Annotated in this window: 44 protein-coding genes (1 of these 44 running past the window's edge); 25 read left to right on the forward strand and 19 right to left on the reverse strand. The window is 56.2% G+C overall.

The features are described 5' to 3' along the window. Positions 1 to 177: 177 nt before the first annotated feature. Positions 178 to 774 (forward strand): beta-barrel domain-containing protein, encoded by a 597-nt coding sequence (locus RID11_RS13825; RefSeq protein WP_350140161.1) that lies wholly within the window; start codon positions 178 to 180, stop codon positions 772 to 774. A gap of 480 nt (positions 775 to 1,254) precedes the next feature. Here the strand turns inward: RID11_RS13825 and RID11_RS13830 are convergent, their stop codons facing one another. Next, positions 1,255 to 1,440, reverse strand: a complete 186-nt coding sequence (locus RID11_RS13830) for a hypothetical protein (protein WP_350140163.1) — start codon at positions 1,438 to 1,440, stop codon at positions 1,255 to 1,257. Positions 1,441 to 1,590: 150 nt separating this feature from the next. Here RID11_RS13830 and RID11_RS13835 point away from each other — a divergent pair, with 150 nt between their 5' ends. The 8 genes from RID11_RS13835 to RID11_RS13870 all read left to right on the forward strand — a co-directional run bounded on the left by RID11_RS13835 (position 1,591) and on the right by RID11_RS13870 (position 13,434). Then, positions 1,591 to 2,385 carry a VPLPA-CTERM sorting domain-containing protein gene (locus RID11_RS13835; RefSeq protein ID WP_350140164.1) on the forward strand — a complete coding sequence of 265 codons (795 nt, stop codon included), beginning with the start codon at positions 1,591 to 1,593 and terminating at the stop codon, positions 2,383 to 2,385. Positions 2,386 to 2,655: 270 nt separating this feature from the next. Beyond that, a complete protein-coding gene (locus RID11_RS13840) occupies positions 2,656 to 2,877 on the forward strand; it encodes a hypothetical protein (RefSeq protein ID WP_350140166.1) in 222 nt (73 codons plus the stop codon). A 324-nt stretch (positions 2,878 to 3,201) separates the two neighbouring features. After that, positions 3,202 to 3,840, forward strand: a complete 639-nt coding sequence (locus RID11_RS13845; RefSeq protein WP_350140168.1) for a VPLPA-CTERM sorting domain-containing protein — start codon at positions 3,202 to 3,204, stop codon at positions 3,838 to 3,840. A gap of 229 nt (positions 3,841 to 4,069) precedes the next feature. Then, entirely contained in the window at positions 4,070 to 5,800 is a 1,731-nt protein-coding gene (locus RID11_RS13850; RefSeq protein ID WP_350140170.1) for a type I secretion system permease/ATPase, read from the forward strand. Positions 5,801 to 5,810: 10 nt separating this feature from the next. Continuing rightward, complete coding sequence (locus RID11_RS13855; RefSeq protein ID WP_350140172.1) at positions 5,811 to 7,124, forward strand: HlyD family type I secretion periplasmic adaptor subunit; 1,314 nt, start codon at positions 5,811 to 5,813, stop codon at positions 7,122 to 7,124. A gap of 158 nt (positions 7,125 to 7,282) precedes the next feature. After that, positions 7,283 to 8,674 carry an efflux transporter outer membrane subunit gene (locus tag RID11_RS13860; RefSeq protein WP_350140174.1) on the forward strand — a complete coding sequence of 464 codons (1,392 nt, stop codon included), beginning with the start codon at positions 7,283 to 7,285 and terminating at the stop codon, positions 8,672 to 8,674. A 113-nt stretch (positions 8,675 to 8,787) separates the two neighbouring features. Next, positions 8,788 to 11,640 carry a right-handed parallel beta-helix repeat-containing protein gene (locus tag RID11_RS13865; protein ID WP_350140176.1) on the forward strand — a complete coding sequence of 951 codons (2,853 nt, stop codon included), beginning with the start codon at positions 8,788 to 8,790 and terminating at the stop codon, positions 11,638 to 11,640. Positions 11,641 to 11,904: 264 nt separating this feature from the next. Continuing rightward, positions 11,905 to 13,434, forward strand: a complete 1,530-nt coding sequence (locus RID11_RS13870) for an oligosaccharide flippase family protein (protein WP_350140178.1) — start codon at positions 11,905 to 11,907, stop codon at positions 13,432 to 13,434. Positions 13,435 to 13,455: 21 nt separating this feature from the next. Here the strand turns inward: RID11_RS13870 and RID11_RS13875 are convergent, their stop codons facing one another. Together RID11_RS13875 and RID11_RS13880 are read right to left on the reverse strand one after the other, a co-directional pair. Then, positions 13,456 to 14,406, reverse strand: coding sequence for a sulfotransferase (locus RID11_RS13875; RefSeq protein ID WP_350140180.1), 951 nt, complete (start codon positions 14,404 to 14,406; stop codon positions 13,456 to 13,458). A gap of 186 nt (positions 14,407 to 14,592) precedes the next feature. Further along, positions 14,593 to 15,702: a lipid II:glycine glycyltransferase FemX gene (locus RID11_RS13880; RefSeq protein ID WP_350140182.1), complete on the reverse strand. Its 1,110-nt coding sequence runs from the start codon at positions 15,700 to 15,702 to the stop codon at positions 14,593 to 14,595. Positions 15,703 to 15,851: 149 nt separating this feature from the next. On the opposite strand from RID11_RS13880, the gene RID11_RS13885 reads away from it, so the two are divergent. After that, positions 15,852 to 16,745, forward strand: a complete 894-nt coding sequence (locus RID11_RS13885; RefSeq protein WP_350140184.1) for a glycosyltransferase family 2 protein — start codon at positions 15,852 to 15,854, stop codon at positions 16,743 to 16,745. A gap of 108 nt (positions 16,746 to 16,853) precedes the next feature. On the opposite strand, the gene RID11_RS13890 is transcribed toward RID11_RS13885, so the two are convergent. After that, positions 16,854 to 17,561 carry an FkbM family methyltransferase gene (locus tag RID11_RS13890; RefSeq protein ID WP_350140186.1) on the reverse strand — a complete coding sequence of 236 codons (708 nt, stop codon included), beginning with the start codon at positions 17,559 to 17,561 and terminating at the stop codon, positions 16,854 to 16,856. A gap of 262 nt (positions 17,562 to 17,823) precedes the next feature. Here RID11_RS13890 and RID11_RS13895 point away from each other — a divergent pair, with 262 nt between their 5' ends. Together RID11_RS13895 and RID11_RS13900 are read left to right on the forward strand one after the other, a co-directional pair. Beyond that, on the forward strand, positions 17,824 to 18,624 hold the full coding sequence (locus tag RID11_RS13895; protein WP_350140282.1) for a sulfotransferase family 2 domain-containing protein: 801 nt from the start codon (positions 17,824 to 17,826) through the stop codon (positions 18,622 to 18,624). A gap of 2 nt (positions 18,625 to 18,626) precedes the next feature. After that, on the forward strand, positions 18,627 to 19,997 hold the full coding sequence (locus RID11_RS13900) for an O-antigen ligase family protein (protein ID WP_350140188.1): 1,371 nt from the start codon (positions 18,627 to 18,629) through the stop codon (positions 19,995 to 19,997). Here the strand turns inward: RID11_RS13900 and RID11_RS13905 are convergent. Continuing rightward, positions 19,957 to 21,123 (reverse strand): DegT/DnrJ/EryC1/StrS family aminotransferase, encoded by a 1,167-nt coding sequence (locus RID11_RS13905; RefSeq protein WP_350140190.1) that lies wholly within the window; start codon positions 21,121 to 21,123, stop codon positions 19,957 to 19,959. The genes RID11_RS13900 and RID11_RS13905 overlap by 41 nt on opposite strands. A 125-nt stretch (positions 21,124 to 21,248) precedes the next feature. Between RID11_RS13905 and RID11_RS13910 the strand changes: the two genes are divergently transcribed. The 3 genes from RID11_RS13910 to RID11_RS13920 are packed head-to-tail and all read left to right on the forward strand — an operon-like array spanning position 21,249 to position 24,475. Next, positions 21,249 to 22,265: a glycosyltransferase family 2 protein gene (locus RID11_RS13910; protein WP_350140192.1), complete on the forward strand. Its 1,017-nt coding sequence runs from the start codon at positions 21,249 to 21,251 to the stop codon at positions 22,263 to 22,265. Then, positions 22,262 to 23,452: a GNAT family N-acetyltransferase gene (locus RID11_RS13915; RefSeq protein WP_350140195.1), complete on the forward strand. Its 1,191-nt coding sequence runs from the start codon at positions 22,262 to 22,264 to the stop codon at positions 23,450 to 23,452. Before RID11_RS13910 ends, RID11_RS13915 begins: the two co-directional genes overlap by 4 nt. Before the next feature lie 9 nt (positions 23,453 to 23,461). Next, complete coding sequence (locus RID11_RS13920; protein WP_350140197.1) at positions 23,462 to 24,475, forward strand: lipid II:glycine glycyltransferase FemX; 1,014 nt, start codon at positions 23,462 to 23,464, stop codon at positions 24,473 to 24,475. 17 nt (positions 24,476 to 24,492) lie between these two features. Here RID11_RS13920 and RID11_RS13925 read toward each other — a convergent pair whose 3' ends face one another. Further along, positions 24,493 to 26,514, reverse strand: a complete 2,022-nt coding sequence (locus RID11_RS13925) for an acyltransferase family protein (protein ID WP_350140199.1) — start codon at positions 26,512 to 26,514, stop codon at positions 24,493 to 24,495. Positions 26,515 to 26,608: 94 nt separating this feature from the next. Here RID11_RS13925 and RID11_RS13930 point away from each other — a divergent pair, with 94 nt between their 5' ends. Together RID11_RS13930 and RID11_RS13935 are read left to right on the forward strand one after the other, a co-directional pair. After that, entirely contained in the window at positions 26,609 to 27,295 is a 687-nt protein-coding gene (locus RID11_RS13930; RefSeq protein WP_350140201.1) for a polysaccharide deacetylase family protein, read from the forward strand. 336 nt (positions 27,296 to 27,631) lie between these two features. Continuing rightward, positions 27,632 to 28,690 carry a glycosyltransferase family 4 protein gene (locus RID11_RS13935; RefSeq protein WP_350140203.1) on the forward strand — a complete coding sequence of 353 codons (1,059 nt, stop codon included), beginning with the start codon at positions 27,632 to 27,634 and terminating at the stop codon, positions 28,688 to 28,690. On the opposite strand, the gene RID11_RS13940 is transcribed toward RID11_RS13935, so the two are convergent. The 3 genes from RID11_RS13940 to RID11_RS13950 are packed head-to-tail and all read right to left on the reverse strand — an operon-like array spanning position 28,687 to position 31,234. After that, positions 28,687 to 29,265: an acyltransferase gene (locus RID11_RS13940; RefSeq protein ID WP_350140205.1), complete on the reverse strand. Its 579-nt coding sequence runs from the start codon at positions 29,263 to 29,265 to the stop codon at positions 28,687 to 28,689. The genes RID11_RS13935 and RID11_RS13940 overlap by 4 nt on opposite strands. 6 nt (positions 29,266 to 29,271) lie before the next feature. Then, positions 29,272 to 30,096 carry a glycosyltransferase gene (locus RID11_RS13945; protein ID WP_350140207.1) on the reverse strand — a complete coding sequence of 275 codons (825 nt, stop codon included), beginning with the start codon at positions 30,094 to 30,096 and terminating at the stop codon, positions 29,272 to 29,274. Further along, positions 30,089 to 31,234 carry a DegT/DnrJ/EryC1/StrS family aminotransferase gene (locus tag RID11_RS13950; protein WP_350140209.1) on the reverse strand — a complete coding sequence of 382 codons (1,146 nt, stop codon included), beginning with the start codon at positions 31,232 to 31,234 and terminating at the stop codon, positions 30,089 to 30,091. The genes RID11_RS13945 and RID11_RS13950 overlap by 8 nt, the downstream gene beginning before the upstream one ends. Positions 31,235 to 31,467: 233 nt before the next feature. Between RID11_RS13950 and RID11_RS13955 the strand changes: the two genes are divergently transcribed. The 3 genes from RID11_RS13955 to RID11_RS13965 all read left to right on the forward strand — a co-directional run bounded on the left by RID11_RS13955 (position 31,468) and on the right by RID11_RS13965 (position 33,416). Further along, positions 31,468 to 32,175 carry a sulfotransferase family 2 domain-containing protein gene (locus RID11_RS13955; protein WP_350140211.1) on the forward strand — a complete coding sequence of 236 codons (708 nt, stop codon included), beginning with the start codon at positions 31,468 to 31,470 and terminating at the stop codon, positions 32,173 to 32,175. Positions 32,176 to 32,430: 255 nt separating this feature from the next. After that, positions 32,431 to 32,913, forward strand: a complete 483-nt coding sequence (locus RID11_RS13960) for a UDP-N-acetylglucosamine--LPS N-acetylglucosamine transferase (protein WP_350140214.1) — start codon at positions 32,431 to 32,433, stop codon at positions 32,911 to 32,913. Beyond that, positions 32,910 to 33,416, forward strand: a complete 507-nt coding sequence (locus RID11_RS13965; RefSeq protein ID WP_350140216.1) for a glycosyltransferase — start codon at positions 32,910 to 32,912, stop codon at positions 33,414 to 33,416. Before RID11_RS13960 ends, RID11_RS13965 begins: the two co-directional genes overlap by 4 nt. A gap of 8 nt (positions 33,417 to 33,424) precedes the next feature. On the opposite strand, the gene RID11_RS13970 is transcribed toward RID11_RS13965, so the two are convergent. From RID11_RS13970 to RID11_RS14000, 7 genes are all read right to left on the reverse strand, one after another. Further along, a complete protein-coding gene (locus tag RID11_RS13970) occupies positions 33,425 to 34,075 on the reverse strand; it encodes a rhomboid family intramembrane serine protease (RefSeq protein WP_350140218.1) in 651 nt (216 codons plus the stop codon). A gap of 110 nt (positions 34,076 to 34,185) precedes the next feature. Continuing rightward, positions 34,186 to 35,154, reverse strand: a complete 969-nt coding sequence (locus tag RID11_RS13975) for a PEP-CTERM sorting domain-containing protein (RefSeq protein ID WP_350140220.1) — start codon at positions 35,152 to 35,154, stop codon at positions 34,186 to 34,188. 216 nt (positions 35,155 to 35,370) lie between these two features. Next, positions 35,371 to 36,966 (reverse strand): VPLPA-CTERM-specific exosortase XrtD, encoded by a 1,596-nt coding sequence (gene xrtD, locus RID11_RS13980; RefSeq protein WP_350140222.1) that lies wholly within the window; start codon positions 36,964 to 36,966, stop codon positions 35,371 to 35,373. A gap of 163 nt (positions 36,967 to 37,129) precedes the next feature. After that, positions 37,130 to 38,500, reverse strand: a complete 1,371-nt coding sequence (locus RID11_RS13985; RefSeq protein WP_350140224.1) for a hypothetical protein — start codon at positions 38,498 to 38,500, stop codon at positions 37,130 to 37,132. Positions 38,501 to 38,551: 51 nt separating this feature from the next. Continuing rightward, the gene (locus RID11_RS13990; protein WP_350140226.1) at positions 38,552 to 39,157 is read right to left on the reverse strand and encodes a polysaccharide biosynthesis/export family protein; all 606 of its coding nucleotides are present in this window, start codon (positions 39,155 to 39,157) and stop codon (positions 38,552 to 38,554) included. 122 nt (positions 39,158 to 39,279) lie between these two features. Further along, on the reverse strand, positions 39,280 to 41,727 hold the full coding sequence (locus tag RID11_RS13995) for a tetratricopeptide repeat protein (protein WP_350140228.1): 2,448 nt from the start codon (positions 41,725 to 41,727) through the stop codon (positions 39,280 to 39,282). 132 nt (positions 41,728 to 41,859) lie between these two features. Beyond that, positions 41,860 to 42,537: a sugar transferase gene (locus RID11_RS14000; protein WP_350140230.1), complete on the reverse strand. Its 678-nt coding sequence runs from the start codon at positions 42,535 to 42,537 to the stop codon at positions 41,860 to 41,862. A gap of 551 nt (positions 42,538 to 43,088) precedes the next feature. Between RID11_RS14000 and RID11_RS14005 the strand changes: the two genes are divergently transcribed. Genes RID11_RS14005 through RID11_RS14020 form a run of 4 tightly spaced genes read left to right on the forward strand, consistent with a single transcriptional unit; the run spans position 43,089 to position 47,223 of the window. Beyond that, complete coding sequence (locus RID11_RS14005) at positions 43,089 to 43,946, forward strand: ExeA family protein (protein WP_350140231.1); 858 nt, start codon at positions 43,089 to 43,091, stop codon at positions 43,944 to 43,946. Further along, entirely contained in the window at positions 43,943 to 45,499 is a 1,557-nt protein-coding gene (locus RID11_RS14010) for a GumC family protein (RefSeq protein WP_350140233.1), read from the forward strand. Before RID11_RS14005 ends, RID11_RS14010 begins: the two co-directional genes overlap by 4 nt. Positions 45,500 to 45,529: 30 nt before the next feature. Then, on the forward strand, positions 45,530 to 46,342 hold the full coding sequence (locus RID11_RS14015; RefSeq protein WP_350140235.1) for a tyrosine-protein kinase family protein: 813 nt from the start codon (positions 45,530 to 45,532) through the stop codon (positions 46,340 to 46,342). Between the two features lie 20 nt (positions 46,343 to 46,362). Next, positions 46,363 to 47,223: a glycosyltransferase family 2 protein gene (locus RID11_RS14020; RefSeq protein WP_350140237.1), complete on the forward strand. Its 861-nt coding sequence runs from the start codon at positions 46,363 to 46,365 to the stop codon at positions 47,221 to 47,223. A 63-nt stretch (positions 47,224 to 47,286) separates the two neighbouring features. Here the strand turns inward: RID11_RS14020 and RID11_RS14025 are convergent, their stop codons facing one another. From RID11_RS14025 to RID11_RS14035, 3 genes are all read right to left on the reverse strand, one after another. Further along, positions 47,287 to 47,820 carry a VPLPA-CTERM sorting domain-containing protein gene (locus RID11_RS14025; protein ID WP_350140239.1) on the reverse strand — a complete coding sequence of 178 codons (534 nt, stop codon included), beginning with the start codon at positions 47,818 to 47,820 and terminating at the stop codon, positions 47,287 to 47,289. Positions 47,821 to 48,158: 338 nt separating this feature from the next. Then, positions 48,159 to 48,884: a VPLPA-CTERM sorting domain-containing protein gene (locus RID11_RS14030; RefSeq protein WP_350140240.1), complete on the reverse strand. Its 726-nt coding sequence runs from the start codon at positions 48,882 to 48,884 to the stop codon at positions 48,159 to 48,161. A 279-nt stretch (positions 48,885 to 49,163) separates the two neighbouring features. Then, on the reverse strand, positions 49,164 to 50,672 hold the full coding sequence (locus RID11_RS14035; RefSeq protein WP_350140242.1) for a hypothetical protein: 1,509 nt from the start codon (positions 50,670 to 50,672) through the stop codon (positions 49,164 to 49,166). Positions 50,673 to 51,671: 999 nt separating this feature from the next. Here RID11_RS14035 and RID11_RS14040 point away from each other — a divergent pair. Continuing rightward, positions 51,672 to 57,671: the 5' end (the start) of a cadherin-like domain-containing protein gene (locus RID11_RS14040; RefSeq protein WP_350140244.1), read on the forward strand. 13,203 nt of this gene lie beyond the right edge of the window; 6,000 of the gene's 19,203 nt are visible here — the first part of the coding sequence; the start codon lies at positions 51,672 to 51,674; its stop codon lies beyond the right edge, outside the window.

Below are 57,671 nucleotides of genomic sequence, written 5' to 3' on the forward strand. Positions count from 1 at the left end.
CAAAAGCGTCGCCGCTCCGCCCCAAGAATTTCGCCACGCATTCCAGACCCCGCATAAGAGACGTCGCTAATGACGTCTTTAGCGACGTCTCTTAGATCATCGCCCCAGCCTCAGGCAGGCGGTGCCAATGGCGCGGTTACGGTCGAAGCTGAGGTTTACGAAACGCAAGAGCTCAAGATGAAGCATCTCAAACAGAAAGATAAAGCACTCGGTCTGTACCGGGAAACGGCACTCGATGAATTGCAAATTATCCAGTCGGAACTGGAGAGCGTTCGCGAGAAATTCCGAAAAGCCGAGAATATTATGACCCGATCAGAGGTACTGGCGCCTGTATCCGGAACTGTAGTCCGCCTGCACTATGTCACTGCTGGTGGTGTGATCGAGCCGGGTAAACCAATTGCCGAGATTATACCGACAGATGCTCCCTTGATCATCGAAACCCTGATTCCCCGGACGGATATCGATAGCGTCCGACTCGGGCAAAAAGCCATAGTGCGATTGACGGCACTCAATATCCGTACGACACCTGTCCTTAACGGAACGGTCGACTATATCTCAGCTGACGCGGTGACAGAAGCTACCGATGGCATCCCGCAAGAGGTCTATGTCGCGCGGATAACGCTATCAGCAGAAGAGTTGAGCCGGGTTGGCGACTTTGTACCCACGCCTGGTATGCCTACAGAGGTCATGATCCAAACTGCAACGCGGACTTTCGCGCAGTATATTGCCAAACCAGTCGCAGACAGCATGACACGAGCGTTCCGCGAACAGTAGAGAGGCCAAACCCCACACACACCTATTGAATAGTGGTCACGAAGACCGGAACTGGGATGAGAAAACCAGATAGGGCCTACGAGCTCAAAGCTCGCTCTACAGATTTGGGCCCGTCCCGCGGATCACGATATCGGCCAGCGGCTTCTGATAGCGCCGCGTTGAAAGGCCTTACAAAAGACTTCATTCGATCACGCGCCAATAGGGTCAAAAGCGACTTGCACTACCGGCGGCAACCATAAAAGGCCCTAGTCACCGCAGGAAATGGCAAAATTCTTGAGTTGCATAACGATTTTGTTGAGAAAAATATACGACATGTTGAACGCAACTCGTTCAACATATTCGTTATGAAATGAAAGAGTAATGGGGAGAGGAAGGCTAACTTTGCGGCAGTGGCTGCGCCCGTGCGGCGCTCCAGTTCTGTGGCTTCAGCTAATTTCCTTTACGCTTCATCAACACGCGGCGGTGATATTGTGCGGCGTGCTACATGCCATTCTCCGGACACAGGCTGTTATTGGTCACGGGCGGTCGGCCGTATTGAGTGCTGAAAAGACTCATCGCCGCTTTCTGGTCAGACGCACGACCTTTACGACCAACGATCAATGCGAAGGTGATTTCCGCGATGGATTCGTGGCCGATCCGGGCTTCTTCAGCAGGATTGTTCAGCATTCGTCTACAATATGATTAATTTTCTGACCTCGATCTGTGATTTTTCGGGGCGCAAGGGTTGCGGTGAATCACATGGTCGGGCAGCCTCGCCGTGTTTTCGCCATAATCTGCCGTGCGATGCGGGGGCGTCTTTTAGTAAAGGAGTGAAAGATGAAGATATTCAAACTCGCCGGAACAATCCCGGCACTCGCCTTTGTGGTATTGCTGGCGTCCGGGGTCTCCTCGGCTCAGGCAACCACACTTTATGAGGCACCCGCAGATCGGCTTGGCGGCTTGTGTCCAACATGTGCGGGGACCGCGACCAAGATGGGAGATGATATCAGCCTTGCCGGTGGCCCTGCAACGCTCAACAAGCTCATCTGGGACACCTCGAATTTCGGCGCCGACTATACTGCCGAGATCAAAGTCGATTTTTTTAATGTAGATCTTTCGGGAACAACTCCGGGAGTAGGCAGCCTGATTCACACTCAAACCAGTGACCATTTTCTGGCAGGTGGCAACGGAGGTCCTGAGACAACATTCGTTGATATAGCTATCGCCGACGTGCTGGTTCCGGAACGCTTCATCTACTCGATCGAAGTCGTGAACAACAACGGATCCACGAACTGGAATGTCGCAGGTCAGTTTGCGACCAATTCGACGGATGAAGATGAGACATTGGCTCAGGCGCAAGTCGGTGCCAACAACGAGTTCGATTTCATCTTCGGTGACTGGGTCCCCGAGTCTGGGACCGACACCTCCGGGCTGACGTTCCAGCGTCTCAGCATGGCCTCTTACCAGATTGGTCTGCCGCAATTTTCCGATTTCGCTGAGTATTCCAATTTCACACCCAACGTGACGTTTGAGGGTCAAGTCGCCCCCATCCCGCTTCCCGCCGCCGGCTGGCTGCTGCTGACCGCCTTCGGTGGTCTGGGCATCGCCGCGCGTCGTCGCAAGGCGGCCTGATCAAGGCTTTCGACGGGGCAGTGGCCCCGATCTCATGAGAAGGGCCGTGGCTGCGATGCCACGGCCCTTTTGCTGTGTGCGGGCCTTGGGCTGTTGCACACGAGACTCACACGCGCGGAAAATGTCGCGCTCGCAGGGTCTGGTAACGGTTTCATGACAATATTTTGCCTTAATCGTGCTTAGCTTTGGTCTCAAAGTAGGATTATCTTTACATGGGCGAGTTAAGTGCATATCTTCAATCACAGGTTGTGAGCATAAGAGGGGCATTACATGATCGTTGGGCTGATTCTGGTCGGAACAATGCTTGGGGGCACCGTAGGTGCCGGCGCTCTGCTGCTTGGCTATTCGATCTGGATTGCACTTCTGATCTATGCCGCGATAGGCGCAGTCAGTGTTCTGGGTTTGGCCGTATGTATCGCCCTGCGTCCTGATCCTCGGGAAAATGCCGAGCAGGGCGAACCCTATGCGCTGGCTGGTCCGCAAGGCAGCTGATCCGGGCCTTGGGCAGCGACAAAAGCCGAATCACTTCCGCAAGCATATTTCTGCGACAGCAAACAAAACCGCTGCTTTTGTTTCCATATCTCAAGAAGATTCAGCGCCAGCGTGTGCGCGTTCCCCTGAGCGGCTTCATAATTCCCCCAAGGGTTGCGCGCCAGCTGATTTCTTTGACTCGATACCAAAATAAGGCGAAAATCAGTTCTTCAGGTGGCTTCTGTGGTTGTGCGTGAAGGTCGCTGGTATCTGAGTATCCTTCAGAAGTGATTTCACCGTTCGCATATTAGCGAGGTAAGGAAGATGTTTGGACTGAGGAAAAAAATGGCGATCAGTGGTGTTACGGCTTTGATCGCCGCAGCTTTCATTGTGTCTTCGAACGAAGCTTCAGCAGCGACGCTGAAGTTCACGAGCGACGGTCCCACGCCACCAGGAGTCAATGACTGTAGTGGAGATTTTGGGTCCCCTCCAAATTGTGTCTATGAAAGCCAAGATGATTATTATTTCAGTGGCCCAGGCGCTGGTGCAGCAGCAGCATATACAACCAATAACTATGGTACGTTGAATCAGATAGCGAAGATAGATGATCCTTTTGACGCCACCCCCGTCGTATCCGCAGGCTCTATTTTAGGCGCTGGCACCTTCGCTTTTGAGGTTATCGGTAGTGATTTGAAGTGGACATATAACCCGAATGGGTCGCTCGCAGCGGTGTTTGCTTTCTCGATCAAGGGTGGCAACAAGTATAATGTCTGGGAGTTTGATACGGCACCTACTGCAAGTGGTGGATCGCAGATGTTTACTGGCTGGTTCTCTCCGCAGGGCAACAGCACGAGTGATATCTCTCACATCACATTCTTTGGTAAAGAGATCGCCGCCATCCCACTCCCCGCTGGTGGCCTTCTGCTGATTACCGCGCTCGGTGGTCTTGGCATGGCCTCCCGACGTCTGCGCAAGGCTAGCTGACAAAAGCTCACACTCACAAGCATGGCAACAACCCCCGTTTCGGGGGATGTTTTCGTTAATGCGCCGCGTTTGGGTAAATCTCTGCGCGAAAACCAGCCGAAGATCGGGATTCTGCCATAAATTCGCCATTCCGCTGTGGAAAGTTTGTAGACAATTGCGCGATAGGGGCAGGATTGTCGCTTAAAGAGAGCGCGAAACTGGTAGGCAGGACAGGCATTGGCGGAGCGGCATGCGGCATAAAAAAACGGCGAGTAATGCTTATCTCGGAGCGTTGAGGGGGCTGCGCGGGACATTCCTGCTGGTGGGGCTGTTCAGTGCTGCCATCAACCTGCTGATGCTGACCGGGCCGATCTACATGCTGCAGGTCTACGACCGTGTGCTCTCGTCCGGATCGGTGGCAACGCTTCTGGGGCTCTTCGGTATCGTCATCCTGCTCTACAGCTTTCTGGGGCTCTATGATTTCCTACGGGCGCGTCTCTTGTCCCGTGCTGCATTGCGTCTCGATTCCAGAGTGGGGGACGAGGCGTTTCGGTTTGCCCTGCGTGCAGGGTCTATCGGGGGCCGCTCACGGGTTGACCCGCGTGCGCAGCCGGTGCGCGACCTGGAACTGGTGCGCGGCTTCATGAGCAGCCCGGCCGCTACCGGGCTCTTTGATCTGCCCTGGATGCCGCTCTTTCTGGGTCTGGTGTTTCTCATTCATCCCTGGCTGGGCTGGCTGACGCTGGCCGGGGCCGGGATCGTGGCAGCGGCAGCGCTGCTCAATCAGCTCATGGCCCAGAAATCAATCCACCAGGCGATGTCGATGGAAGGATCAGAGCGCAACCTTGTCGATCAGGCCCGCAATGATGCGGAAACCTTGCACGCGCTCGGCATGCGCGAACGTCTGGTCGCACGCTGGCGACAGATGCATGATGCGAGCCTGGCGACAGGCCAGGTGGGCAGCGATCGCTCCGAAGGTTTCACCTCCTTCTCGAAATCCTTTCGGCTGCTTCTGCAATCTGCGCTTTTGACCCTCGGGGCGTTTCTGGCCCTTCGGCAGGAGATTACCCCGGGCATGATCATCGCCACTTCGATCATAGCCGGCCGGGCACTGGCACCGGTCGATCAGGTGATCGGTCAGTGGCGGGCCATCGGGCGGGCGCGTGAGGCACATCGCCGTCTGCGCGATATCTTTGGCCAATTGCCCGCCGAGAAGCCCCGCGTTGATCTGCCCGCCCCTGCGGGTGACCTGCGGGTGACCGCCCTGACCAAGCTGGCCCCGGCCGGACCGGAAGCACAGGCGGATCGGGCGCGTATTCTCGACCGGGTTAGTTTTGCCTTGTCGGCTGGCGACGGTCTTGGTGTCGTCGGCAACAGTGCAGCAGGAAAATCCACGCTCGCCCGGCTTCTGGTCGGGGCCTGGATGGCGGATGCGGGCGAGGTGCGGCTCGACGGGGCCACGCTCGATCAATGGACCCCAGAGGCTCTTGGGCGACATATCGGGTATTTGCCGCAATCTCTGCACATGCTGTCTGGCAGCGTCGGCGAGAATATCGCGCGATTCGATCCCGAGGCGAAAGACCCCGATATCATCGAGGCCGCGCGCATCGCCGGGGTGCATGAGATGATCCTCGGCCTGCCCGACGGCTATGCCACGCATATGGACCGAATGACCCACCCCCTCTCGGGCGGTCAACTTCAGCGTCTGGGTTTGGCGCGGGCCGTCTTTGGCGCACCCCGCCTCATCGTTCTGGACGAGCCCAATTCCAATCTCGACGCCAATGGCGACGATGCTCTGGCGGAGGCGATCCGCACAATGCGCGCCAAGGGCTGTGTGGTGGTCGTGATGGCGCACCGGCCAAGTGCTCTTGCTTCGGTCAACAAGATCCTGCTGCTGCATCAGGGGCGGATGGCGAAGTTCGGCGACAAGGATGAGGTGCTGCATGGCACCCCCCGTCCGGTCTCCGTCGTGGCGCAGTGAGGGCATAGAAATGACCGCAGACGCATTTTCGGCCCCGCCCCTCAAGACAGACCTGACGCGTGCAGGCCGTCTTGGCATCCTTGCCGGTCTGGCATTGCTGACCATGCTCTTCGGCTGGGCCTATATGACGCCGATCAGCGGCGCGGTCATTGCCTCCGGCTCGGCCGTCGTGCGCGGCAAGCCCAAGATGGTCCAGAACCTCGATGGCGGGATCGTCGAAGAGATCCGCGTCAACGATGGTGATCTCGTGCGCGCGGGCGATGTACTATTGCGGCTCGACCCGACACTGCTGCGCATCAATCTCGAAATGTATCGCAATCGCCTCGCCGAAACCCACGCCGAGATCAGCCGTTTGCAGGCTGAACAGATAAATGCCGGGGATGTGGTCTTCGATTACGACACCACATATCTCGATGGGCTGCCGCTGGCGCAGATCAATGCAGGGCAAGCGGAGATTTTCGACGCCCGGCGCGAGGTGATGAAGGGCCGCAAGGATCAGCTCCGCGAGAAAGTCGCGCAGTTCTACAACCAGATTTCCGGTGTCGACGGGGTGATCAAGGCCAAGCGCGATCAGCTGACCTTTATCGAGCAGGAGCTTGGGGATGTCAGCGCGCTGCATGCGGAAGGGCTGGCGCGCGAGGGACAGGTGCTCGAATTGCAGCGCTCACGGGCGCGGCTTCTCGGCGAGATTTCCGAGCATCAATCGGAACTGGCCCGGATCCGCAATTCCATTCGCGACACCGAGCTTGAGATCCTGCAATCGGAACGGCAGTTCAAGGAACAGGTGGTCACCGACCTGCGAGAGGCGGTGATGGAGGGCGAAGAGCTGCATTTGCAGATTGTAACCGCCCGCAAACAGCTTGATCGGATAGAGGTGGTCGCACCGGTAGATGGCATCGTGCATGAAATGCAGGTCTTCAACTCCGGCGGTGTCGTGCCGCCAGGCGAGACGATCCTGCAGATCATTCCGATTTCGGACGGGGTGGATTTCGAGGTGCGCGTCGATCCAAACGCGATTGACCAGGTCATACAGGGGCAAAAGGCCAAGGTCGTCTTTACCACCTTCAACGCCCGCACCGCCCCCGAAATATTCGGCGCAGTCTCAAGTATCTCGCCTGACAGCATTACCGATCCGGCGACGCAGCAGAGCTATTACCGTGTGACCCTGGCCATTCCACCCACGGAGCTGCAAAAGCTGGGATCTCATGACATCCTGCCCGGCATGCCGATCGAAGCCTATCTCCAAACCGGCGAGCGTACGGTATTGAGCTATCTCACCCGACCGCTGAGCGACCAGCTGCGTCGCGCCTTCCGGGACGATTGAGGCCTCCTGAAGTGATGCGCCAATGGCACAATCTGTAATCATCAAGCCGTGAATCTTGTTTTCAAAGGCATTTCAGGGCATGCTGATGCTGAGTGGTCGTGTGTAATCAACCGGAGCCAAAATCCGGAACGCATGCGCAATGAGGCAGGATATAGCTTATGGTGGGCCGGATCGGGCGCAGGGCGTCACCCATATTCATTGCTCTGACAGGGCTGTCATTCGTGGCAGGCTGCTCGAGTGAGCCTTACAAGGCGCCCCTGTTTTCTTTCTTGTCCTCCTACAAGTCCGCGAAGAGCGGGGCCCCGGTTCTACTCAGCAATACTGACTGGTGGACAAGGTTCGAGGATCCCACTCTGAACTCCCTTGTCGAGACCGGGTTGGAGGGAAATCTCAATCTCGACATCGCCAAGGAACGGGTGAACGAGGCGAAAGCGATCCAGCGCAGCGTGCCGACGTCGGCGTTTCTTTCGCCGCGGGCCGGGGCCCGTCGCGAACGCGACGAGTTCGGGCGCACCGATACTGTCAGCGAAGCCTCATTGGGCTTTGAATGGATCCTCGATATCTATGGCGGACGCCGGGCCCAGATCGATGCAGCCGGTGCCCGGATCGAGGTCGCCGATGCCGAAGTAGACGCAGCCCGCCTCCTGCTGCTGCTCAACATTTCCAACACCTATGTGGACTTGCGCTTTCAACAGGCGAGCCTGCGCCTGCGTCGCTCGGAACTGGCCTCGCGACAACAGACGCTGGAGCTGATCGAGCGCCTGCAGGAGGGCAATGCCGCCACCCGGGTCGATGTGGTCAAGGCACGCGCACTCGTCTCCGAAACCCGGTCCGAAATTCCCGCAATCAAGGCCGCGATCGACGCCGCCAAGAACGAGATCGCGGTGCTCACGGGCAAGGTGCCCGGAACCCTCGAGCTTGACCTCGATCAGGCCGCGCGCCAGCCGCGCGTCTCGCTCTCTCCCCAAGTGGGCATACCGGCGGATCTCCTGCGCAATCGCCCGGATATCCGCGTGGCCGAGCGCAGCTACTATGCGGCCTTCCGCGATGTGGCGGGCGCGCGGGCCGACCTTTATCCTCAACTGTCGCTCAGCGGCACGATCACACAGACCTCGCTGTCAGGATCTCGGGGAACCGAGTATTTCTTTGGCCCCGCGCTTACCTTCCCGATCCTGCCGAACAGCGCCCGGCGTGCCACGGTCGATCAGCGTGAATCGCGGGTCCGGCAATCCCATACACAATGGCAACTGACCGTGCTTGAGGCCATTCGAGATGTTGAAAGCTCATTGGCCAATTATTCTGCAGCCCTCTCGGCACGGCGCGCATCGGAAGAAACCGTGCGGCTCTACAAGGAAGTGGTCACGCTGACCCGCCAGATCGTCACCGGAGACGGCGCCACCATCCGCGACCTGATCGACGCAGAACAAAGCGTCGCCACCGCCAACACCGCCCTCGCCGAAACCCTCCGCCAGGTGGGACGCAGCTTCGTGGAACTCAATGTGAATCTTGGGTCGGGGCATGCAGTGGGGGAGGAGGTCGCTGCGAAGTAGGCAGCTTACTGCTCAAAACGACACGGAAACAAAACATCCTTCCGCCATAGTGCTGTCTCAGATAGGCCATCCTCGCTTGTTCTATTCTGCGCGAGAGAGACAAGTCTCATCCCATGACACAGGCGGAGTCCAAAATGTCCAAAATCTTTTCGGTTTCAAACTCGGAAGACCTCATGAGTGCCCTGGCTTCGGCCACGGGTGGCGATACAATCGAGCTCGCGGGGGGGGATTATGGGAAGCTGAATTTGAACCACAAAACCAGTTTTGATTTCACCTATGACAGTCCAGTTACGATTGTTTCCGCTGACGCAGATAACCCGGCGGCGGTCGCGTCGATGAATATCATCGGCGCGTCCAATATCACTTTTGACAATATCCATTTTGATTACCAGTACCAAGAAGGTGACCCACTCTGGGCAAAACCCTTTCTAATTTCTGAAAGCAACAATATCACCATTAGGAATTCAGTATTCGATGGGGATGTCGCCTCTGGAACCGGGACATCGGCTGATGGCTATGGTACCGGTTTTGGTCTGGGGGTCAGGGCGTCGTCAGACGTGACGATCGACAACACCGAGTTCAAATCCTGGTGGAAAGGCATGTCCTTGGGCCTCTCTGAAAATCTCACGATAACTAACAATGACATTCACGATATTCGGTCAGACGGCGTGAACTTTGCTCAAAACAAATCGGTGCTCTTTGAAGGCAATCATATTCATGATTTTCGCGTTAACCGCGAAAGTGGAGACCATGCCGACATGATTCAGGTTATGGCAGGTGGGAATGTAGAAACGATAACGGCAGGCCTTACAATCCGCGGGAACATTCTGGATATCGGCGACGGCGACGTCACCCAAATGATTTTCATCGGCAATAACAAATATGGTTGGACCAAAGATGATGCATGGCTTTTTCAAGACATCACCGTTGAAGACAATCTGATCCACGGCTCCCACCAACACGGTATTGCGGTTGGACAAACGGATGGCGTAATAATCCGCAACAACACGTTGCTTGATGCGGAACACCCGGATGCAAGATTTGCACCAATAATCACTAGCAACGAATCGCGTAATGTTTTGGTCGAAGAAAATGTCCAAGTAGGTTCATTTTCCGACAATCCGGACCCAACATGGACGATCCGGAACAATCTGAGCCTTCAGAACGATGCGCCAGAACTTGCAGGCTACTACAAAGATCAGTTCATTGCGTCTTCCACGAATGGTCAGGCTGGCGCATTCGTCCTGGACCCCGATGGGGAACTTGCAAAATCAGGCGCGGGCGTAACCTGGATGGGTCTAGAGACGTCGCCTGACACACTTACAACCCAGTTCGATATCCACTCCAAAGGCAGCGACAGCCTAACATTGGTCTTTGATGCGAGCCATACCTATGGTCCGACCGGAGCAATCACAGTTGATGATGCAGAATTCCACTGGACCTTTGGAGACGGAACGACGGCAACGGGTCAGGTCATTGAACACAGGTTTGGAGCGGCAGGCATTTATGATGTGGCGCTGGATGTGGTTTTGGCGGATGGAACGACGGTCACGGCTGAAAGCGATGCGCGCGTTATAGGAAGCGATGCCCTTCGGTTCAATTCTGACGATGGCACGTTCTACCTGCAGTCCTATGGTACGGAGACTGCGCTTGCAGGAACTGACATAGCCTCGTTTGATGGAGGCAGCGGTGGAATGACGGTAGACTTGAGCGCGTCAGAGACTTTCACGCAAATTCAGCCTGAGCATTTCAGTAATTTTCTTGGAAGCAAGAGCTTTGAACTCTCAATGGCGTTCGAGGCTGATCAGCCCGGTGTCAGTCAAGGCTGGATTCTTCGTCTCCATGGCGTCCTTGGAGTACAAGCCGACCAGTCCGGGGATATTAAAGTCTCTCTTTGGGATGATGACGCGGCTGAATTCTCCTTGGCGAGCGATGGCTTGAATCTCAATGACGGCGGCATCCATACCTTTGAGCTTCAACTGGACGATGCGAGTGAGACTCTTCGTCTTGTTGTGGATGGCACGGTCGTAGACATGACAGAATTCACCGGCAACGTAACGCAAGGCATAAATCACGGTCTCAAGTTCGGAGATGCACGGAGGGAATCTTTCGATGGACAAATGCATTCCTTTGATCTGGACGTGGCCGCATCAGACTATTCCATCTACGAGGGGACCACTCCTTTGGCTTCTACACCGGGGCAACCTGATTCGGATGTAGTCGTGGAAGGATACGTGAGCGAGGACCCCGTCAATGCGGTTCCCGATCTTTCAGAGCCCCCCACAGAGCCACCTGAGTCCGACGTCACCCCCAATGAAGAAACGGATGAGACCGCACCCGAAAGTCCATCTGATGAGGAAGCCACCGCACCGCGGTGGGAACTTGACGGTTTCGAGATCTTTGAAACCCTTGCAACGCCGGACCACGATGTGAAATTTGCTGACGATGCGCATGTGGCTGATCGTCTCGGCCAAAGTGCCCTGATCCTTGATGGTGAACGCGATTTCATCAATTTGGGTCGGTTTGATGAATACCACGCCTCCGACCAGATCACTGTCGATTTGGAGTTCCAGCGTGACGATCCTGACGGCTTCGACATTCTGTTGTGGAACCATGGTCGACTTGGGATCACTATGAACGGCGATATGCTCGGGGTTCGGGTAGGACAGGCGGATAATCCTTTCAAAGACGGGTTCAGGATCATGGAGTCCGGGTTGAATGATGGTGAAGCGCACAGTCTCCGTATCATCGCCGATGGCGAGCTTGACCGTCTACAGATCATTATTGACGATGAAGTGGTGCTGGATGACACCAGCCGTGACCTTGACATTGTTCAACATGGCACAGGCGACTGGGGTTACATGATCGGCAGGGCTTGGGGCCCAACCTTTGACGGCACGGTCACCGGTATCGAGATTGACGACAGTGCCCAGTTCATCCCTGAAGACCCGATGTTGAGTGTCTGACAGAGTCGACCTGGGTTTGCCATTGGCAGAGTGGCCTGCCATGGGGCCTCGCCCTCCATACTTCCTAATGGAGAAGAATCCCCATGGCAGGTCACAGGCGCGACGTGCCACGCCAAGGTCTAAGATCCGAAAGAATAGACGTTAATTGTAGAGGCACAGCTTGATCTGATGTGAGATACTCTTTTGGTACGCCAGCGCGGCGTGCCGCCCAATGGTAGCGAAAGAGAGTGACGTGCTTTCCAGTTCAAACACAATCTTTGCGAGATGAATACCAAGCCTCAAAGCTCACCAGACGCTGGAATTCGGGCAAAAATCAGCAATGGCGCGATTCTGCATTTCGGTACCAGTATCGGAGTGCGAATACTGGGCATCGTCACTGTCGCCGTTCTGGGCCGACTTCTGACACCGGCGGATTTCGGCATCTTCGCTTATGCGGTTTTTGTCAGCACGCTCACCGACAATTGCTTTTATCGTCATTTCCACTTTTCCCTGGTTCGGTTGCCGGAGGTAACAAACGAACACCTCGATACTCTATTTACATTACGGTTCCTGACCGGCCTGATCGTTGCAGGGGGGATTGCCCTGTCTGCAGGCCCGGTGGCCATGTGGGTCGATGCACCCGAGCTTTATGCTGTTCTGAGCTGGATCGCGATCGTCCCGATTATCGGAACGCTGCCGAGCCCACGCTTCATGCTCTTGGAGAAAGATCTGAAGTTCGCCCCGGCCGCGTTTCAGGTTTTGCTGGCACGGACCCTGACGACCTGTTCTGTTATTGCGCTTGGTTTTATCTGGGGCAATTACTGGGCACCGGTGACCGGTCTCATCGTGATGTCCAGCATCGTCGCTCTTCATTCCCATTGGGTTGCTCCATATCGTCCGAGGCTTTGCCTGACAAAATGGCGCAATTTCTTCCGGTTCGGACTCTGGGTGATGTTCGGAAATCTGTTCAACTTTCTCTCAGGACGCGTAGACCGGTTGATCCTCGGGCCATACTTGGGCGTTTCTGCAGTAGGTATCTACCGGATGGGCGTGGATATTGCAGAGCTTGGGTCACGACAATTTGCGCAACCAATGGGGCGGGTGATCTACGCCGGTTTGGCGACCAAGGGTCAGGACAAGGCCGCATTGAAAAGCGCCTATCTCGAGACGCAGTCTGTTTTCATAGGCGTGGTGCTTCCAATGGGTCTGTTGACGGCATTATGCGCCACGGAGATTCTTCGAATCTTGGCCGGCCCTAACTGGCTGGCGGCGGCCCCTGTGATGTGGGTGCTGGCCCCGCTTATTGCGCTAAATACGCTCGAGAGCGGTGTCAGGGCTCTGATCTATATTAACGATGCGCCCGAGAAGATGTTCTTTCGGAATCTGCTCATTTTCTGTGTTGCCATGCCGATCATTACGGCCGGGGTAGCCTGGGGCGGTTTCGAGGGGGTCATCCTGGCGAGCGCGGTCGTCAAGGTCTTCGCCTTAGTATTAACCCTTATGCTTGCGGGCAAAGAAACCAACGCGAGTTTTCGTGCACCTTTCCTGAAGGCATGGAGAAGCCTTCTCGCAGGCGTCTGCATGGTCCTGACCATTACTGTCGTGGTGATGTGGGGGCCGTCGACCACTGCTAACACGACCGTTCCGGCTGCCGTGATGCTTTTGGTGGTCAAATGTGGTCTCGGTCTTGCTGCCTATCTTGGCATGCACTTCACCCTATGGGCACTCAGCGGCAGACCAAACGGCATCGAGACTTTTGGTATTGCGCAGGTTCAGAAGGCCAAAGCACGGCTTCTGCGATTGGTGGCGTTATAGCCCATATCAAGAGGCGGCAGGTCAAGGCTGAAATCGCATCAGGGCGTTCTGTATCTGTGCCTCAATCTCTGGTTCCAGCTCTTTCTGTCCATGAACCTGAAAAGACTTTGAGATCTGGAATTTACGATTGCAGCGAAGCCCGCCTTTATTGAACAGTTCCTCGACTTGCTCCATGGCTCTCATTGGGTTTCTGCAAACCGCGTCATAAGAGAGAGACAGAAGTCGATCAGAGTCACCCAAGTATTTCAAAATCGCCTTATGACTTAAAGCCACTTGAGCACAGGCTTGGGTTACAGGATCACAATCCATGTATTTCTCCCACCCTTCCGGTTGAGCCGAAAACCATTCTTTGGAATCCGGCCCTTTCCTTATCTTCCTCCATTTCAGGATGGATCTGACATTATCCTTCCAGTTCCTTTCGATATTTATGAAGACCGCGTTGGGGAAAAACTCGATCAATCTGGGCAGTTCACTGTGAAAGTGAAGATACTTGATAACCATCGGTCGCCCGAGAATATTGCACATCGCAGACAGTTTCGTCTGTATTTCCGGTCTGGAGATTCCCTTTCCCGCATGCGTGTGCGGTGCAAAATAAGGCATCCAATAACGCCATATACGCCCATCTTCACTGGGCGCAGCATTCCCAGGCAATTCTCCAAAGGTGCTGTCAAAGGACCCTTTCCTGCGCTTAATGGCATTCCTGTATATCCAAGTCGCGGCAACGGGGGCACGATAAAGCCGTTGGGCTATGTTCGGAAAATAAGCACATTCAAATTCTGCCGTAATCATCTCATACAACAGAGTTGTTCCGGAGCGTGGAGGACCAAATACAAAACAGATATCGCAGTCAGTTTCGTTGGCCCGGTAGGTCAACATTTTTTCCAGCGGCCAAAAAGAGAGTACCGCAACCGTATTGAGATGCTTTGTGAGATAATTCCTGTGCCCAAAGGACGTGGTGGATTTCTGTTCCATTAATTTACTCTCGTATTAGCTCATGAAGGCCACTCTGCAACGCCTTCAAACGACAGGATGGTCGATTCGATCAGGTAGCGACTTAATGGTAAGCCGCTCAGATTTCGAAGGATACCCAGCACGGAGCACCGGTCGGATCAAGCCTCTCAGCGTCCTGGAAAAATACATTTCATACTTCTTCGACGATCATCTGGGATCCTTGTGATGCCATTTTGAATCGAAATACTTCTGCCTTTTCAAAATTTTAGCTTTTATCCAGTTCTTGAGGATATCTTTGAAATTCCCGGACAGATAGATCATTCTGTTGGAAATCTTGTGATGCTGCGGTACCCTTAGGGTGGGCGTCGGCTTAAACTCCGATTTGTATTTGTGGATATGTTTTAGTGGGTTGTCGGGATCATCAGGATTTCCGTAACCCTCGAGGTCAAAATAGCGACACCCCTTCTCACTGGCCCATTTCATGGCATCCAGCATGAGAAACGGCGAAATTCGAAGATTGTTGAGCTCCGCCAAGACCTCATCATCATGAACAGAATAGATGAAATGTGTGGTGTCCCGACTGCGGTGAAGCACGATTCCGGCCACAAACCGGCCACGGTGATAAATGACCCGTATGACCCCGAGATCACCGCCGCGATACACATGTTCAAAGGTCGTCATGAAGGCGTCTTGTCTTAGGGCACCTAATCCACGCTCTGTGCGATGGCAGTTCAATCTTGCAAGAAAATCTGCAGCATCGGCATCCTCCTGCAGCGCCACAACCTCCAAGTCCTCCTTTTCAGCCTTGCGAAGTTTGCGGCGGCATGTCTGAGAAAACTGGCTGGCAATATCCGAAGCCGTTCCGGTTATATCGACAATGCCCGTCAAACGCAGGTACCGAGGTTCCGACATGATCCAGCCGCGTCCCGCCAAGTGAGCGCCAAGCTCTTCGGCCTGCTCGTCCAGCCAGTAAGGCGTAACAGAGATACGCCCGACTTTCGCGAAAGCCTTGTGCCTTCGCACGCCTTCCATGAAGCTGACGAACACTGCCGGATCATCCGATACCGGGCCACTGAGGCTAATCGCATTCGTAAAAGCCCCGGGCAGAAATGGATGAGGCCGCAAGGTGAACAGACCAACGGCTTTGACCCCGCCATTTTCCCGGCCCAGAGCATATCGGACTTCGTTTCCTTCGGCCAGATCCACAGGACCGAATCGAGGATCTTGCCGGACATGCTGATGTACGGCATTTGATAAGAACCCATCCCACTCAGCCGTCAAGCGATCTGAAAGTGCGTCTTGGACTTCAATTTCCATTCGGACTATCTCTGTATTCAAGATTTTTCAGGAAGGGTTTGATGATTTTGTGCGGTGCGCCGTCAGTTTAGGATGAACTCGGACTTTAACTCAAACGGATATCTGGCAATACTGAAATCGATCAGTAAATTTTTGATGCAAAGAGTCAAATGCCCAAATATTCTATCGTCATCCCGGCATATAACTCAGGGGCGTTTCTGGCAGCCACCATTCAAAGCGCGTTGGCCCAGGATGTGGCGGATTGCGAGGTCATAGTTGTCGACGATGGCTCGACGGATAATAGCTTCAATGTAGCAAGCTCGTTCGCTGATGTTCTGACCATCCGTCAAGACAATGCCGGAGATTCAGCGGCTCGAAACACTGGTCTTTCCCGGGCCACCGGTGACTTTGTTCTTTTCCTTGATCACGACGACGTGTTGCACGGCAACGCAATTGCCCTGCATGCCGCCGCTTTCGAAGGCAGGCCCGAAATTGACATGGTGTTCGGCTCCAATCTGCAGATATCAGAGACGGATGAGATACTGAGGGAGAACCGACAGGCCGTTCGTCAGTTTTCCGGTCGGGATGTCGCGATGAACACGACACCGTCCTTTTCCCAATGCATGTACCGAAAATCGGCGCTGGACCGGATTGGCGGGTTCCGCCCCGAAGCGTTGAACTGCGCCGATCATGACCTGAACATCCGCCTGCTGGGCGATCGCATGGCAGGATTCTGTCATGGCGAACTGGTCATGTCCTATCGCAAACATCAGGGCCAGCAGACCCGATCCCCATCAAAACTCTATACCAATCATGCGCGGGTTCTGAGACGTCATTTCGGCCCCGGCGGGTTTCTGGAAGATCCGAATTACCTCGCGCGGACACTCAAACGCTGGAAAACCTATTACGGTCAGGCCATGCCGGGTGAAGTGGTGCGGTTGCTGCAACAAGCCCGGCTCGGCGATGCCCTGCGCTGCTTCGGTGTGTTTCTTGGGGCGCAGCCCTATTCCGGTTTGGGTGCGCTGCGATACCTGCCCAGACGGCTGGTGAAACGTTGGACGTGATTTATCTTTTGAAAAGGACCCTAAGAGCATGGCCGGAATGAATTTGTTTTCGGAGGAACTCTCCCTCCTGAGACCTTTTTAAGAGAAAGACGTCTTATGGTGAGGTTGCTATTGCCAATTCATGAAGATGCGAGGCTGTTTCAAATTACGAATCCTGTTTCGTAGAGCCTTGGTACGAACCCTGAGTTGTGGCATCTGTGCCTCGTGGGTCTCCACGAATATCGTTTTGACCATGTCCTTTTCTGGTGCGTCAAGGAGCCGTTCAAGTACATCAAGCTCTGCACCCTCGATATCCATCTTCAGAATCTCAATTGGGCCACTGACCTCACGCAAAAAACGGCAGATATCAATCATTTCGACCTGGAAAGCTTCCGGTTCTCCTAATCCCCAGCTTTCCGAGTAATAGGCTGATGTGCCTTGGGACCGGATTTCCCGGTTAGCTTCGAATGTTGGATCGCGATAAAGTTTAAGTACACCATCTTTTGAGCCAATGGCCTTGTTCAAAAGTATGGCCCGTTCATTCTGCCCTAAGTGCTCTTCAAGTTGGGAAAACGACCAAGGATCTGGTTCAAAAGCATAGACGCGCCCAACCTTGGTAAGCAGCACCTCGGTGATCTTACCGACATTCGCACCAAGATCGATGCAGGTTGCGTCCCGATCAAGCTTGGCCAACTCCTCGTCAAATATACGCCGCGTTTTTTTCAGTCGCACTTTGCGCAGCGCCCAATAAAACCGCGAGTCGCTCTTGGCACCAAGACTGCCGGGGGTCAAACGCAGTATGCTAAAGACACCAATTTTCAGATAGTTTTCAATCATATATAAAGATTCGCTTTCTCGTCATCCTTGAAACTGAGCGCTAAAATCACGCACAAACCTTCGATGATGATTTTATCATGAATAATACAGAGTAGAGAAAGAGTTTTTAGCACTCACCCTAGATGGCGTACAAACCATTAAGTACCTGATTTTTTTTTACCCGCTAAGGTCGCATTTTCTTTCCCGTTGACAGGAGTTTCAATAGATACTGTAAGGACGTGGAAATCCGATTGTAAATGGAAGTGAGGAACGTCACATCATTATCTCTGATCGGTATAAATTCGTCTTCATTCATATCCCGAAATGCGCCGGAACGACGGTACGCAACCTCCTTGGGCAGTTCGATGATACAGAAGGCAAGTACAAGTCCAGAGTGCATCATCATCCTGAACTTGGCCGCCTCGACTACACGCATTTACCGTTGGAGGTGATGCGCCGTGTTTGTCCGGAAGACTTGGAAAAAGTCAGAAACTACCACTCATTTACCCTGATCCGAGATCCCAAGACCCGCTTCATGTCTGCCCTGTCGCAACGGCTCAAGATGTACAGCACGCGCGAATTGGCGCAGCGCGACAGAGATGATGTGAACCGTCTGGCGCGTCAGGTCGTCGAAACCCTTCAGGAACCGGGTGCAACACATCGTCCGGAGTTCATCCATTTTGCCCGGCAATCGGAATTCATCTTTTGTGACGGCGAACAGCTGGTGAAGGCGATTTACCCAACATCCCGGGTGGGTGATGTGATTCAGGAGGTCAGTCACCTGACCGGTGAAGATCTGGGGCCGGTTGGCAACGATAATACGACAATGGTTTTCAGGCGTGACGCTTTCCGGGTTCTGGCTGTTGCAGGCAAGTGGGTTGGCGAACGGACCCTAGGGCCGGAAAGAACGCGCTCAGCACGAAAAGCCTTGCGACAGATCTTGATGAAACCACTCCATAGCAGTCCTGAAATCTACATGCTCAGCGATGATGTCGTAGATTTTGTACAGGACTTCTACGCGCAGGATTTTGAACTTTATGCGAAGGTGACGGGAACCTTCGAACCACCCTCCGCGAGACCTTAGCCATGTCAGAAGCCTCGATAACGGACAGGCCCTCCCAAGTCCACGCGGCGGCCAGTTTCAAACTGCCCTTGCCGGCGGTTCTGTTTGTCGTGGGGCTAGTTATTCCTCTTTTCATATATATCGGGCCGATGCGGCTGTCGGTCTATCGGATAGTTCTGCTGATCTTCCTGTTTCCGGCGATCATCACTTTGTTCAGTGGTAAAGTCGGCAAAATTCGAACGCCCGACATTGCTATCATTCTGATCTGCATCTGGTCTTCGCTCGCGTACTTCGTCGTGCATGGAATTGCGCCCATGATCGAGCGGGTTGGTATTTTGTGGGTGGAGACCTGGGGCGCGTATCTGATCGCTCGGGTGTATATTAGGACACCCGAGGCGTTTCTGAAGATGTCGAGGCTCTTCTTCCTGATTGCGCTTGTACTTCTCCCTACAACATTGATTGAGCTGCAAACGGGCCAGAATATCGTGCTCGAGTTCTTTGATAAATTCGGGGATAGCTATACGGACAAACCCAAGGAACGGCGCCTGGGGTTTGATCGTGTCCAGGGGCCGTTTAGCCATCCGATCCATTTTGGAGTATTCTTCGGTGCTTTGATCGGATTGGTTTTCTACGTGATCGGCTATCGTGCCTCGTGGATCGGACGAGGGATACGAACAATCTTGATTACGTTCATCGGGTCCGCCACCCTGTCTTCCGGTCCCCTCGCAGCGATCACCGCCCAAGTCTTTTTCATCTCTTGGGACAGGATACTTTATGCGCTCAGATCCCGATGGAAACTGCTCATCTTTCTAACGGTCATCGCCTACATAGCGATTGATCTTTACTCGAACCGCTCGCCCTTCGAGGTCTTCATTTCATATTTCGCCATGAATGGCGGCACGGCCTACAACCGTATCATTATCTGGGTCTGGGGGACAAAGAGTATTTGGGAGAACCCGATCTTCGGGATCGGGACAAGCGGTGATTGGGAGAGACCGTTTTTCGTGAACTCGTCCAGCGTCGACATGTTCTGGATCGTGCCCGGGATGGCCAATGGGATTCCAGCCTGGGCCCTTTGGTTCATTCTGTTCTTCAGTATATTCGTTCCCGTCGCCCGTCGTAAGATCCAGAGTGACCGGGTGCACAATTATCGGATGGGGTACCTTTGTTCGATGATGGGTCTCTTTGCTGTCGGATGGACAGTGCACTTTTGGGACTCGATTTATGTGTTGCTCGTGTTTCTAATCGCGAGCGGGGTCTGGATATTAGATTGGAGGGATGATCAGGATCAATCTGATCCGGATCATACAGACCACAAGGAAAACAGGCAAAGCGAGCTCCCCTATTCGAGGTTCACACGGCGAGGCGTGCAGCCAACAAAGCCACAATCTTAGAAAGGTCCGATCGTGTCAGACCGGGGGACAAGGGCAGAGACAGGGCGCTATTCTTGAGAACTATGGCGTCTTCCGCCATAGACCAATCGAGCCCTTGGTGAAATCCTGCCCACCAAGCTGTGACGTCCACACCAACGGCTTGCAACTCAGATACAATACGATCGCGGTCGGGTATCAGAACTGGCATTGAATGCGGACATATATCGTGTGGCAACTCTTGGATAAGCGGCTCGGCTTCGGGAACCCGGACGAGCAGCTCCTGGTATATCTGCCAGTTTCGGCGCCGCTGCTGGATAGCTGCATCCAGATCGGTACGTTGAATGGTCTTGGCGACAAGACGGCTCATGCGTCTGCCTCTCAGATCCGGATCGAAATAATAATGGCCGGGGATATCCTGCTTTTTACCTGACAATTGGATGATCTGATCGGTTGATGTTTTGATGAGAGCACGTTTCGCCTGTCTCAAGCGGTCGATCCCAATGAGAGCGCCAAGAATTCGCCGCGCCATGAATTTGAATTCTGTGCGACGAAGAGGGGGTCGGTCGAACGTTGGGGCTGAGGGCAGATCGCCTGCATTGATCACCAACGCACTGCCGCCTGGAGTAGAAAAAAACTTGTGAAAGCAAAAGAATGAGACATCTCCGATCCGACCCGCAGCGGGGCGCGATCCACTCAACAGGCTAAGGGCACAATCTTCCATCAGGCGCAAACCGTTAATATCGCAGAGTGCCCTGATCTCAGCCAATTTTGGCTGTAGAAAACCAAAGTAATGGGTGACATAGACGGCCCGCGTCCGTGGCGAAATACGCCTGGCTATCGCATCTGGATCTGCAACGAGATCTCGCCCCACCGGATAGATGGTTACACTCAGTCCTGCATGCAGAAGGGGGTCAATTTCTGATCCGCAATTGTAAGCTGGCACAAGAACCTCGTCCCCCGGGGTGAGTCCCAAAGCATCACAGGCAACGCGGATGGCTGTCCGAGTGTTGAAGGAAAAATGCACATGACGACCTATGAACAGATCCTGAACCCGGCTAGGGGCTGCAGCATCCACAGAGGTCTCATCACGGGGATCCTTGCCCGAAGCACAAGATGGGATGGGTGGACATAGATCAGGTTCAGTCATCGAAAGCCCCTAGAAAGTGTGAAATAAGAACTCAGTACACACGTTATTTCATTGCTGGAAGGCGCGCGATCGCCGTGGCTATTGCGACACCCTTGTAGGTGAAGAAGAATTGAACCAAACTTGAAATGAGCATATTCAAAAAACAACCATACGGTCGCACGGGAGAATTTATGCATCGGTCGCTCGAAATGGGGGACACGCGCTGTGATGTATCAATCATTATAGTCAGTTGGAACACGCGGGACATTTTGCGGGACTGCTTGATGTCCATAGCCCGTGAGACACAATCTTCCCATGAAGTCATCGTGGTCGATAACGCATCGACCGACGGCACCCAAGACATGCTCGGGGAAGGTTTCCCTGATATCACGCTCATCGCCAATGCTGAAAATGTTGGCTTTGCCGCTGCCAATAATCAGGGTCTCAAGATCGCCAAGGGTGCAAAACTCCTGCTTTTGAACCCGGATACAATTATTCTGGACCAAGCGATCGACCGAATGGTCAAATGGCTTGATATGTATCCCGATGTTGGCTGTGTCGGCTGTCAGGTCTGGGAGGACGAAGAGACAATCCAGCACACCTGTTTTGCGGAACCCCATCCTTTCAACTTGGCAATCGGAGAATTCAACCTGTATCGGCTTGCCCGCTGGCTCCCGATTTTCGGACGGCCAGAGTATACCGGCTGGGACAGAAAGGAAGCCCGGCAGGTTGATGTGGTCTCGGGCATGTTCATGCTTGTACCGCGAACGGTCTTCGAATCCGTCGGTCTTATGGATGAGGCCTTTTTTGTTTATTCAGAAGAGGCTGACTGGTGCCGCCGCATACGCGATGCTGGCTGGCTTTGTGTCTTTGCACCGGTGGCACGAATTTTACACCTGGATGGTGGTTCGAAGAGCACCGTACAAATCCGGTCTCGGATGTATGTCCAGATGCAAAAGAGCAAGATGATATATATCCGAAAACACTACGGACGCATTGGAGAATGGAGCGTGCGCACGGTTTTTGTAACGGGGGCGCTGATGCGCGGGAGTGTTTTTGGGGGGTTGAGTTTGGTGCGACCTAGCGCGGAAGCCAAAGCAAAGATCAGGTTGGCGAAGGCGGCTTTGCTTTACCATTTGGTCGGTCGCGAACCTGTATCATGAATTATACCGTGACCTCATTGACAGAAGACGTCAAATCAGAGCTGGAAAGCGCGGCTCTGATTGATCAGACGGGTGCCGAAATCTACTTCACCGACGCTTGGCTTGCCGCTTGGTGGAAACATTACGGAAAGTCTTTCGCGCCTAGCCGCCAGTCTGCAACTTTGGTCGTGCGTAATAGTGGGAAAATTATAGCGGTTCTTCCGTTTTACACCGAGCGTTTCTGGTTGGGGCCTATCCCGGTGCGATTGGCACGGCTTGCCGGAGTGGATCCGAATTTTGCCATTTTGAACTTGCCTGTGGCTGAGGGGAATGCGGCTACCGTTTTCGAGGCTGTCTTACCTCACCTGACCACCACTTTGAAATGTGACGCGATAAGCTTTTCGCCTATCTCGGAGCGGTCGGCACAATTGACGGCATTGCGATCCGCCGTCGCCGCAAGCACTGAAGTCGTGCTTTGTCGCGATCGTAGTCAGAGACATCATACGTTGATGGATTTGCCCGAAACTTTTGAAAAGTTTTTTGCAAGTCTTTCGAAAAGTCGCCGCCGTGAACACAATCGGGATGTCAAGAGATTGACCGAAATGGATTCTCTTGAGACACGCGAGTCAACATCGGAAACCGTACAAGCCGCGATGTGCCGGTTTGTTGCTCAACACACGACACAGTGGGAAACGAAGGGCAAAGGCGGACATTTTGCAGACTGGCCTCAGGCGGAGGCTTTTTACCGGGACCTCCTGGAACATCTGTCGCCAACGGGTCAGGCTGGCCTTGACGAACTGTGGTTAGGCAAGACACTCCTCTCCAGCCAACTCCGGTATTCTCAGGGCACAAAAGCCTATTGGTGGCTGAACGCCCGATCGACGGCGCCTGAATTCGCCAAGATCGGGCTTGGGCGGGTTGGCCTGGTTGAACGGATCGGCGATTTGCTGCGGGCCGGGATCCGAACCATCGACGCGGGGGCGGGTGACTATGAATACAAGCTCGCCTATGGTGGTGAACTGGTCCCAATCCACGATCTTCTCATCAGCAGGAGAAGTCCTCTTGCACGTGGCCGGGTAAAGATGCTCATGATTTGGGCAGATGTTCTACATCTGCTTTATTATCGACTTTGGTTTCTGAAAATCGCCCCAAAGTTTGGATTTGGCTCTCGGCCCCTATGGCGCGCTTGGATTCGCAGCCGGTTCTAGGAAAACAGGATGCTCACCGTGCGCAACATACCTGCCGAAGCCTGGCCCCAAGTGACGGCGGGCTTCAAAGATCTGACATACGAACAGACACTCACATATGGCGTGGCAGCGGCGCACAGGATTGGCGCCAAGGCTGAGTTCGTGATTTTAGAGAGAGATGATCGGCCCGTGGCAGCTGCTTGCATTCGGATCAAGACGCTGCCTGGACTGGGGCGCGGCATTGCCTGGATTGCTTCGGGGCCTCTCACGCAGCCTGGCACAGGTCCAAATCATGACTTTGGTTCGATACTCACAACACTTCGGGATCACGTCTGCGAAAAGAACAGCCATATTCTCAGGTTTCGTCCACCCGCTTCTGCAGGACGTGATACTGCAGCGTTGAGCGAACAAGCTCTGAATTCCGGCTTTGTTGTAACGGATCGCGCGGCGGCCTATCGCACAGTCGTGATAGACCTCAAACCGGGCGAAGAGGCGCTCATGCGGGGTTTGAACGGCAAATGGCGCAACGCTCTTCGGAACGCCTTGAAGAACGGGATCAAACTGGACCGAGGTCCGATGTCAGAGCTCTCGGGGCGCTTCGCGGCGCTCTATGATGCCGTGCAGTCGGCCAAGGGATTTCAGCCCGATATCCCCCCCGATTTCTACTACACTCTGCATGGGCCGGATTTCGACCATGACATTCTGATCGCACATCAAGACGGCAAGGATCTGGCCACGATCACGGTTGGTCGGGCAGGGCGGAGAATGGTCTATCTTTTCGGTGCGACCCCGGCGGCCGGACGACGGTTGAACGCCGGTTATTTCGTCATGTGGAATGCGATTCTGATGGGCCTTGCCGAGGGCATGGAGACGTTCGATTTGGGCGGAATAGACGAAGACAGCAACCCGGATGTTGCCAGATTCAAGCGCAGGACGGGGGGGGCAGAGATAGTGGCTCCGGGACCGTTCCAGACACAACCCGCCGGTCCGGTGCCGCATCTGATCCTGATGGCCGAAGCATTGCGAAAGCGGGTGAAGAGGTAGACGTCCTGACCGGGCCCTCAACGCGGGGCCGCCCAAAGGCGAAGTTTTGCAGCTTCGCCCGGCGATGCCGGGCTTTGCACGTCTTTCACCAGCAGATCACGTGCAGCATCGACCAGTTTCAGCGCCCCTTTCCAGCTCAGGTGATCACCGTCTCGAAAAAGCAATGTCTTTCCGTCAAACAGGGGGCAGAGGCGCTCGTTACAGATATTCTGGAATAGTGGCCGATATTGAACATTCGGAAATTTATCTGCAATATCAAGGAGAACACGTTCATAGCCACTGCGTTGCTCGGCGTAATCCGTTAGCGGAAGGCCAAGTTTCGAAAAATCGTCAAAACGCAGCCGTCGAAGGTTATCACGCATGTAAAGAGCAGACCCTGACGGCACATCATCGAGTAGTATGATGCGTAGCTTGGAAAAGCGCATGGCAAAGCGTGCAAGAGCATTGCGAGTCGCTGTCGCGTTGTAAGCCGTGCCGGAGCCTTCATACTCGTCATCAACCCACACGTCTCCCTTATGTCGATACGTGTAGCCGGTCATCTGGTGCAGCCAGTAGCGAGTGACAATCAGCGTCTCAATCGAAGGCCGAGCGTCGATAAATGCGATAAGCGCCTCGATCGCATCCGACTCGAGCTGCCCCAGTAGCCGTATGCCAGGCAATGGTAGTGGCACAAACCCGGAATCGGTGAACTGATAGCCTGAAAGCCCCAAATCAGCAGACGCTGTGAAAATTGCCGGGCTGAATGCGTCAGCATGACTGTCACCGGTCAGAATAAAGCTTGGGGTAGAGTCCTTTGCTCCGCGAACACAAACGTCATTTGCACTGGCGCGTGCTGCTGTGACGAAATGGCAGTCTCTACGATCATGCAAGAAATTTAAAGGGTTTGCCAAAGCGAGAAGTTCAGGGCTTGTCCGGTTTGGAAAACCTTCGAGCTTCCACATTGTCAAACCGATGCCGATCGACGCGGCAAACACACCAGCCGATGCCGCCACGATCATCCGGCTTCCGACACGCTTGCGGTTTCGCATCGGTTTTTCGACGTAACGCCATGACACGTAGGATAGCGCGAACGACAACAGAACGCAGATGATCCCCATCTGTGGGGTCAGTTCTCCAAACTGGTAATATGCCATGGAAATCAACGGCCAATGCCAGAGATAAAGCGAATAGGACAGCTTGCCCACGAAAACCATCGGGGCAAGAGAAAGAAACCTGGTGCTCAGACTGCGGCTATTGTCTCCGATCGCGATCAACGTGGCCGCCCCCAAACAGGGAGGCAGGGCAGCAAGACCCGGAAAGGGGGTTTCGGCACTGTAGCGGATTGCCGGCCAGAAGATTGCTGCGAGGCCAAGGATTGCGAGCAACTGCGTGATCCAGAGCGGAAGTCGTGATGACTTCCACCACCCCTGCCAGATTGCCATCGCCAAAAGGGACCCGATCAGCAATTCCCAAGCGCGGAGGTGAGGCAGGTAAAAGGCGGCTTCCGACGCAACCCCTACGGTGACGGCAGCCGCCAGAAACGATCCAAGCGCTAGCATAAATACAGCCGCAACCACCCGCCGAGCGCATGTGAGGCGAAAAAGTGCCAAGAGAAGTACCGGAAAGAAGATATAATACTGCTCTTCGACGCCCAATGACCATGTGTGCAGCAGGGGCTCGAGTTCTGCTGCTTCCGTGAAATATCCTTCTTGCCTGTAGAACCAGAGATTGCCTGCAAATACAGTTGTGGAGACAAGCGACTTTGCATAATTTTCAAGATCGAATGAAACCATGATGAAAGTTGCGGTAACCGTTGTGGCGGCAAGCACTACGAAAAGCGCAGGAAACAGGCGCCGCATACGTCGTTCATAAAAGCGCCAGATTGAAAATTGCTGATCGTTGATTTCAACAATGAGCAAATGGGTGATCAGAAAGCCTGAAATCACAAAGAATACGTCAACGCCCACGAACCCACCCGGCAGTCCCAAGCCAGCATGGGACACAATAACCGGCATGACGGCGATGGTTCTTAGCCCGTCAATATCTCGTCTATAAATCACTGCGCTCTGTCTCCTGATAGAATATACAAAAAATAGTCCTGCAATCTGGCCGAGTCTGTAGTTTTATTGAGGAGGGCTAGAGATTGGCCAAGCCATGACGTATGGAAACACGATGACAGCCAGAGCATTCAACTTTCATGGTATCGGTCAGCCCGGGCCGGGCATTCCGGAAGATGAGCGCCCGTATTGGATCAGCACAACCGCATTCGAAACGTTTCTGGATATATTCACCTCATATCGAGACCGTCGGCCGATTGTGATTACCTTTGACGACGGCAACCTCTCGGATATCGAAATTGCGGCGCCGCTCTTGGCAAAATACAGGCTCGACGCTCGTTTCTTCGTGCTGACCGGTCGGCTGGAACAGCCCGGGTATCTCAGCAGGGGGAATGTCCGCGACTTGCGGGACATGGGATTCAAAATTGGATCACACGGAATTGATCATGTCGACTGGGCCCAGCAGGATACTCTCGGGTTGCACTATGAATTGCTCCGGTCGCGTATGGTTCTCGAAGAGCTTCTCGGTCAGCCTGTCACTGAAGCGGCTATCCCCTTTGGGCGCTATCGGCGCCGCGTATTGAAGGGCCTGCATACCTACGGGTATCGAGCGGCATGGTGCAGTGATGGCAGTGCAACCGCTCTTGAGGGCTTCTTACGGCCACGTTTGTCGATCCGAGATGACACCCTGCCTGAGATGATCATGCGCGAGCTTGATTCAGGTGACAGGGCCTGGCGCAGGTGGAAACAAAAGCTCTCGATGACCCGCAAAAGCCTGTTGTGAGACTTGTCCAGACGATTAAACATATCATGTCGCCCAAAGTACCGCCGGTAACTTCAATCGCCACGGCTTTGGCGTTTTTGTCATGATGCACGCGAAATTCTCAGCTTGATTGTCGAACTGCTTACTTGTGTCATGATCGGCTAGGTCATAGTCTTTTGATATCTGCACTTTAGCTAAGCGCCCTAACCGACCCATATGCCACACTGCCTTCCGTCCAAGTATTTGTGAGATACCAAACCGATGGTTCACCCCCTCGAATACAAAAGACGAGACATTCGAACTCTTCTGTCTATGGCTTGTGATGGTGCGGCGCCGAGCCAGACATGTATCAATATCATGAACGGAGCCCATCGGGCCGGATACGTGGTTGACATTTTTGCCAACCGCCGCCGTGTCAAGAAACCGGACGTTCCGATGGTATTAGCTCTACCAGGTCCGGTCTTGGCACAATTGCCATATCCTAAAGTCGTCACCCAAGCGTCCCGCATTCTGGAAAATCACTTTCTCCGATCGGTTCAGCCTGGCGAGATTGCCTATCTCTGGCCAGCGGCCTCCCTGAGGGCACATCGGCTTTTACATGAACGGGGAATTCCGATCGTTCTGGAAGGCATCAATACGCGAATGGCCTCGGCGCGAAAGATCCTCGATGCTGCGTATGAGGATTTTGGCATTGAGCCGAGTCATGGCATCACAGATGAGCGGATTGCTGAGGAAGAAGAAAAATATCATTATGCCCAAGCCATATTTTCACCAAACCGGCACGTCGAAAGCGCCTTGGCCGGGTCTCCGCTGGAAGATCGCATCTTGCCGTCGAGTTATGGCGTGGACATAAAGAAAGCCTCTCCTCCTCGGGATTACCCTGACAAGAAATCGCTGACTTTCATGTTTTGCGGCTATGCGTGTGTGCGCAAGGGCATGCATTTTCTGCTCGACGCATGGCAAAACATATCAGGCCCTCATCGGTTGCAGATTGTCGGCAAGGTCGAGCCCATCATCGCAGAGCGCTACGCGACACTGTTGAACAGCGACCGGGTCGAACTGGTGGGGTTTGTCGATGATGTGCATCGCTATTTTGCGCAGGCGGACGCCTTCGTGATGCCGTCACTGGAAGAGGGCGGGCCCCAGGTGACATATGAGGCGGCTGTTCACGGTCTGCCGATCATCGCCTCGCCAATGGGGGCCAGTCGTCTGGGGGATGAGGCTGGCACGATGCTGATTGTCGAGCCATCAGACCGAAATGCGTTTGTGGATGCATTGGAGCAGGTGATCCGCTCGGCCGAACTGCGCTATGCGATCGGGTCGCGCGCCCGTGAATGCGTTCCTTATTTCGACTGGGACGCCGTCGGGGCGCGGCGTGCCGAACAATTGCAGACCACGGAGCTCTTGGCGCTTTAAAGCCCGTTATAGGCTTTTGATTCATAATCACGGCAATCTGTACTACGTTCACCAATGTACTGGATTGGGTTGCCTGCGTGGATTGTCCAGGCGGACAAACTCTTGCGCACCAGTGACAGTGCACCAACAGCGACACCTTCCTCTAGTCTAACACCGGGAAGAATGACGCTGCCGGCACCGATGATGACATGTTTTTCCAGAGAAACGTCGGCCGACGTCACATTCTTCAGCTGGGATGGCACTGTCGGATTTGTCAGGCTTGCGCCAGAATAGTCATCGCTTGACGTAAAGACTTTGCATCCCTGGGAGAGCCCTGAAAAATCAGAAAAGAAACAAGCGGCACCACCCATTATTGTGCAATTTGCTGCAATATGGACAAACCGTCCAAAGGAGATGCGTCGGCAACTCAGGACACAATAAGGATCTATTCTCACATCGCTGTCAACTTCAATGCTTTCAAAATTTGGTATGACAGCTGTTTTATGTATGTATATTCGGCGTTCGGATGCATCCTGAATGCCAAAACCTTCTAGTTCTCGATCCGAAAGAAAATCCGCATTTAAGCTTTTTCTCATAATGTCTCACCGGGTTTTCCAAAGTCGATGTTTCAAACGATCAAGCTTGTGGTCAAGGTATCGCAGCAGCCGGTTCCGCCCGGGAGCACTGTTCATGGCGCGAAAATATTCTGTACGCTGCTCCCTGTATTTTTCATCCGGTGTGTCATACCAGTTCAACAATGACAGATGCCGATGCTGAAATGTAGTGCAAACGCGCCAGTGGAACCCGTTCTTGCCGATTTCTCGTGCCAGCTTGGCATCCGGATGGAACCCTGTTTTGAGAATTGCTTCTTTCGATAGAAGAATCAAACGGCCGGGGGGGGTGGGGCTGTCGTGCGGCCAGATATCAGTCGCCGGATCCGGCGTGACATTGCGTTCCGGGCTGTTCTTCTTACTGTAAAAAACAACATCCTTGTCATCAAGAGAGGGGTCTTTGTCGCGAATAATCTCGGGCGGAATGAAATCGCTCTTTTCGCAGAATGAACCCACCATCGCTATGTCTGGATAGGTTCGGTAGATACGTTCGTATTCCGCTGCCCAGCAAACATGGTCCGGAACAGTAACGTCGTTTTCGATGAAATAGAAATATGAGCCGATCTTCTCGGCATAAACGTCCATCACCTTGTTCATGCGATGAGGATCGTTTTCCTCGAACATCAGGATTTCTTCGAACATATCACGCTTGTCAAAGCCCTGGATGACTTGACGCACCAGTGGGTCCTGAGAATTGTTGTCGATCAAGATAAAACGTAAATCTTTACGCGTGTTGCGATAGAGTGAATCAAGACAGGCCCAAAGGAATACAGGGCGCTCCCAGCTCAAGATGAAAGCATAGGGGGCATCAGACATGGCACTGTGGTTCCTGATTGAACGCAGTGTGAAACGCGTCGAGACAGCGGTTGATCAAGTCGGACTGCTCGGTCGCAGAGAGATATGAACGCACCGGCAGTGTAACGGCCCTACTGGCAAGATCGGCGGCCACAGGGCAACCGTTTACGCGGCGCATGCCTGTGCAATTGCCAAGACTAGGCGCATAATATCGACGTAACTCTACGCCGTTATTCTCGGCAGCTTTGACTAGAGCAGTCGCGGTCGCCTCGTCAGGAGCAAGAACCGGATAAAGCTGCCACACTCCTGCAGTGGGTTCCAAAAACCGGATCACCTCCTTGTAAAAAGGGTTCAGAGCTTCGATCCACCGCGCGACCATCTGTTGCCGCGCCGCCACCCGGGTATCAATTTCGTCCAGAACGGCCAGACCGATCGCTGCATGTACTTCGGTGAGTTTGCCATTAATTCCCCAATATGGAGGACGATCTGCCCCCGTACCTGTATGACTTTGCAAACCGAAATTCATGGCCGCCCGCAAGAGAGATTCGTTGCTGGCATGAGTGAATATCATGCCGCCTTCACCAATATTGAAAGGTTTTGTTGCGTGAAGAGAGTAGACCTCATCGACATGGGGAGCAGTTTCAGGAAGATTGCGTTCTATTCCAAGGCCTGACGCGTTATCTATCACAAGCCGCGCACCTCGTCGGGCACATACTGCAATATGTGCGCTGAAATCTTGTTTGATGCCATAAGGGGCCAGAATGATAGCCGCTTTGGCCCCTGAATCTGCCAGTGACTTATCAAGCGCATCAGGCTCGATAATCATGCTGGAGGGATTCACATCCACAATAACCGGTTGAGCTCGGGCCATAAGGATAGCCGATGCAGTGGCCTGAAAAGTGAAGGCCGGACAAATTACCGGCCCCTCTATACGATGTGCGATCAGACAGGCAGCCAGCCCCGCCGTCGCGCTGGACGCGCTTACGCACTGGGTTTCCGTTCCCCCGTAACGATGGGCAATGGCCGCTTCAAACTTTCGACACACCGGACCAAAATTCGTATGCCAATTCGCATCCAATGAGGGCTGCAAATAGGAAAGCCATGCCGACTGATCTGGTAATTCCGGGTGAACCGCGCGGTGAATCACTTCGGCACTCATCCTGTTTGCTCGCCTCTGCCTAGCTTGAAAGCCATATACTCATTTCCAAAATCCAATGTTTTTCGCCCTCATTGACCCAAAATACAAACTTATTCTCGAGCCACGTCTTTTCCTCTGCAGATTTACCAGATTCGCAGTTTATGAAGTGAGTACCAAAAAAACAAACTTCTCAATAGATTTTAACAACTTAAGGTGATAAAAATCGTATGCTGTGAAATGCTTGAGGTTTCAAAATGATTTGTTCGTTCTCCTACAATTTTCTTTTCATCAAGACAACCAAGACGGCAAGTTCCTCAATTGAGATAGGTTTGAGCAAATTCTGCAAGGGACCGGACATTTTTACGCCGATCTGGAGTGATGGATCAGACAAACCTGAGGGCGAAGTGGAAAGAGCCGCACGAAATAATGCTCTACAATGGCAGGATATGGGACTGCGTGACTTTGTATCGACGCTCTATAATCTACGACGCCCATCGCGCTTTGGAAATCATGAGGGCGCGGCATCCGTTCGGAAAAAGCTGAACCCGAAAACCTGGGAGGACCTGTATAAGTTCACGGTTGTGCGCAATCCATATGATCGCATCGTCAGTATGTATTTCTGGCAGATGAGAAACAAAAGAAATACCAAGCTGCCTACGGTTTTCCAGTGGCTCTGCGAAAACCCTCTTGTTCCTAACGAGACGTGGCGTTTGTGTGCAGAAGATGGCAGTTTCATACTTGATGATTTCATACGTTACGAGAATCTGGAGGACGATCTTAGACGTGTAGGCAAACATCTTGGGTTGCCATCAGATCTAAGAGATGCAGTCTTTGAGAAGCGTCTCAAAACAAGTCAGCGTCCCCCAAATGCTTCAGTTGATACTGTCCTCGACCCTTCCTCTCGAGAGCTGATCCAGCTTATGTGCAGACGCGAGTTCGAGGTTTTTGGTTATGATCCGTGAGTGTCGGCTACAACACCGTCAGACCACCCAGCGCGCTCGGGAGTCGTCCATCCGCGCCGCAGTGCATCGTCGCGATGGACCAGCCCTTGATGCACTAAAAATTTAACGCTACCACTCATTTGGGGTATCACCATTATAAATGTCTCTATTGTATCGCTTGTTTTAGTGGGATTACTTTGAACTTGAGCTTAGGGAAAGCAGTGCCGCCCTAAGTCAGATTTGTACCCTGGGCTGGGACGTCTCCACGGATAAGATATGAAAAAAAGAACTCATGTTATGGTCGTTGCATCCGCTGGCGGGCATTGGGTCCAGTTGATGAGGTTGCGCAAGGCTTGGGATGGGCTGGACGTCGTCTACATGACCACGGAGCGAGATCTTTCAGACATCGTGAAAACCATGGCGGCGGAAGAAGGTAACCCGGTGCCGAAGTTCATATCGGTCACGGATGCCAATCTCTCCGAGAAACTGCACCTTCTTCGCCAGCTTTTCGAGGTTCTTGCTGCGGTGCTGCGCCACCGCCCCGATGTCATCATCACGACGGGGGCGGCACCTGGCTATTTCGCCCTGCGCTTCGGCAAGCTCATCGGAGCGCGAACCATCTGGATCGACAGCATGGCAAATGCCCAGAAACTTTCTAAATCCGGTCAGGAAGTGGGCAAATACGCAGATCTTTGGCTCACCCAATGGGAACATTTAGCCCAATCCGGCGGGCCGCACTTCATGGGGAGAGTTCTTTGATATTCCTGACGACCGGCACACAGCTACCCTTCGACCGGCTGGTCAAGGCAGTGGATGAATGGGCAGAGTCCGCACAGCCGGATTGCGAGATTTTCGGACAGGTTCTGTCCCCGCCTTATGACCCTTATCGGCCGCAAAACTTTGAAACCAGGACACGCCTTTCGCCTACCGAATACGCCGACATTTTCGAAAGAACTCAGCTGATCATTTCGCATGCCGGAATGGGAACGATCCTGACCGCCCTCACCCAAGGCAAGCAGATCTGCATCATGCCGCGGCAATTCAAATATGGTGAGCACAGAAACGACCACCAACTTGCGACCGTAGAGAGGTTGGGAGACTATGCCGGGCTCCACAAAGCCCGCGACGAAGATGACCTGCCCAAGCGTCTGGATGACGCCCTAAAGGCGCGCAGCGTCTCTGGCTCCACCATGCTCAATCCCTTTGCCGCGACTGATTTTACCGACACCTTGCGGACGTTCATCCTTTCTTCTGAAAAATAACTGAGCGCCTATGTGTCGCGCTCGCGCACCCACCATCCTGCGGCCCAACCCGCCAGAAATCCGCCCAGATGGGTCTCCCAGGCGAGGTTGCCCCCCATCGCCAAATACATGACGACATTGAGCCCGACGAGCAGGCCGATCACCCGCAGCACCGGTCCCACCCCCTCACGCGCCAGACGCCGTGCCGTGTATTCCCAGCCCGTGAGCACCCCAGCAAGGCCAAAGAGCGCCCCAGACGCCCCCACCATCGGCTGCACCGCCGTGGACAGGAGTGCGAAGCCCATGGCCCCGCCCAGAAGCGAAAGCGCATAAATCAATGCAAACCGCCATTGCCCCACCCGCTCGATCACCAGCCGCCCGAGCGAGACGAGCGTGATCATGTTGACCAGCAGATGAATGAAGCCACCATGCAAAAAACCGTAGCTGGCGAACATCACTGCGGGCTGCGCCGCGTAGTTGGGCTGCCAGTTGTCCAGAAGCCCCCGCCAGAATCCGCCATTCTGATAAACCAGCCCGCGCCAACGCGGCGACCCCCAAAGGCCAAAGTCGGCTCCCTGCAATATCATCTCAATGATAACGCAGACCAGCACGAGAACGATCAGCACCCAATGGCGGGCAATGAAGACTCGACGCGCAGGCAAGGGTGGGCGGATTTCCATCTTCACTGGATGCGCGAGCAACGCGGGAAACTCAAGCTAAACCAGTGTCAGAATATGAGAAGGCGGCCCCTAATAGGCCGCCTCGTCAGGATCACTGCACTGTCTCGTGATCAGGCTGCGATGTCACGACGACGGCGCCAGCCCATCAGACCCAGAAGCCCGATACCCCCGGCCATCAGCGGCAGGGCTGCGGGCAGCGGGACCGGTACGATCGACTTGGCCAGCGAATAGTCGGCGCTGAGCGTCCCGATGCTGTTGACGGTCAGGTCGAACGCATCGGGGTCAAGCCCAGCCAGCAGGGCATTACAGGTTCCCGCTAACGGGCCGAAGCCACTACAAGGGTCGGTCCCGAGGAACAGATCGAAGGCAAGCCCGGTCAGTTGATCGGTGTTGTCGTTGATCAGGTCGAGCGCAAAGGCTTCGATATCCCCCAGAATGCCGGGCCCGGTGATGCCCAGGGCATACTCGGCCAGGATCACCTCGCCTCCCGGCTGCAACTCACCGTCATAATCGAACACGGAATTGAACGGCCCGACCCCGCCCGTCACGCTGACCATTGCATCGCCGGTCTCGAACTGGTCCTGCACCAGATCGCCAAAGCTGAGCGGCGTGCCCAGAAGCGGTGTGCCGTAATCGAACGCGAAGACGTTGCCCAACGGCAGATCGGGGCTACGAACCGAACCTTCGAACACCGTGCCAATCCCGGTCAGCGGCACAGTGGGGCTGACATTGATGGTTTGGGAGTCCAGAACGACGGCCGGGGTGGTAAAGCAGCCGACAAAGGGGAAGCAACGTTCCTTCTCTTCCGAGATCACGATCTCAGGCGTCGTGATCGTGACATCCGGTGTCACGTTGAGCGTGCCGAAGCTGAGGCTGGTGCTGAAGATATAGGGCCGGGATCCCGGTGACGGCGCGCGATATTCGGCGCGCAGATCGCCTTCGGCCTGAAAGCCGCCTCCGCCACTGAGCGATAGAACGCCACTGGATTCCAGGAGCGCCGTAGGCGGCACCGTACTGGCAACCGCAGGGCTGGCTGCCAATGCCACGGTGGCAATGGCAGCATTGCGCATGATCTTCATGGTACTATATCTCCGTCGGTTTATTCAAAATGACTGCTCGTTTAGAACGTTGCATCGAGACTTGAAATCTCACGAAGAGTTTACCGACAAAAGCCGCAATTGCACCATCTTTTCGCCACGTTTTCACTTTTGACGGACGCAAGACCTACGGCCCGACTCCATGCCGAAACAATATGCCTTTCCGACGCAGCATTGTTTCTCAGAAAGGACTCTCGCTCACCCCGGCACGAACCGTGGCAACTTTGGCAGGCTCTCGCGCATCAATTTCTGCAACCGAGCGTCGGCGGCACCCTCGGGCTCGTCCTTGAGGATCGGGGTGATGTAGCGTACAATGGCACCGTCTGTACGATCAATTATCAGTCCGTCATAGACCACGCTCATCTTGGCCTTGAAATCATTGGTCATCCGCTTGCCGCGCTGTTCGAACCAGTAATAAACAAGCTGTTCCGACAGCCCCTGTTGGATCACCGCGCGGTTGACCTCAAACGTGCCGTAGCCTGTGCCCTCCATATCCAACGGTACGGTCTCGAAGCTGTAGATTTCCCAGCCACCCGAAGGCAGGCAGACCTCCGGCGAGTGGATGCCATCGCCCTCGGTCTGTTTTTCATAGAAGGCCATGAAGAGTTCCACCGGGGCAGACTCTGCCGGGTTGCGATAGGACGCGGCAAGGTAATCGGTCGCCCCCAGAACCTGCTCGATATTCGGCTCCAGCATTGAGAACGTGCCCGACCATTCGCCAAGCTGGCGCGGGTAGAGCGTGAAGGGATCGCGGTCCAGCGGCGCGGGCTCATTGCTCTGCTGCAGCGCCCAGCCTGCCGAGACCCCGATCGTCAGGAGTGCAGCCACAGCCAGTCCGCGCGAGGCCCGGATGCCGGTGATGCGGGCGGCAATAGCACCGAAGCCGGTGGTGTCGAGATCAATCGCCTCCGAGAGCGGCTTGGGATCCGGGGTCAGCCGTTGCAGCGCCACGGCCATCAGAAAGAGGATCGCAATACAGGCACCGAAAATCACCCAGCCTTCGAAATAATGCAGGAAGCCTTCGGCATGCTCGATGCCGTAGCTGTTGACCAGCACGCCGATCACCCCGATGCGGAAAGAGTTCATCAGCACAGTGAGCGGGGCTGCCGCGAGCAACAGCACCGCCTTGTGCCACATCGGCCCACGATAGAGGATCGCGAAGAGATAGGAAAAGCTGAGAATCGGGAAGAGATAGCGCAGGCCCGAACAGGCCTCGGCGACCTGCAGCTTGTAGACGCCGAGATCAATCACATTGCCTTCGAGATAGACCGGCACCCCCATCAGCGCCACGAACCAGACGCCGATCTCCGAGGAAATGGTCTGCAGCACGATGGTCATCTTGAGATAGATGAACTGCGGCAGGGGTAGCATGAAGATCAGATGCACCACGCCAAGCTGATGCAGCTTGCCCCGCTCCCAGCCGAAGATCGTCAGCACCACACCGCCGACCCAGATGATGAAGCCATAGGTGACGATATCGGGAATGCGCGTCAGGTTCCCGGCAATCGCCAGCAGGAGCCCGAGGGTCAGGATGAAAAGGCCCGGGCCGCGATCCCGAACCACCGGTTTTGGTGGCGGCAGGCGGCGCAGTTCCCGCAGGAAAAGATAAAGGGAGATCAGCGGGATCAGAGGGCCGTGGCTGTATTCGGCCGTGGACCAGGCCTGCGCCAGAGACACGAATCCGATCCAGAAGATCGGGATCGACCCAGCCAAGAGCAGCGTGAACCACATAATGCCCGCCGGGTTAAGCGGGCGGGCAAGGACCCCAGAACCAGCCTGATCCGTCACCGACATGGTGTCACACTCCACTTGTCTATTTCACCGTACCCCAAAGAAGGGCCTGCCTTCCCGGAATTTCTATCGGAAAACCCGAAGCAAGGCGATTCAAAACAGGCCCCATGGCCCAAGAATGAGCGGCCTGAACAGACTGTTTTTCAATCGCATACAGTGCCCCGGATCACGGGCGCAGTACGAAATTCCGCTCAAGCGTCAGAAAGATGCGGTTCGACGTGGCAGAGCCAACACTGTCCTCGTCGCGCATGCGATACTCATAACCCGAAGAAAGCCGCCAATCCTCGGTGATCTCGCGGGAATAGGCCGCGCGAAGGTCGGCACGGACGGTATCGTTGACCACCGGTCCGCCCGACTGGGCAAGCTCCGCGACATTTGCCGAAAACTCCAGGGCCGACAGCGAGTTGATCTCGTAATTGTAACCCAGCGAGGCGCGTGTGGTCCGCAACTCGTTTGAACGTGAGCTGGTCGTGACCTGTCGTTCCAGCGACGCCGTCAGAGTACTGCGCTTCATCTGATGGGTGAAATCCACGCTGCCCACGGGAATAATCGAATCTTCGACATCGCTGGTCACCCCGACGCTGACCCCGATCGCGCCACGCGGCAAGGGCATGTCACGGCTGACAAGCCAGGTCGCAGTCCGGCCGTTTTCGCTCTCGCTCACATCAAATGTCGTGCCGATCGTGCCCCTATTCAGATCACGGGAGAGGCCAATGTTGCCAATCAAACCGCTCTCCCGGTCTGCGCCCCGCACACCGCCGAGGGTTTCCTCGGTCTCGATATCCTGAAGCCCAAGCGACACATCAAGCGTATCGACCTTCGACAGCGCCTGCGTCAGCCCCAGATTGACGCTGCTGGTCTGGCGGTCGGTTTGCGGCACATCATCGGCGCTGTAGTCCTCATAGCGCAGAACCACCCGCGTTTCGGTGATCGGGCTCAGCGTGAAACGGGTCGTGGCGGAGAGGTTGAATGTCTCGGTGTCGAACAGATCCGGGTCGGTTGTGTCCGTAAACGTCTGCTCTCGGTAGCGCCCATCAAGGATGAAGCCCACCGGATCATTCAACCCGCTCTCAAAGCTGAACCGGGCTCCGATCTGTTCACGGTCGCCACGGTCTTGCGTAAGATCGCCCTCTTCCAACGGGTCATCTTCGAAGAAAGGATCTTCGTCGAACGGATCAAGCGCATCCACCGAGGACAGTGAGTAATCTGCACCAAAACTCAGCGTGCTGTTCACTCCCTGCCGGTCATAGCCGATCCGCGCCCGCTGATCATCGAATGTTTTGCTGCCCCCCGGTGGCTCGCTCGCGCGCAACACCCCGCTCAGATCGAAACTGAGCACATCATTGGCACGCCGGTTTTCATAGCCGAAGGACAGCCTGTTGTCGAAAAGCTCAGCGTTTTCGCTATTATTGGGGTCGAGGTTGTAATTGTCCGTCGCACTGAGCGTCGAACTTATCCCGAATGTCAGAACCGGGCCGCCAGCCTCGGGGCTGCTGCCCTGCTGTGCCACCATCGGGCCCGCGCCCAGAAAGAGCACGGACAGGCAACCAGTACGGATCAGACCTTGCGCGCGTCTCACAACCCGCCCTTATTCGAAAAGGCGCCGCTCCGGAACAACGATCACGTCGCCCGGGGCCAACACCGTCGTACCGCTGATGCTGTCGCTGCCGCCCATGCTGCGGTAGTTGAAACGATAAACCGTCTCCTGCCCACTCTGGGGATCGACGCGCCGCAGTTGGATGCGCTTCTCAGCCGCAAAGCGCGAAAGCCCGCCCGCTTCGGCCAGAAACTGCAAGAGCGTGGTGCCGGGCAGCACTTCCTTGCGACCGGGCTCATTCGCCTCGCCGACGATATAGACATTCATCAGGTCCGGTTCGACCTCGCCCCGAGGGTCCTTCGGCGCAAGGGCAGCGACCGAGACAAGCACGGTCGGCTCGACTGCGAAATTGCTGGCCATCTCCGACGACAGCGTGCTCGCCACTGTGTCGACGGTGCGCCCACCTGCCTTGACCGTCCCGGCCAGCGGAAAGCTGATTGAGCCGTCGGGCAAGACCAGAACACTGCGGTTTAGATTGGCGTCCTCCAGAACCTCGATCTGCAGGGTGTCACCCGGCTGAATGCGATAGTTGCTCTGCGCTGTGGCCACACCGGCCAGTCCCACCATGAGAAGAAGCGCTGTTAGAAATCTGATCATCCCGTGCCTCTGTCAGTTTTTCATTTTGCGTCGAACTTACGGTATTTGCCGTACCGGAAAAATACCTAAGAAACATAAAGCGCTAGGCTGCGGCAGATTTGTAGCAATTTCAGGGTATTTTGTCAGTTCTGGGCGTCGTCATCCCCGACAGCAGCCTCAAGCCGCTCGATTTCCGCCTCCACCTCGGCCATGAATGCAGGCGGTGGCCCCTCGCCCACGGCCTCGACGACCTTGCGGAACTGCGCGAGCGCCTCGGCCTGCTCATCTCTCGCGGCATAGGTTCGTGCAAGATGGTACTGCACTGTGGGGTCGCCCGGCAGGCCCGCCGCCGCAGGTTCCAGCGCGGAAAGCGCCGTATCAAGATCACCGCGACGGAACGCGATCCAGCCATAGGTATCCTGAAAGGCCGGCACTGCGCGATCACGCAGGCGCCGCGCAATTTCATGTGCCCGGTCAAGGCTTTCGGCATCCTCGCGGCCGGTCGCCAGCAGGCTTGCGAGATTGTTGGCAATGATCAGGTTGTTGCTGTCCGCGGCATAAAGCTTCTCGTAGATCTCGATGGCACCGGACACGTCGCCTTCGCGCTCAAGAATGCCAGCGAGCGCCCAATTGAGTCGCAGGCTACCGGGCGAGGCCTCCAACCCATCCCGCAGCGCCTTCCGAGCCGCCTCGCTATCTTCCTGTGCGGCACTAATATTGTAGAGTGCCAGCCAGAACCGTTGATCCTGCGGGGCGTCTGCGGCGAGTTCCCGAAACGTCGCCTCGGCGGCCTCGATTTCACCGGTCACCGCCTGCACCGACGCCATCAGGAACCGTGCATTTGGGTCTTCGGGATTCGCGTCGAGGGTTTCGCGCGCATATTGCTGCGCCCCTTCCACATCGCCCTCTGCAAGACGGGCACGCACGATGGTCGCGGCCGCCCCCAGACCACGCGCGCCCTCGCCCGCAAGCGTGTCGAGAAAGCTCAAAAGTTCGTCCTCGCGATCCTGTGCCGCGAATTGACGTGCCTTCAGCTCATTGGCGAGGCGTTCGGCAGAGGGTCCTTCCTGACGGCGCAGGGTCTCTATCACCTGTGTGAGGCGGGACCAGTCCTGATCCCCCATGTAAACCTCACCCAGCGCACCGAGAAGCGCGACATTATCAGAGGCCAGCCGCAGTGCGTTGATCAGGACGGTTTCCGCGGAGCGCAGATTGTCCTGCCCGATCAGGTATCTGGCATAGCGCAGCGATTCCCCGGGCGCGTTGCGCGATGCGTCTACCGCACGGCTCAGCATGTCGGCCATGAGATCGCGATTGCCTGCTCGCTCATGCGCCTGTGCCATCAGCGTCATCGCCCCAGCATCATTCGGGGTCTCGCCGAGAACAGAGCGCAAGGCGACGATTGCCTCATCGGTGCGGTCGCTCTCGATCAGCCAGCCCGCCCGCATCTTGAGAGCGTCCGGTTGGCTCTCGTCTTCTTCCAAGGTCTGCTCGACCAATGAACGGGCACCGACACTATTGCCGGTCGCATCCAGCATCCGGGCGAGCATGACCATGATGCTGCGCCTCTCGTCGGAAGGCTCCATCCCGTCGATCAGGTCTTCCAATTCGGCAATGGCGCCATCCTGCTCGCCCAGATCAAAGCGAAAGCCAGCGCGAAGCGCGGTCAACCGCTCGACCTCGGGCGGGTCACCATCAAGGATACGTTCAAGCTCGGCCAAGGCCAATTGGTTGTCACGCGCTTCGGCAAGAAACCGGATATACGTGACGATATCGTCAATCTCCCGGGGGTCTTTGTCGGCACGGTCCTTAAGGAAGGCCTGTGCCGCATCCACATTGCCCTGTGACATGTACCACCGTACCAGCGTCCCCAGGACGTTCGGATCCTCTGGGAACCGCTTGATCATATCCTCAAGCTGAGCGCGAATTTCACTGGTCTCACCCAGTTGATTGAGAACCCCGAGACGGATCGTGTAGAGTTGCCGGTCATCCGGCTCCCGTGCAAGCGCCGCATCTATCGCCGAAAGCGCCGCCGTCCAATCCTGATTTCGAATGAGATCGTCGATGACCACCTGCCGCGCGATCATAAGGTCCGGGTCTTCCGATACGAGGGCTTGAGCCTTGGTAACCGCTTCGCGCCGGGCGGCAGCATCCCCCGAGCCGGCCAGCGCATCGCGATAGGCGATCGTGGCATTCACAGCTTGAACCACGGTATCCTCGGGGGCCAGTTCTGCTGCAGCGGATGCGTGCCGCCGCGCCGCCTCCCAGTCATTGATTGTGAGTGACATCTCGGCCAAGGCGCGCTGTCCGGGCAAACTGTCGGGATATTGCTCGACCAGTCGCAGATACTGGCCATAGGCTTGACGGATATTTCCACGCGCGCGCTCGGCCTCGGCATAGCGCAACCGCGCCTCACGATGCGTGCCGTCCAGTTTGAAGACATTGCGGAACTCGACCAGAGCACGATCCACATCGCCCTCCTCCAGCAATTCCAGGCCGGATTGGAAGTGCCCGGCAGCGCGTTCTTCTGCCGTGTCACAAAAAGATAAGAGGCCAGCGGTGGCCAATGCCAGAAAGGTTGGTTTTATCATATTGCTACTCTTGCATGTTCGGGCGCGGGCAACAATCCTTACGTGCCAGCCGCCCGGTCTGGATAAACCACATTTTGACTATTCCAGCCGGGGGTGGAAAGCGTCCAATTGCCGAACCCCGAAACGCCCGCTTTAGTATCCGGTTCCGCGCAGCACCACAGTTACAGTGCGCAACAGGATCGCCACATCCTGCGAGAATGACAGTGTCGCCAGATACCGATTGTCAAAGCCGGCCCGCTCGGCAAAGCTTGTCTCATTGCGCTCCGAAATCTGCCAGAGACCGGTAATACCCGGGCGCAATTCATAATAGGCTTTCCCCGGGTAGAGTTCCTTCTGGTCCACCATCATCGGGCGCGGCCCGACCAGCGACATGTCACCCTTGAGCACATTCCAAAGCTGCGGCAACTCGTCGAGCGATGACTTGCGCAGGAAGCAGCCCACCCCTGTAATCCGGGGGTCTCGCTTGAGCTTCTGGGTCTCATCCCACTCACGACGCGCCTCGGGATTATTGCGCAGGTGATATTCCAGCAGAGCATCAGCCCCGGTCACCATGGTGCGGATCTTGACCATATGGAAAACGCGCCCACCGCGACCCAGACGTTTCTGTCTGTAGATCGGACTGCCTCCATCAATCGCCACGAGACACATCATGCCCAGAATAAGCGGCAAGGAGATCGGCAACGTCATCAGAACCAGAACGACATCAAGGCAGCGCTTCGCCCCGATACGATAGATGGCACGGCGTCGGCCGGAATGTGGCTTGGTAGTATCTACCTTAATTGACGTATCGGAATAATCCCGGAAGGTCATATAATATCCCCAACTCACATATCACACGGTTGAATTTCCACCCACCAAACCGGTGAGGCATGTTTTAACCAAATTCACTGACCAGCAGCACGTGATCCGTGTTTACGCCCCCATGCAAGTGAACATTTAAGGGCGGCCCAAAACAAGACATAATTTTGCCCAAGTCTCAAAAATTCGAGGTGCAAATGCTTGAAAGCCTTGGATTTAAGCCTCTTCACCCTTAAAAATAAAAATAACATTCGAACATCTTGAGAGCGATTGTCGATACGCGCGAAACAGATAACTGAAACTTGCCTCATCGTCTCTTCTTTACTCTACATGATTCGCCGCTTTTCAGGGTGAAAAAAGGCAATACGAGCGCAAAGCCTCGAAAATTTCTTGCTTGTGCCATGAATGCGAAGGATTCGTCTGTTGCATAGGGTGCGTCGAGAGGGCAGACGCTAAGGTGACTTGATACGGGTATTTTATGCTCTTAATTCCAGCGGAACTCTGCCATATTCTCAATGTGTTGAGAGCGAGTTCTGAATAAGGATGTTATGTGAAAGATGCATATGAAACCGGAGACCCTCTACGCAGAATTTTTCGGAATGTCCGAACGTCCGTTCACGCTTTTGCCCGATCCGACCTTTCTTTACTGGTCCAAGGCACATCGTAACGCTTACACGATTCTGGATTATGGGATCTTCTCACGCGCCCCAATCACCGTCGTGACCGGTGAGATTGGCTCGGGCAAGACAACGCTGGTTCAGCACCTTCTGAAGAACACCGACGAAAAGATTACAATCGGGTTGATCTCAAATGCGCAGGGCGGGCGGGGTGAACTTCTGCAATGGGTTCTGAATGCTTTATCGGTAGATGTGCCCAACGACTCCACCTATGTTCAGAAATTCCAGACGCTTCAGGATTTCCTTATTGCCGAATATGCCGCCGACCGGCGCGTTGTGCTGATCTTTGACGAGGCACAGAACCTGTCGATGGAAGGTCTGGAAGAGCTACGCATGCTCACCAATATCAACGCCAACAAGGATGAGCTGATCCAGTTGATTCTGGTAGGCCAACCCGAACTGCGCGATGTCATTCGCAGCCCAAACATGAAACAACTCGCGCAAAGGGTCGCAGCAAGCTTTCACATCCCCGCGATGGACGCCGAAAATGTCGCGCAATATATCCGGCACCGACTGAAATCGGTCGGTGGGCACGGGGATGAATTTACCGATGGCGCCTGTCGGATGGCTCATGAACAGACTGGCGGGGTGCCTCGGCTCGTCAATCAGCTCTGTGATATCGCGATGGTCTATGCCTGGAGCAAGGAACAGAAAACTGTGACAGAAGATACCCTGAATAGCGTGCTCAATGACGGGCTGTTCTTTGCAGCCACAATGGGCACCGAAGAGACGGACGCGACATGAGCGAACTTAAATACTACTTCTCGATCTTTCTCAGACGCTTGCATTATTTTTTGGTGGTGTCGGTGGTCGTGTCTGCCGTCGCGGGGATCGCGGCTTTCGCGCTGCCGCCAGCTTACGAGTCGCAGACCCGTCTGCTTCTGGAAGGGCCGCAGATTCCCTCGGAACTTGCCAGCTCGACAGTCATGGTGGGCCTCATAGAGCAAATCGAGATCATTGAGCAGCGGCTGATGACGCGGGCCAACATGCTCGATGTGGCGCGCAGCCAGGCCGTGTTCGAGGATATTCAGAAGATGACCGCCGATGAGGTCGTGGGGGCGATGCGTGCCCGCACAATCATTGTAAAACCCAGAGGGCGCAACCCGACGCCGATTATGAACATCACTTTCGAGGCGCGCAGCCCGCAGATTGCAGCCGGCGTGCTGAATCAGTATCTGACACTGATCGAACGTCAGAATGCCGAATTCCGCACATCGCGGGCTGGGAATACACTGGAATTCTTCCAGCAGGAGGTCGAACGGCTGGGCCAGGATCTCGATGCGCAAAGTGCGCGCATCCTGGAGTTCAAGACCGCGAATTCCGGGGCCCTTCCGGAAAGTCTCGACTACCGGCTGGATCAGCAAGCCACGCTGCAGGAGCAAGTGCGCCAGATTGATCGGGATATTTCCTCACTGGAGAATCAGCGCACCCGTCTGGTGGAGATTTTCGAGGCGACCGGGCAGCTGACGCAGGAACGAGCCGCGCCACAGCTATCCCCCGATGAGCAGCGCCTACAAGAACTTCAAAGCCAACTCGACGAGGCGCTGTCGATCTATTCGGAAACAAACCCGCGGGTGAAGATGCTGCAGGCGCGTGTCGAACAAGTCAAAGAGCGGATCGCAGCGGCACCCGAGCCTTCCCCTGAAACCGAGACGGAAACACCGGAGAGACGCGCCGGCTCGACCACGCTCGACCTGCAACTCAGCGAGATCGACGCGCGTATCTCGATGTTACAGGAACAGCGCGGCGAGACCGAAGAGCGGCTGTCTGCACTGTCTGAGTCGCTCGCGAAAACCCCGGCAAATTCGGTCGCCCTGGAAGAGCTGACGCGTGCCTACAACAATATCGAGGAACAGTATAACCTTGCCGTTGATCGCTTGGCCAAGGCCAGCACCGGCGAGCGGATCGAGTCGCTCTCTCGCGGGGGCCGTATATCGGTCATCGAGCCGCCCGCCGTGCCCAACGCGCCCACCAAACCAAACCGGATGTTGATCGCGGGCGGCGGCACGATGTTCGGTATCGTCGGTGGCATCGCCTTGATTTTGCTGATCGAGCTCCTTAACCGCACCGCCCGACGTCCTGAAGATATCGTGAAACGAATCGGCGTGCGTCCGCTGGCGACCCTTCCTTACATGCGCAGCCGATCAGAGATTGTCTGGAAGCGCCTGATCAAGCTCACGATCTATCTGGCAATCCTTGTCGGGCTGCCCGCTGCGGTCTACGCGATCCACCTGTATTACCTGCCGCTCGACCTTCTCGCCGATCGGGCCATGAACAAGATCGGGGTCCGCTGGTGATCGGTCGCAAACATATCAGGAGCGCTTGAGATGGAACGCATTCAGGAAGCGCTGGCCAAGGCGCGTGCGCAACGCCAGCAGGGCAGCGCAACACGCACGCAACATGCCGCGACACCCAGCCCGAGCCAACCCGTTGAGGAGGCTTGGACAGCGCTTGCTCCCTTCAAGCTCAACCGCGCCGCGCTCAAGCGGAATCGCGTGGTCGCCGCCGAACCCGGACGGGATGCGGCACCCTATGATCTTCTGCGGACCAAGATCATTCATCAGGCAAAGACCAACGATTGGCGACGTGTAGCGATCGTATCGCCCGATATGGGGGCTGGAAAATCAACCACTCTGGCCAATCTGGCCTTCAGCTTCGAGCGACAGCGCGACATGCGCGTGATGTGCCTCGATCTCGACCTGCGGCGTCCCGCGCTGCATAAGGTTCTGGCGCAGAAACCCGATCATTCCATGGCCGAGCTGCTGGACGGTCACGTACGCTTTGCGGAACATGGCCTGCGCCTCGGCGAGCGCGTGGGTTTCGGCCTCAATAACGGACCTGCCTCGAACCCATCGGAGCTGTTGCTGAGCCGTGCAGCACGTGAGGCGCTGGATGGGATAGAAAGGGACTATTCCCCCGATCTGACGTTCTTTGACATTTCACCTCTCAACGCCAGCGATGACAACATTGCCTTTCTCCAGAATGTCGACTGCGCTGTGATCATCGCAGCGGCCGAATCCACCCCGATGAGCCGTATCGACCAGGCCGAGCGTCAGGTGGCGGAATTGACGAATGTGATGGGGATCGTGCTCAACAAGTGCCGCTATGTGAGCGATGCCGAAGGGTATGATTACTACTGAGCTCCTGAACGGAGAGGACGATGCCCGAGATTGCGATCATCATCCCGCATTACAATGATGTGGTGCGACTAGGGCGGTGCCTTTGCGCGCTGCAGGAGAACGATCTTGCGGGCTGTGAGGTCCTCGTGGTCGATAACGGCTCGACGCAGTCACTGACCGAGATTCAGAAGCAGTTCCCCGATTTTCGTTTCGTCACCGAGGCCGAGAAAGGAGCTGCAGCAGCCCGCAACACGGGCGTGCAGGAGACCTCGGCCCCTTGCCTGATGTTCATCGATGCCGATTGCGTTGCCGCCCTTGACTGGGTCACGGTCGGGCGGGCGGTGGCAGACAAGGCGGATCTGATCGGTGGTCGCGTCGAGGTGTTTGACGAAACCCCCCCGCCGCGCAGCGGGGCCGAGGCCTTCGAGGCGGTCTTCGCCTTCGACTTTCGCCACTACATCGAAGTGCAGGGATTCTCCGGCACCGGCAACCTGATCACCCGCCGCGACGTGTTCGAGGATGTGGGCCCGTTCCGCGGCGGTGTCTCTGAGGATACAGATTGGTCGTTCCGCGCCACGGACCAAGGCTATAAGTTGATTTATGAGGACAGGCTGCGCGTCGGTCATCCTTCACGACAAGACTGGCCAGCATTACGCACAAAATGGCGGCGTCTTACCCAGGAACAGTTTGGCTTGAAGGTGCAAGGCCCGAAAAGCCGCCTGCTCTGGGTGGTCAAAGCACTGGCAATGCCACTTAGCGCGATAGCACATCTACCAAAGGTCTTTCGCAGCCATAAACTCACAACATCTGGCGATCGTTGGCGCGCGGCAGTCACCCTGATCCGCCTCCGCCTATTGCGCATGGTCTGGATGCTGCGGCAGGCGGTGGGGCTGGACATCTGAAGCGCATATGAAAAAGGGCCGCGCGAGGCGGCCCTTTGTCGGAATTTTGATCCGTAGATTTGGTTACGCTGCCTTGCGCTTGCGGCGCAGCGCAGCGACACCGCCGAGAGCGGTCAGCAGCAGCAGACCACCGGCGGGCAGCGGAACAGCTGCCACATCAAAATCGAAACCTGCATCAGCAAGAGAGTCGTCCCAGCTGAAAACGAGCGATTGGTTCAGGTTAGGTGTCCCGAAAGTCGTCCGCAACTCGGTAAGAGGAGCGGCGACAACCTCCGACTCAAGTACGACATTGGTGTCGGTGTTTATCCACTCGGCAATCAAATTGGTGAAAGTCCCAATTACACCTACCGTGACAGATGCATTTGCGATTGCATCAAGAGGATCAGTGCTTGATGTGAAATCCACAGAGTAGCTTCCTGCACCACCTAACGCATCCACATTACCAAGGAAAATGTTATCCGAGGTAATGTCATACGGACCACCGCCTTGGAAAACAACCGTGGCAGCGTCCGCTTTATCGCTACCGAGCGCAACCACCATAGTCAGCGCCATTGCACCCACGGCACTTTTTCTCAAAATTTTGCTCAGAATACTCATTTCATTTCCCCCTAATAGGATACTTCACACTCTTCAAACTACCCGAGTTGCTGTGGCTTGAAAACAAAAATCTCTAAATTCGACCGCATTTTGGCCTCAATTCGCATATGTTGCACAGTGCTTCTGCAACCCTGCATTGACTCGCCTTGGAAGAATTTTCCTATTCGTAGTAAATGCATCGTTTCCGCACCGATTGTCGCGAATTCTGGAACAGGCGATGTGCACGCAATCGCCCAAGTCGGCTACCCCTGCGAATCGCCCACCCTGACAAAAGAAAACGGCCGCAAGAAGCGACCGTTTCCAAGTGAGCACGCAAATGTGAATGTGATTGTCGCGTCTCAGACAGCGCGCTTGCGGCGGCGCGAGGACGCAGCGCCAAGGCCAGCCAGCGCGGTGCCGAGCAGCAGCAGCGACGCCGGGATCGGCACAGCCGCGACCTGCAGCCCGTCGATCGAGAAGCCGTCATTCTTCTTGAACGTCGTGCCACCCGACGCGGTGAAATTGCCCAGCACGATCTCGGCCGATGTGACCGCCCCCCCAAAGTCGATGATCACCAGCTTGTCATTGCCACTGGTCAGCGGCCCACCCGTGCGCACCTCGGCGCTATCGGTGCCGGTGGTGATGCGCAGATACGCCCCCTGATCGCTGGCATCGCTGAGCGCGAACATCACCGCGCTGAAGGCCTGTCCGCCCGCAAGCGCGACATCCCAGTCCATGCCCCAGGTGTCGTTGCTGTCGAGAAACCACGCGCCACCATCAGGCGTTATGTTCTCTCGCCCGAAGACATTGCCGTCCCGCAACGCCAGGAGTTTGCCCGAGTTCCCGGGTAAACCGGTGACCGTACCGCCGGTTCCTTGACCACCCAACGTCGCGAAGGTGCCGACCGCCGTCGCAAATCCATCGGCCACCTCGCCCTCGCCCTCTAAAGCGCCGAGGGCTTCGAAGTCTTCACCCACATTCGACCCAGAGCCAAAGCTGCCGTTATAAGCAGCTGCATCAAGTACCGATACGGTGATCGTCGCCGCCTGCGCCGGGGCGGCCATAAGTGCGCCAGACACAGCCATTACGCAGGTCAGCGCTTTCAATTGAAAAACAGACATGGATCTCTCCAAAGTTATTTATTCATCAACAATATGTGAATTTTCTTATTCTGGCTAAAATTTTCCCACTTTGGGCCACGAAACAGTCTTTTTCCTGCCATATTCGTTAACAACGCGCTGATTAAAAAGAGCCTCTACCATAGGATGAGTGCTGGCTTTTGTTGCCGTTTTTGCATCAATGTCATCATTTTGTTTCGATTGGGGAGTTTAGGGAAACGCGGATCTTGAGCGACACCGATTCGCCTACTGCGCCCCATCCAAACCCTGTGTTTTCATCACGATTCGCGGGGCCGCGCCGGAGGGGCGCTCCACAACATATCGCACCGGCGCGGTACCTGTTTCGGTATGCCTGCGCCCGGCGGCATCAAAGCGCATCGCGCCACCGGCCCCCTGCCGATCCCAACCCAGCAACGCCCCCGCCGGGTCATAGCGGTAGACATCCTGCCACGCGCTCTGCGGAAAAAGCACGGGATCGGCATAGCCCCGCTCCGGCACCTGAAAATCGCGGCGCTCGATGCGCATCTCTCCATCCGGACCAGGAGCGTAGCGTCGCGTTTCGTGCTGCGGCAGCAGGATCGAGATCAGGCCGGGTGTGCTGTCTTGGTCTCCGACGCGGGCAAACACGCCGATATCCACACGGTTCGAGCGAATGTCAGGCTGACCCGGCACCGGACGCGGCAACTGCCAGTCCACGGTGATCCGGGCGCGCAGGCCCCGCTCGTCCAGCGGCTCGATCCGGCTGCGCGCAGGATCACCGCGCAGCAGTCGCCAAAGAAACGTCGGCGTGCGCCCCTGCGGATCACGCGTCGCCTCGACCGAGACCACCATGCTGCGGCGATGCACATGACTGCGCCAGAGCCGGGCGACAGCCACAGGCGTGTCAAGCAGCCGCTCGCTCAGCCCCTCTCCGAAATAGTCGATTCCTTCGGTGGCGTCCGTCTCGGACAGAACGGCGAGCCGCACCATCGGCGGCACCGTCTCGGGCGTGAGCGTATTGGCCAGTTGCACCATGCGCATCAGATTGATCTGATCCGCCGGTACCACCGACGGATGCGCCTGCCCCGACAGATAGGCCTCGCGGCTCAGGACCGGTGCAAGGCTGCGTCGAAAGATCATCTGCACGGTCGGCGCCAGAAGCTGGTTTTCGTGCAGGTACTTCTTGGTCTCGGGCCGAAAGGCCGCAAGGATCATCGCCAGCGCTTCCAGATGTGGACGATCGGACCCGGATGAGCCTTGCGAAATCAGAAAGAAAGGCGTGTTGGCCGGAATGAGATCGCCATGTTCCGGATCATGGTCGCGATGCTCCGGGTAGACGTGGATCTGCCCGGCCAGGTAGTTCTGATAAAGCGTCAGCGGCCCGTCGTCGCGGGTCAGCGCCATGCGCGGCAGCGACCGCCAGAGCGGGCCGTCTTTCACGGCCGTCGAGGAATTGCCGATAAGCGGTGCATCAAAGATCACCGGCCCGGCAAGGCCGTAATCCAGCCTCGCCTTGCGCATCTCCGCGTCATAGGCGACATGGGTCAACTGCGGATGCGCCTCGGGGGGCAACAGGGAATGCGCACGATCGCGGTTTTCATAGAGATCGCCATGATTGCCCGCCGCGCGCCCCTCGAAAACCAGCCGCCAGAGCAGCCGATGCCCCGTCTCGCGCGCCTCGGACCCAAGCACCGGGGCGCTGGTTTCAGGGATTCGCACCCGCGCCAGAAGCCGCCGCCCTGGCAAAAGGCGCGACAAAGAAGAGAGACGCAACATGACCTTCCCGCCCTCAGCCTCGATGGGCTTTCCACCGGGCAAACCCTGCTGAGAGATCGCCGCCCCAGGCAAAAGCCCGAAGCCGGCGAGGTATCTGAGCAGTTTACGACGAGTGACGGTAAGAGGCATCTGGCATTCCGGGTCGTGACTTTCGGAGTTTAAGCGATCAGGGCGCATTTCTCGACGCCTAACACCGGGAAAAACGCTTTCTCTAGAATGTTGATCAATTTTCAGGAGGTGTAACCCTTTCCACGACAGTTATTGCAAGATTGCTAATCGGTAGTCTGAGCCGGTTTCCCGGCTACATATCCTCAACCAGCTTGTCGGTGGGTCGCATGATACCATCCGAACCAACTCGCAATATGACGCAAACCTTCCCCCACAAAGTTCGAATCATTCACAAAGGATCAGGCGTCGGCCAACCGTCGATCCCGAACAGGCTGTCTCGACCACTGCCAGAAAACACTTATAACGTGTATTGGGACCGCATAATTTCACAGCAAATCAAGCCGATGGTTATGTTGGCTCTGAAGGTCAGTTTTTTTTTGACTTGTGGCGAAAATAAGGCAAACATCACCGAGTAATCGACTTGTGGTTAAACGTAATCGAGGAAAGTACACTCACCAATGCTCGGGACAGTCGGTGGTTGGCCTTGTTGACCAGACACCCATCCGGTCCGAATTTTATATGACCGGTCTCGACGATACCCATATCCGCAGCCCTTGATATTAAGCCCGTTCGGGTTCGCCTCGAATATTGAATAAACGGCGGGGCTGCGACCAAGAATACTGGAACCAAAGCACCCCGTTGAATCGGGGTGGCTAAGCCATGAAGAATGAGAGTCTGGGGGCGGATCCATCAATTTTCCACTTCATCTTCTGATCGTGAAGTGACGTTCTCCCCCAAAAGCAAGTTTAACCGGCGAGGATCATTGAGTCCAAGTTGATCACGTCTCGCGTTTGGCTCTGTTCGGAGCAGAATTTTTTACTGGGGGGTAAAATGAATTCACCGCTTACATCCGAAATGCTGGTCAACAGCTTTGTCATTGGCAACCAGGACGAACCCAAGGTCGCCACGCTGGCTGACGGCTCCTATTACATCGTGTGGACATCCCAAGGCCAGGATGGCGATCAGGCCGGCATCTTCGCGCAGCATTTCAGCGCGCAGGGCGAGCGGATCGGCGCACCGGTTCAGGTCAACAGCACCGCGGGCGACATCCAGCAGGATGCGGCAATCGCGGCAACCGAGGATGGCGGGTTCGTGATTGTCTGGGAGGCCCAGAATCAGGATAATCCCGGATCAGGTGATTTCGGCGTGATCGGCCAGCGGTTCGCAGCGGATGGCACGAAACTCGGCGATGAATTCATCGTCAACAGCGTCAATACCGCCTCCACCCAGTTCGACCCCGAGGTGGCCGCGCTCCCCGGCGGCGGCTTTGCCGTGACCTTTACCGATGATCTGGGCGATGGCAGCATTGATGGCATCCGGGTGCGATTCTATGATGCGGTGGGTACTCCCACCGGCGACGACATTCAGGTCAACACCGAAACAGGCAGCAACCAGTCGGAACCGGCGATCGCCACCATCCAACCCGGAGCGGATGCAAATGATCTGACCGCTGGCGGTGTTGTCGTGGTTTGGACCAGCCCCGTCGGCGATGGTTCCTCGAACGGTGTCTTTGGTCAGATCTATGCCGCTGACGGCACCGCCGTCGGAACGGAATTTCAGGTCAACACCACGACCACAAACAGCCAGTCCGACGCCTCTGTCGCAGGACTGGACGGCGGGCGCTTCATCGTTGTCTGGGAAGACAATAGCGGCGCCGATGGCTCAGGGGTGGGCGTGTTCGCCCAGATCTACGAGGGGGACGGCACCGCCGTCGGCTCCGAGTTCCAGGTCAATGAGGAGTTCTCCTCCTCGCAATTCGATCCCGAAGTCACGGCCACCAGCGATGGTGGCTTCGTCGTCTCATGGACTTCGGTCAACAGCGGAACGGCTGGCGACGGCAATTCCAACGGCGTCTTTGCGCGCCGCTTTGATGCGGACGGCATAGCGACCACGGACGAGTTCCAGATCAATCAGGAGATCACCTTCGATCAGGAGCTCTCAGACGTGGCGCCGCTCGCCAATGGGGATTTTGTCACGGTCTGGCAATCTGATACCCAAGGCACGGCAGGCGACGGCAGCGGTCTGGGCATCTTTCAGCGGATATTCGGCGATCCCGCGACATTTGTCGAACCCAGCGCATCACCAGAAGTTGAGGCCGTCTCGACAACGCGGATCTTCTCTGAAAATGCGGTGAACGCGGCACCTCAACGCGTGGATGCAGATGGGGCCGCTGCGGTATCGGACGCAGATTCCGCCGATTTCGCAGGCGGACGGCTGATTCTGGCCTCGCTCGCGCAATCGGTGGCAGAGGATGAATTCGCCCCCCAGGATGCAGATGAGCAGGATCAGCTTGGCCTCGATACCTCCGGTCCAGTTTCTGTGGCGGGCACGGATGTCAGCGTGAACGGCACGCTCGTGGGAACCATCGCCTCGGATGGCGCGAACGGGTCCAATCTGATCATCGATCTCACCGCCAATGCCGATGCGGGTGCGGTCGAGATCCTGATCGAGAACCTGACATATCAGAATACCTCGGACGATCCGCGCCCCTCCACCACGCTCTCGCTGCTTCTCGAAGACGGCGACGGCGCCGCCTCGGACCCGATTGTGATCGACGTACAGATCACCGCAGAGCCAGATATCGACGGCAAGGTCGGGCCAGAGCGTCAGATCAATACGGTAACGGTCGATAGCCAAAGCGATTCCGTGATCGCCGCGCTGGCCGATGGCGGCTACATCTCGGTCTGGACCTCCCGCAATCAGGACAATAGCGGCGACAACGATTTTGGGATCTTTGCACAGCGGTTCGATGCCGATGGCCGGGCCGTGGACGGCGAGTTTCAGGTCAACCAGACGGTAGACTCGTCACAGTTCGACGCCGATGTGAGCGGGCTGAGCGATGGCGGCTGGGTCATTGTCTGGGATGATGACACCATTCAGGGCATCCGCCTGAACCGCTACGATGCCACGGGGGCGCTGACCCAGACCGAAATCCAGGTGGAAACCGAATCCTCCGCATCGCAATTCCAGCCGCAGGTCGAGAGCCTGAGCAATGGTGGCTATGTCGTCACCTGGACGTCTCAGACCAGCGGTGATGCCGGGGACGGCAGTTCCAACGGCGTGATCGCGCAGCTCTTCAATGCCGCGGGAGCCCGTGTGGGGGGCGAGATCATCGTCAACCAGCAGACCGATGGCGCGCAAGATACCTCTGCCGTCGCCGCGCTGGAGAGCGGCCGCTTCGTGGTCGTCTGGGAACAGAACGATACCGCGAATGGCGACGGCTCCGGCAGTTCGGTATCAGCGCGTATCTTCGATGCGGCCGGGGTGCCCGAAGGCGGCGAATTTCAGGTCAACAGTTTCACCAACAGCAACCAGGACGTGCCGCGCGTGGCGGTGCTGGCCGATGGTGACTTCGTCGTTGCCTGGCGCTCCGAGGGGCAGGACAGCAGTTCGGGCGGCATTTACTATCAGCGCTTCACCAATCAGGGCGTGGCTGTGGGCGGCGAGGTCCGGGTCAATGACGTGACGCTCGGCGATCAGACCCTGCCGGATATCATTGCGCTTGATACCGGTGGGTTTGTCATTTCCTGGATTGACACCTCGACCCCCGCGCCCGGCAATGGCCAGGACGTGTTCGCCCAGGTTTTCGATGCCGATGGCACGCGGCTTGACAGCCAGGTGCTGATCAATACGCAGGTTTCGGGAACCCAGGACGAGGCCGTGATGACCGCGTTGCCGAATGGCAACTACGTGGTTCAATGGACGTCGCAGACCTCCGGCACGGCCGGGGACGGGTCCAGCGATGGCGTTTTCCAGCAGATCATCGGGGACCCGCTCGAGATCAGCCAGTCCGCAGCACCTGTTCTGAATGGCCTGCCGCAGATCGTCACGCTGGAGGAGGACGCGGCCAATGCCGGTGCCGCACTTGCACCGGCGGGCGCACTGGCACTGTCTGATGCGGATTCCGCCGATCTGGCAGGAGGGCGCGTGCGCCTGACCCGCATCGTGACCGATCCAGCCATAGACGGGTTCAATGCCCCGGATGATGAAAGCCAGGATTCGCTCTTTGTCGGCCCGCGTGGCGATGTGACGATTGCAGGCACCACGATCAGCGTCGGCGGCGTGGCTGTGGCCGAGATCGTCTCGGACGGGCTGAACGGGGCCGATCTGGAGCTCGACCTGCTGGCAGGAGCGACGACCGAACGGGTGGAATCCGTTCTCAACGCGCTGACCTATCAGACCGACAGCGACAACCCGCGCCCGACGCGCACCTATTCACTCAACATCGAGGATGGTGATGGCGGACTGACCCAGCCGATCTCGTTTCAGATCGCCATCAACCAGGTCGCCGAACCAGACGCACCGCTGCCGGTGGAAAACGAAGAGCAAGTCAATTCCTTTACCTCCGGCAATCAGGGCGACCAAGAGATCACGACGCTCAGCGATGGTGGCTGGGTGGTTGTCTGGACCTCAGACGATCAGGACGGGGATCAGGCTGGCATCTTCGCGCAGCGCTATTCATCCGACGGCGTGCGCATCGGCGGCGAGTTCCAGGTGAATTCGACCGATGCCGATATCCAGCAAGATCCGGTCGTCACGGCACTGGCCAATGGCGGCTGGATCGTTGTCTGGGAGGCGCGCAGCCAGGATGATCCCGGCGCTTTCGATTTTGGGATCATCGCACAGCGCTACAATGCCGATGGCACGACAGCGGGCGGTGAGACGGTGGTCAATCTCTCGACGCCGCAAAGTCAGGTTGATCCGGCGGTCGCAACGATCCCGGCGGGCACCGCAGGCTTTGACGCAGGCGGCTATGTGATCGTCCATGTCTCGGACACGGGCGATGCCTCCAGCGACGGGATCGTGATGCAGCGATTCGCGACCGACGGCACGCCGGTGGGCGGCGAGCAGACGGTGAACATCACCATCTCCGGCAACCAGTCGCAGCCGGATGTGGAAGTTCTGAACGATGGCCGGATCGCCGTTACCTGGAACAATACCGGCAGTGAAATATTTGGTCGGATCTTCAATCCCGACGGAAGTGAAGCGGTCGCCGAATTTGCCGTGAATACGCTCTCGACCAGCGGAAACGCATCCTCGATCGCCGCCACCGCCGATGGTGGCTTTGTCATTGTCTGGGAAGATGGCAGCGGTCTGGACGATTCCGGCCAAGGGGTCGTGGCCCAGCGTTTTGACGCCACCGGCACCGCCGTAGGTGGCGAGTTCGTGGTCAACGAGGACGGCAACGGCACACAGGGCGAGCCGGATGTGATCGGTCTCGACGACGGCCGGTTCGTGATCGCCTGGCGCGATTTCTCGAACGGGGATGACGGCAGCGGCGATTCCACCAAGGCACAGGTGTTCAGCGCCACTGGCGCGCGGCTCGACGGGGAATTCATCCTCAACACCGAGACCACCCTGAGCACTCAATTCTCGCCGAAACTGGCACCCCTGCCGGGCGGCAATTTCGTGACCACCTTCGGCTCTGTGACGTCGGGCACCTCCGGGGACGGCTCTGGCAACGGGGTGTTCCAACAGATCTTCGGCGATGCGGTCAGCTTCATGCCCGGGGCCGCCCCGGTCCTGCAAGGCATCTCGACCTCGGTCACCTTTGCAGAGTCGGACGTCAATGCCGGGTTCCAGCGGATCGAGACCGACAAGACGATCGCGCTTGGCGATACCGATTCGGCCAATTTCGATGGCGGTGTGCTGACCCTGGCCGTGGACGAGACGTTCAACACCCTCGAGCAGCTCAACCTTGGCGACGATGATACGCAGGACATGTTGGGTCTTGTCAGTGGTGATATCGGCAACGGTGATGTGCAGTTCAGCGGTCTGGGCCTCGGCGACACGGTCTCGGTCGACGGCACGGTGATCGGCACGATCAGTGCTGCCGGTCAGACGTTTTCGATCGCGCTCAATACCAATGCCACGGTCGAGGCGGTCGAGGCGGTGCTGGGTAATCTGGCCTATGCCAATGGCTCTGATGCGCCCGCGCCTGCGCGCCGGCTCAGCCTTGATCTGACCGATGGCGACGGACAGGCGTCGGACACGGCCTTCATCGACGTGAATGTGACGCCCGAGGAGGATGTGTCGCTGGTAGTAAGCGAGGAGCGCCGGGTCAATGCCTATACAGAAAGCTCGCAGGACACCGCGCAGATTGTCGAACTGACCGGCGGCGGGTTCGTTGTCGTATGGGAGTCGATTGGCCAGGACGATCTCAACTCCGGGTTCACCGAAGGGGTCTTCGGGCAGCTGTACGACAGCACCGGCGTCCCGGTTGGTCGGGAAGTCGGGATCAACTCCACGACAGCCAACCAACAATTTGAGCCGGTGGTCGCGGCCACTGATGATGGTGGCTTTGTCGTCGTCTGGCGCGGCGTCAATCAGGACGCCCCGGGCATTAATGACGCCGGGATCATCGCGCAACGCTTCGATGCCAACGCCGCGCCGCAGGGCGGCGAATTCGTGGTCAACACCGCAGTTGTACAGTCGCAATTCTCTCCGGCGGTCGCTGCCTTCGAGGGCGGCGGGTTTGTCGTGACCTATGTGTCAGACAATGGCGATGGCAACATCGATTCCATCCTCAGCCAGAGGTTCGATGCCTCGGGCAACCCGGTCGGACCCGAGATTGTCGTGAATACGGATAATGTCAGTGGCAACCAGTCCCAGCCGGATGTTGCAACCCTCGTGGATGGGTCGGGTCTCAATGACGGGCATATCATCGTCTTTACCGCCCCCACATCGGGCGGAGACGGCGATGGCGACTCGGACGGCATCTTCGCCCAGCGGTATGACGCCAGCGGCGCCGCGGTTGGCTCCGAATTCCTAGTGAACACGACCACAGAGAACAGCCAATCGGACGCAGCCGTCACCGGCCTCGGTGGCAGC

Origin of the sequence: Roseovarius sp., from assembly GCF_040219995.1 — a bacterium.
Classification (GTDB): Bacteria; Pseudomonadota; Alphaproteobacteria; order Rhodobacterales; family Rhodobacteraceae; genus Roseovarius.

Coding starts and splice junctions, on each gene's coding strand:
- RID11_RS13825 (WP_350140161.1), top strand. CDS start 178: ATGAAGCATCTCAAACAGAAAGATAAAGCACTCGGTCTGTACCGGGAA.
- RID11_RS13830 (WP_350140163.1), bottom strand. CDS start 1,440: ATGCTGAACAATCCTGCTGAAGAAGCCCGGATCGGCCACGAATCCATC.
- RID11_RS13835 (WP_350140164.1), top strand. CDS start 1,591: ATGAAGATATTCAAACTCGCCGGAACAATCCCGGCACTCGCCTTTGTG.
- RID11_RS13840 (WP_350140166.1), top strand. CDS start 2,656: ATGATCGTTGGGCTGATTCTGGTCGGAACAATGCTTGGGGGCACCGTA.
- RID11_RS13845 (WP_350140168.1), top strand. CDS start 3,202: ATGGCGATCAGTGGTGTTACGGCTTTGATCGCCGCAGCTTTCATTGTG.
- RID11_RS13850 (WP_350140170.1), top strand. CDS start 4,070: ATGCGGCATAAAAAAACGGCGAGTAATGCTTATCTCGGAGCGTTGAGG.
- RID11_RS13855 (WP_350140172.1), top strand. CDS start 5,811: ATGACCGCAGACGCATTTTCGGCCCCGCCCCTCAAGACAGACCTGACG.
- RID11_RS13860 (WP_350140174.1), top strand. CDS start 7,283: ATGGTGGGCCGGATCGGGCGCAGGGCGTCACCCATATTCATTGCTCTG.
- RID11_RS13865 (WP_350140176.1), top strand. CDS start 8,788: ATGACACAGGCGGAGTCCAAAATGTCCAAAATCTTTTCGGTTTCAAAC.
- RID11_RS13870 (WP_350140178.1), top strand. CDS start 11,905: ATGAATACCAAGCCTCAAAGCTCACCAGACGCTGGAATTCGGGCAAAA.
- RID11_RS13875 (WP_350140180.1), bottom strand. CDS start 14,406: ATGGAACAGAAATCCACCACGTCCTTTGGGCACAGGAATTATCTCACA.
- RID11_RS13880 (WP_350140182.1), bottom strand. CDS start 15,702: ATGGAAATTGAAGTCCAAGACGCACTTTCAGATCGCTTGACGGCTGAG.
- RID11_RS13885 (WP_350140184.1), top strand. CDS start 15,852: ATGCCCAAATATTCTATCGTCATCCCGGCATATAACTCAGGGGCGTTT.
- RID11_RS13890 (WP_350140186.1), bottom strand. CDS start 17,561: ATGATTGAAAACTATCTGAAAATTGGTGTCTTTAGCATACTGCGTTTG.
- RID11_RS13900 (WP_350140188.1), top strand. CDS start 18,627: ATGTCAGAAGCCTCGATAACGGACAGGCCCTCCCAAGTCCACGCGGCG.
- RID11_RS13905 (WP_350140190.1), bottom strand. CDS start 21,123: ATGACTGAACCTGATCTATGTCCACCCATCCCATCTTGTGCTTCGGGC.
- RID11_RS13910 (WP_350140192.1), top strand. CDS start 21,249: ATGAGCATATTCAAAAAACAACCATACGGTCGCACGGGAGAATTTATG.
- RID11_RS13915 (WP_350140195.1), top strand. CDS start 22,262: ATGAATTATACCGTGACCTCATTGACAGAAGACGTCAAATCAGAGCTG.
- RID11_RS13920 (WP_350140197.1), top strand. CDS start 23,462: ATGCTCACCGTGCGCAACATACCTGCCGAAGCCTGGCCCCAAGTGACG.
- RID11_RS13930 (WP_350140201.1), top strand. CDS start 26,609: ATGACGTATGGAAACACGATGACAGCCAGAGCATTCAACTTTCATGGT.
- RID11_RS13935 (WP_350140203.1), top strand. CDS start 27,632: ATGAACGGAGCCCATCGGGCCGGATACGTGGTTGACATTTTTGCCAAC.
- RID11_RS13940 (WP_350140205.1), bottom strand. CDS start 29,265: ATGAGAAAAAGCTTAAATGCGGATTTTCTTTCGGATCGAGAACTAGAA.
- RID11_RS13945 (WP_350140207.1), bottom strand. CDS start 30,096: ATGTCTGATGCCCCCTATGCTTTCATCTTGAGCTGGGAGCGCCCTGTA.
- RID11_RS13950 (WP_350140209.1), bottom strand. CDS start 31,234: ATGAGTGCCGAAGTGATTCACCGCGCGGTTCACCCGGAATTACCAGAT.
- RID11_RS13955 (WP_350140211.1), top strand. CDS start 31,468: ATGATTTGTTCGTTCTCCTACAATTTTCTTTTCATCAAGACAACCAAG.
- RID11_RS13960 (WP_350140214.1), top strand. CDS start 32,431: ATGAAAAAAAGAACTCATGTTATGGTCGTTGCATCCGCTGGCGGGCAT.
- RID11_RS13970 (WP_350140218.1), bottom strand. CDS start 34,075: ATGGAAATCCGCCCACCCTTGCCTGCGCGTCGAGTCTTCATTGCCCGC.
- RID11_RS13975 (WP_350140220.1), bottom strand. CDS start 35,154: ATGAAGATCATGCGCAATGCTGCCATTGCCACCGTGGCATTGGCAGCC.
- xrtD (WP_350140222.1), bottom strand. CDS start 36,966: ATGTCGGTGACGGATCAGGCTGGTTCTGGGGTCCTTGCCCGCCCGCTT.
- RID11_RS13990 (WP_350140226.1), bottom strand. CDS start 39,157: ATGATCAGATTTCTAACAGCGCTTCTTCTCATGGTGGGACTGGCCGGT.
- RID11_RS13995 (WP_350140228.1), bottom strand. CDS start 41,727: ATGATAAAACCAACCTTTCTGGCATTGGCCACCGCTGGCCTCTTATCT.
- RID11_RS14000 (WP_350140230.1), bottom strand. CDS start 42,537: ATGACCTTCCGGGATTATTCCGATACGTCAATTAAGGTAGATACTACC.
- RID11_RS14005 (WP_350140231.1), top strand. CDS start 43,089: ATGAAACCGGAGACCCTCTACGCAGAATTTTTCGGAATGTCCGAACGT.
- RID11_RS14010 (WP_350140233.1), top strand. CDS start 43,943: ATGAGCGAACTTAAATACTACTTCTCGATCTTTCTCAGACGCTTGCAT.
- RID11_RS14015 (WP_350140235.1), top strand. CDS start 45,530: ATGGAACGCATTCAGGAAGCGCTGGCCAAGGCGCGTGCGCAACGCCAG.
- RID11_RS14020 (WP_350140237.1), top strand. CDS start 46,363: ATGCCCGAGATTGCGATCATCATCCCGCATTACAATGATGTGGTGCGA.
- RID11_RS14025 (WP_350140239.1), bottom strand. CDS start 47,820: ATGAGTATTCTGAGCAAAATTTTGAGAAAAAGTGCCGTGGGTGCAATG.
- RID11_RS14030 (WP_350140240.1), bottom strand. CDS start 48,884: ATGGCTGTGTCTGGCGCACTTATGGCCGCCCCGGCGCAGGCGGCGACG.
- RID11_RS14035 (WP_350140242.1), bottom strand. CDS start 50,672: ATGTTGCGTCTCTCTTCTTTGTCGCGCCTTTTGCCAGGGCGGCGGCTT.